Consider the following 57671-nt stretch of genomic DNA (forward strand, 5'->3'; position numbering starts at 1 on the left):
AGTTAAATCAAACTCCTCAATACCATCATTGGCATCAGGGTCCGTCTGGTCACACTGAACGTAGTTCGTGATTGGGGAAGGGATGCTTGGGAGCGGGAATATTACCACCTCAAAACTATCCTCATTATCACAAGTATATGGAGCTGTACCTGAAACAGCATATACATATACTGTTTGAGAAACAGTCACAGCATCTCCGGCATTAAGCTGCGTTCCTGTTCCGGAAGGACCGGTAAAATATGAACCGGTAGTTAAAGCCGGTAAAATATACCCGTCATTAACACATGCCTCGTATGGACCTGTAGGAAGAACTACTTCCGGTTGAGGATTAACAATAAGTTCTAAAGGAGCTACATTATAAGCCTCTGGAATTACTGTATTCTGCACTCTTATATATACAATCTCATTTGTACCTGAATAGTTTACAGTATCTGCAATTTCAGTTCCGGCTACAGCAGCCTCAGCATCGGCCTCACTATTATAATACGTTATTACATAGTTTTCAGGAGACGAAAGGTTTGCTGTAATCTGGTCTTCATATTCAGTAAGATCAAATATTTCAACATTGTCATAAGGTTGTGGCTCACAAACCGCAATAGGGTCAAGAGGATCAATTGGCACCTCACAGTCAATAACCTCTAACTGGAATTCTCTTAAAGTATAACAGTTATTAGCCGGCGACTGTACCGTTACATAAATAGTCTGACCATTAGTACCCTCATAAGTTGAAGGATTAAATATAGAGTTATTGTTATCTATATCTTCAAGTGATTCAAAATAATAGATATAATAGAATTGTAATAATGGATAACCATCACCCATTACATCATTATTTTGAGTAAGATCAAATGTTTGTGTAGGAGCATTAATGTCTCCACATTGTACTAAATCAATAGGGTCGTTCATCTCAACCTCCGGTTGGAATTCAATTCTTACTGAATCTTCAAGCTGACAGTCAGGACTTGATACAAATGAAGCCAATACGGTATAAACACCCGGTTCTGTAACAAGATAAGTATCTGTATCTATAGGATCACCATCTTCATCAAGAATCAGTTCACCATCTTTTTGCCACTGATAAAGGAAGTCAGCATCTGAAGCAACAGAAAGTTCAACAGTTTCTGTTGGACATAAAGCACCACCGTTTGCAATAGTTAAATCATCCGGAAGTACAGGCTGACCAATATTAAAACTCCCCGCCTCAAGGAATACTGCCGAATCCAGAGCGTGGTCATTTCTATCGGCAATAACTAACTTAATATGGTAAACGTTACCCGGTACCACATCTGATTCTGCTGTTAATACTACTGTTTGACCATTAAAGTCAATCGCAGCACTAGCGTTACCCGGAGCATTACCGTTATATTGCCCAAAAGAATCTACATTTTCTGAACTACATCCTGTGTTATACTGACTATCCCTAATAGATACTACAGATACAGGAGTTGTTGTACCCGGTATAAGCGCAAGGTTTGTTACAGGCCCGCTTGTAGTAACATCATTTAAGAAGAAAGCAAAAGCATCTGAGAAACTACACTGATAAGTACCATACTCTTCTGAAGCGAAAAGGAAGTTAAAACTCATATGGTCTGATATCGGTGTAAAATCAAATTCTATAATAGTAGCATCATTATAACTATTCACATTAAATCCAAGCCCCTGCATATAGGTTAAAAGCTGACCGTCACCAGTCCAACTTCCTCCGGAAAGTGTACCATCACCAGGAGGGGTATTAGTATTAGGCCCTCCGGCCTGCATTGCATTCCCTGACTGAAGAATAAGACCTGACTGAATAGGGAAACTTGAGTTATTGGCTTCAAAATAGCCTATACCATTATCTGTTTGTCCAAAGTTTGGTCCGGAACTCCATGTGATATTTTCAATACCTACACAATCCACACCAATTAATATGTCTTTTACCAGCTCTGGCACCGTATATTTGCTTTGTGACACCGTAAGGAAGTTTGAAGAAGGTTGATCTATATCTATACATGTTGGACAAACAGGAACAGGATCTGGAGTATCACTGGTTACAGAAACCTCATTTTCAAGTGGTCCTACCGTTAAGTGATAATTTTCCGGTATATCGACAATAACTTCATAGACAACAGACTCACCTGCCGCAAGAACAGGGATAGTATTATTAAGGTTACCTGTGCCACTCGTACCATTCCCCGTCCAGGACATAATAGAAACCTGATATGGTTTTTGGTCATATACTACGACATTAACCGCATCACTAGGACCAGGATTGGTTACCGTTATGGTATAAATAGTCTGTGTTTCTGAAACATAAGTAGTCTGTCCGTTTGTTTTAACAGCCATAAGGTTTGCTAATGGATTTGGCGTAGCTGTATGGATACAGTCAGGACATGCAGGATTCGGATCCGGAGTGTCGCTGGTTACCACCACTTCATTAACAATATCTGCCGTTTGATCGAAATTGCTAGGAACAGGCATTATCAACTGATAAGTAACTACATCACCAACAGCTAATGTTGCTATAACATCTGAAAGGTTTCCTGTACCACTGGCACCGTTACTTCCTGTCCAGGTAACCGTAGTAGGATCTATACCTGCCGGAATAACATCAGAAACGTTTATATTTTGGGCTTCTGTAGGCCCCATATTTTCTACTGTAATAGTATAAACAGCATCTAAACCTGCAGTATAGGAGGTTCCTGAAGCAAGTGTTTTAGTAACTACTAAATCTGCTAAAGGAGCATCGCTATCTGTATCAACACACGCATCACATGACGGATCCGGATCAGGAGTATCGCTAGTCACAGTTGTTTCACTGGTAAGCAAACCTGTATAACCCGCAGGAACATCTAGTGTTATTGTATAAGTTACTGTCTCACCTGCTGCCAGAGAAGCAATTGTATCGGCTAAATCAGAATTAGTACCTGATGTACCGTTATCTCCCGTCCATGAGAAGTTTGTTATTCCTGCCGGAATAGCATTGTTAACCTGAACGTTTGCTGCAGCCGTAGGACCATTATTGGTTACGGTTACCGTATAAACAGAAGAAGAGCCCGGAGTATACATCTCCTGCCCGTTTGTATTCACTACTACTATATCGGCAGAAGCCGTTTCGTAATCTGTATCCGAACATAGCGGACAAGTACCGTCTGTATCAGGACTCGTTGTTGTAGCAATTGTATTAACTGTGAAATCACCTGTAAATGCCGCCGGCACATCTACTGTTACCGTATAAGTAACCGTATCTCCAGCTGTAAGTGTTCCAATAGAATCAGTCAAATCGGCTATAGTACCAGACGAGCCATTGTCACCAACCCAAGCCACAGTTGTTACTGTGGCAGGCACAACAAAAGCAACCTCAACATTATCTGCATCTACAGTACCGTTATTAGAAACTGTAATTGTATAAACAGAAGGGGTACCCGCAGTATATACATCCTGTCCGTCGGTATTAACTACTACGATATCAGCACCTGTATCAGGATAATCTATATCTGTACACTGCTCACATGTAGGTGTAGGATCGTCTACACCACTATAAGTAAATGTGCTTGCAATAGGATCTATAAAACCTGCAGGAACATCAAGCGTTATAGTATAAGTCACTGTTGAACCTACCGGAAGTGAAGCTATAGTATCATTCAGGTTAACATTTGTACCCGAAGAACCGTTGTCCCCAACCCACGAAAAGCCGGTAATACCGGCAGGGATAAGGTTTTCCACTTCTACATTGACCGCATCTTCAGGACCGTTGTTTGTTACTGTTACCGTATATACCGATTGTGTACCGGCAGTGTAATTGGTTTGCCCGTCGGTATTTACAACCTCGATATCCGAATGGGAATCGTAAGTAACCTGAATATCTTCAAGCTCATCTGTAAATTCACTTGGGAACTTAATATTAATAGTATAACTAACAGTTTGGTTAACCCCTAATGTAAGGATTGTACTGTCCAGGTCAACATTTGTACCAGATGTACCGTTACTTCCTGTCCACCAAAATCTGATATACCCGTTAGGTATAGGCATAAGCCCGGGAGGAATGGCATAGTACACATGTACATTTGAAGCCGGATCAGGACCATTATTGGTTATCGTTACCGTAAACGTTAGCGTTTCACCCTCTGTATATTCATTAGTAGGGTTCGTACTGTAAACGACTATATCCGACTGTGCATAGGTCGTTAATGTTGCTAAGAACAAAAACGCGGTTAGTAGTAGTCTAATCATATAGCAAATTTTATGAATGATTCAATAGTATTAATACAAATAAAACACATTAAAAAAGTGTTAGGAAAATAAAAAATCAAATATACTTATTCAATAAAAACTTAACGGTTAAATTTTGAAAAATCACAAAATTCATGAAAATTTCAACAAATATTAACTTAAAACTTCTATAAAACAAGTACAATGCTGCTTTTAATGTAACAGGCTTACTTATTTTTACCCTACCATCTTCATTTTCTTTTTTGTAATTGTTTGTACCTTTGCAACCTAAACTTCTGACAAACATGGAAAAAATAACTATAAAACCCACACAAAATGCTGCAATTCTAAAATTTGAGTTCAGTGATTTTATCGCAAAAAGCGGCAACTTTGAATACAAGAATATCGATGAGACAGCAACGTCTCCACTGGCAAAACAATTGTTTTTCCTTCCGTTCGTAAAAACAATTTACATATCGGGAAATTTTATTGCCATAGAAAAATATTCAATAGTTGAGTGGGAAGATGTACAGGACGACGTAGCGTCACAAATTGAGGAATTTGTAAACAACGGCGGAGAAATCGTTAAAGAGAGTACCGAAGTACAAAAGAAAGTACCTTCTACAGTATATGTGGAGAGCACACCAAACCCGGCAGTTTTAAAATTCGTATCGAACAAAAGACTTACCAAAACTCCTGCAGAATTCAAAAACATAGATCAAACACTTGCATCACCATTAGCAAAAGAACTATTCAAGTTTCCTTTTGTTAAGGAGGTATTTATTGACGAGAACTATATATCTGTAACTAAGTATGCTGTTACCGAATGGGATGAAATTACAGCAGAGATTCGTTCTTTCATAAAAGTATTTATTGAAGAAGGCAAAACGGTTATCGACGAGTCTTTAATTCAAAAAACTCCGCAAAGTGAAAAACAGCAGGAAGCTTATTTTGATTCGCTTGATGTAACTTCACAACGCATTATCAATATACTGGAAGAATATGTAAAACCTGCAGTAGCCGGAGACGGTGGCAATATTGCTTTTGATTCTTATGACGAAAAAGAAAAACGTGTTAAGGTAATATTACAGGGTGCCTGCAGCGGATGCCCTTCATCAACCTTTACCCTTAAGAGTGGTATTGAGAACATGCTGAAGGACATGCTTAACGACCATGATATTAAAGTTGAAGCACTAAACGCTTAATAAAAAATCCCGGATGTTCCGGGATTTTTTGTTTTTACTCCTTATCTATACCTACCGACTTATCAGTGTCAGGTACGTTTTCTTCTTTATTATTTTCAGGTTGCTCAGCATCGGGTGATAGCTGTTGTTCTCCGTTTGGCGGAGCTACTTCTCCTCCCCTGCCTTCTCCTCCCCTGCCTTCTTCTGCCTCAACCTGATTCATTATCTCATTATATTTGGATTCGGGGATCTCCTCTCCTGTTTTACTGAATATTTTTATTTTAGGATTATCCTGAGAACCTGTTACCACAACAGGTACACCTATGATACCCAACGGAGGCAGCCCTAAACGTATTTTAAGGTTAAGCGCCCCCTTTAAACTGGTGCGCCCCTCTATTTTTGGACGGAAGCCCGACACCTTAAACTTAAACGGCTCTATGGTTATAATGCTGTTTTTTAAAGCCGACTTAATTTCTATATCCTCAAGATTGGGATCGTTTAACCCGTCGCTACCAGTTTTTGAACCCAACACGTTAAACAGTTTATAACCCGATAACTGTACATTGCGAACCCAAACGGTACCACCACCTTTTAGTGATTCGTAAATAGGACTCATGTTAGCATCAAAGTCCCCTTCCACTTTATAATCGGCAGATATTATACCTTCTGCATTCTCGGCCGACGAAGCCAGTTCCCTGAAAAGAGGCACTTCGTTATAGGCCTTTTTCACATCAAAGTCTTTTGCTTTTAAATGTAATTTGAAACTCCCTGTGACCGGAGACTCATCATCATATTCGGCATCTACGTTTACCCTGCACCCTATTATGGAGAAGGCTCCGTTTTGTATAAAAAACTTTCCGTTGTTTACTGCGACTCTTCCTTTAAGGTCGTTAAGCACCAAACCGGTATATTCTACCTTTTTAGCATTCGCAACAAGCACAATATCTAAATTTAAAGGTAACACTACAACTCCCGATGGTTGTGCTCCCCCTTGCTGCTTTATATTATTTATTTCAGCAGATTGTTCTTTATTCTCCCCTTCCTGTAATGCCATAAACTCATCTATATTAATAAGAGAGGAGTTTGCAGTAAAATCACCTTTCACCATCACATTCGTTTCAAAAAAGTAATTCATTACGTTTAGCAGATATCCTTTAATGGCAAAATCAGACTTACCATAGGTGGCTGTAAAAGAATCAAACCACATTTTTTCATTATCAAAAGTAAATTTCCCACCATTAATATAAAATGCTTTTGGAAAAGAAGCCGATGTAGCCTTAATATCCCTAAGCTCCAGTGTGCCTTTATTATCCAGCTTATTATACTGCCCGTTCACAGCATAGCTTTGCTTTCCTTTTAGGGAAAGGTCGGCTTTTGCATACCCCTGTATATCTAAATCTTTGGTGGCAAACACCTTATATATTTTGGCAAGATCTAATTCTCCTTTTGCCTTAACATCATAAGCCACATCATTAAAGTTAGAGAGTATAGCGTTTATATATATAGGATTCTCTTCAAAAATGAAAGAAGCCGGGGTAACTGCAATTTTTAAGTCTTCAAAAGTACCTGCTTCATTTTGTACCGATGCTATAAACTTTATATCTGTAATCGGGTTGGGATAATAGGCTGTTTTAATATGCCCGCCTTCCAGGCTAAAACCTCCTTGGGTTTTAGGAAACAGTTTTTTCTCCTGATTGTAAACTCCCTTCGCCTTTACATCGGCCTTTATAACACCTGCCATATCAAACCCTGTAAATCCTAATGCATTTTGCAGTGTTTTCAAATCTACCGCACCTTTTACATTTGCCTTAAGGGTCATATCAGGAAAGTTTTTAGAAGTCACATCGGCATGAAAATAATCCTGACCCACTTTAAAATCAAGTGTCCTGAGTTTTAAATCAAGCTGCCTGAAATCAAGCGACGGCACAAGTGCACTAACATCAAGTGTGAAATCAGAGAAAGGATAAGGTGAGTCCTCATAATGCACAAAACCATCTCTAACTTTCAGGTTAAACCCCATATCAGGCTGCCGGTTTCTTGAAGCATCATACCTACCTTTAAAAACAAACTGAAAATCACTCCGCCCTTTAATTTTTGATTTTTCCCTAAGGTAATTATACTGCGGAGGCAATAATGACAACAGCTCATTAAACCTGTGATTGGCAGAAACGGCATTAATATCTATATCATAACCCTGTTTAAGTATGGTAAAAAAGCCTGTAAACTCAAGTGGAAAACGGTTAATGCGTAACTCGTTTTTCTCTAAAACAAACGAAAGGGAATTGGTATTGATACGTGTAATCAAATTGGCCCTTAACCTTTTTCGTTCCAAATAAGGAATCCCGTCATAATAAAAATCGAGCGAATCAATACGGGCATCGGTACTCAGATCAAAAACATCCTCACTCAAATTACCTTTGCCTATATAGTTAAAACCGAAAGCCTCGGTTAGTATTTTAGCCGACTTATCATTATATTTAATATGACAGTTATGAAAGTCTACCCTTTCCAGTCTTAAAGACGTATTGGAATCTATGGTATCGGGTGTTTTTTCGGGAGCAACATAAACATTATAATTAGCCTCTCCCCGTTCGTTTACCATCACATTGATAAAGGCGTCCGAAACATATATCTCATCAATCTTGATTTCACGATCAAACAACAGTCTTTTTAAATTGATTCCGAAAGAAACCTTATCGGCCTGTAAAAGTGTATCGCCCTTATAAGGAGCCGAACCTTTTAGTATAAAATCGTCAAGCGATACGGTTAGGGATGGAAAGTGGGTAAAAAAAGAAAATTTAGACTCGGTAAAATCAAGTTCGCCGTCCAGGCTGCTATTAGCAAAGTTCTTTACCTGTTGCGCCACAGTGCCCGGAAAAACAAGCGGAATTAAATACAGCATTAGCAGTACAAAAGCTATTATACCTCCCAGCCACTTTAATGTTACCGTAATTATTTTTTTAACAGGCTTTTTCATACCCTATTTTTTTCTACTCCTAAATAAAGTTATATAATTTACTGATATGAAGAGAGTTTGTTAGATTTAATTTGTAAAAATTTAACTTGGCATTAATAATTGTTGCTTGGTAAGCCAAATTAAAATAACTTTACTTTCTGTCTAGAAAAGCATTCATTCATGAATAGGAAATCACTTTTATTTTTAAGCATAACCACCAGTATACTTATGTCATGCCAAAGAGAGAACAAAGCGGAAACCATTGGAGAAAACAATCCGCTTCTTGCCGTATATGAGACACCATATGAAGTTCCACCGTTTGACCTTATAGAAAACAGGCATTTTAAGCCTGCCGTTATGGAGGCCATTGCATTGCAGCAAAACGAAATTGAGGCTATTGCCAATAACAGTTCCAAAGCCAACTTTAGCAATACAATTGAAGCGCTTGAAAATTCTGGAAACCTTTTAAGAAGGGTTACCACTGTTTTTTATAACCTGAGTTCGGCAAACACTAACGATACTATACAGGCACTGGCTCAGGAAATTGCTCCCGAGCTGGCTAAAAACAATGATAACATATACCTTAACGAAAAGCTGTTCCAAAGGATACAAACCGTATGGGATACCCAGTTAGAACTGAAACTTAACGGGGAACAAACCAAACTGCTTGAAACCAAATACAAGGCTTTTATAAGGAATGGTGCAGCCTTAAATCAAAGCGATAAGGAAAGACTTAGAAAAATAAACGAAGAGCTATCGGTGCTATCGTTAAAATTTGGTGATAATGTACTGGCAGAAAACAATTCGTACGAACTTGTTGTTGAGCACAAAAAAGAGCTTGCCGGATTACCGGAAGAGTTAATAATTGCCGCAGCCGAAGAAGCCGAAGCAAGAGATAAAAAAGGGAAATGGGTGTTTACGCTTCATAACTCAAGTGTAATGCCGTTCCTTCAGTATGCAGAGAACAGGGAACTGAGAAAAAAAATATGGAATACCTACCAGCGTCGCGGTGATAATGGTGACAAATACGACAACAGGAGTAATGTGGTACAACTGGTAAACCTGAGAATGGAAAAAGCTAAACTGTTAGGCCACAAAAGCCATGCAGATTACATTCTTGAGGAAAGGATGGCCAAAACACCTGAAAACGTATACAAACTACTGGACCAGATATGGGAACCTGCTCTTAAAAAGGCAAAAGAAGAGGAAGCTGACATTAAAAAAATGATGGTTGCCGACGGTATTAAAGACAATGTTCAACCTTATGACTGGAGGTATTATACCGAGAAGATAAGAAAACAACGTTATGACCTGGACGAACAGGAACTGAAACCTTACTTTAGCCTAGAAAACGTTAGGGAAGGCATTTTTATGGTAGCCAAAAACTTATACGGACTGGAGTTTAAACAACTTACAAACGTACCTGTTTACCATAAGGATGTTACTGCATGGGAAGTGATTGATAACATGGGCAACCATATAGGGGTATTATACATGGATTTTTTCCCGAGGAGCTCTAAAAGAGGGGGTGCATGGATGACATCATACAGAAAGGAAAAAATGGAGGGAGGCACTCGTGTTGCTCCTATAATATCTATAGTATGTAACTTCTCTAAGCCGGTAGGCAACAACCCTGCCCTGCTTACTTTTGACGAGACTACCACATTTTTCCATGAGTTTGGACACGCATTGCACGGATTACTTTCTAATGTGACTTACGAAAGCCTATCGGGAACCAGTGTATATACTGATTTTGTAGAACTGCCTTCACAGATTATGGAAAACTGGGCTGCCGAACCGGAAGTATTAAAAATGTATGCCAAGCATTACAAAACCGGTGAAGTGATTCCTGATGAGCTTATAGAAAAACTACAGCAGGCTGCAACATTCGATCAGGGATTTGCTACATTGGAATACCTGGCAGCCTCTTACCTGGATATGGATTACCACTCTCTTACCGAACCATTAAACCAAAATGTGGTACCGTTTGAAGAGGAATCAATGAAAAAGATAGGATTACCTAATGCTATAATACCGCGCTACAGAAGTACCTACTTCAATCATATTTTTAGCGGTGGATATTCCGCTGGGTATTACAGTTATATATGGTCGGGCGTATTGGATACCGATGCGTTTGAAGCCTTTAAGAACACTTCATTGTTTGATGAAAAAACCGCAAGGTCATTCAAGATGAACATACTTGAAAGAGGTGGTACTGCCGACCCAATGATACTGTACAAACAGTTTAGGGGCGCAGAACCTTCTATAGAACCACTACTTAGAAAACGCGGACTGGACGGTAACAAACAACCTGCTAAAAAAGCAGTGTTTAATGTAAAGCCCGAAGATGATTTGAATGAGTTTTAAGATGAATTATCATAAAAAATCCCCTGCGATGCAGGGGATTTTTTTATTTTATATTCTTAAGGTTTATGATTTCCTGTTCTGTAAGGAATCTCCAAATACCCCTTGGTAAATTCTTTTTGGTTAATCCGGCATAAGAAACACGGTCTACTTTTAGCACATCATAATTAAAGCTCTCAAAAATAGCTCTAACTACCTTCACATTTTGTGTTCTTAGTTTTATTCCTATTTCTGTTTTCGGCTGATTTTCAATGTAGCTTATTTCGTCTATCATAAGCCTGTGATTATCTAAAGTAACACCACCTGCTATCTTTTCAAAATCTTCAAACTTAAGGTTACGGTCTAACGACACCTGATAGATTTTGAATGACTTTTGGTTAGGCAGGCTAAACTTACGAATCATATCAGTATCATTCGTAAATATAAGCAGTCCGGTAGTATTCCTGTCCATTCTGCCTACCGGTTGTATATTGGCTTTTGTAGCCATACGAACCAGCTCCATAACATTACGCATATCCTTACCCTCATCTCCCGATGTGGCAAAGTTTTTAGGTTTATTAAGCAGTATGTATTCTTTTTTCTCCGGTGTAATAGTCGTCCCGTCAAACTCAACTTTATCGTTAAGTTTTACTTTGTAACCCATTTCGGTGATTACCTGACCATTCACTTTTACATTACCCGAGCTGATGTATAAATCGGCATCCCTGCGCGAACACATCCCTGAGTTTGCAATATATTTATTTAAACGAAGCTCATCTGAAGGCTTTGTAGCCTTAGGTGTAGCTGGTGTTTTCTTCTCAAATTTATCGTAAGGCTTACTGCCGTATGGTTTTTTATTGCCAAAGCCCGGCTTATCAAATGATGGTTTTCCGCTATTGCTTCCCGAACGTGAATTATTACCGCCCGTTTTCTTCCTGTCATTACCTCCCTTACCGGATGCGTTGCCTCTCCTGTTATTGTTATTCATCTGATTATTTTTTGCAAAGATAGAATTAAATCATTGATAAAAGCTTCCTACCGTGAACTAAAACAGAAGGATCTATAAGCACGATACAGAAAACCCCGGAAACAATGAGGAATTTAAGTACGTTATGCAACAGCAAATAGTCTTCATGCGTTTGGGATTTCCACAGCTTTAAAAGGAAATAAACGATAAAAATCATCCCACCGTAAAAGTATAGATCCATATACCCCACATCATACACCTCTATTAAAAGAAATACGGGAATAACGGTTAAAAACGTAAGCCCCATAATAATGTACTTAGCCGTTTTTTCTCCATATAAAACAGGAATTGTTTTATAATCGGCAACCAAATCCCCTTTTATATTTTCAAGGTCTTTAATTATTTCACGAATAAGTATAAGCAGGTATAAAAAGGAAGCATGGGCAAAAATTACCTGATAAAAATTCTTGAAGTACATTAGTATCCCAAAAAAGGGAAGTACCGCAAGTAATGCTGCCGTTAAGTTTCCTATTACGGCATACTTTTTAAGCTTATGTGAATAAAACCATATCAGGAAAATATAAGCCGAGAAAAAGAAAGCCGCACGCCATGATACTACAAAGGCAATAAGGGTTGCCAGTATATTAAGGGTAAAGTAAACTTTTAGTTTTGTTTGCTGGCTTACCAACCTGTCCAGCATTGATTTTTTAGGACGGTTTATAAGGTCCTTTTGGGCATCATAAAAGTTATTGATAATATAGCCCGATGCTATAGTTAGCGTGGAAGCCAATACTATAAGGAATAGGTTTAAATCCAGTATAACATCAAGGGCACGCTCATTAGGTGCCAATATAAATATAGCCGACAGGTATTGTGCCAGTGCTATTACAGGTATATTATAACCACGCACCACAGAAAACAAGCTGAGAATTTTCATTACTGTTAAGCGGGATTTTCTTGAAGCCATATTTTTAACTAACTAATACAACGTATACGGTATAAGAATAACCGAATTTAACCTTTAATTAAGTATCACAATATAAGTAAATTGCTACAGAAACAGGTGTTAAACTAAGTAACTTTTTTATAAGATTATTGGAGTGATAGGCTTCTAAAAAAGACTTCTTTTCTTCTTCAAAACTATCATTTTCAACATAATATGTCAGTTTTTTAATCTCTTCTGTAAATCCATCATCAATAGCCTCATCTAACACATATTCCAGTTCACAGCGCAAATCGTACCTTTCAATTGAAAAATCACCATCATATATCGGATTAAAATACATATATCTGTTCATTGAAACTACGCAATGATTATGTAAAGAACCGCCTGTATACTTATATGTATACATTACCAAATCGTCTACCTTAGCGATATTCTCTCCAAAAAAATGTCTTGTTTCATACTCTACAAAATTTTCGAGAAAGGCATTTAAATAATCTGTCAGGTCCAAAAGTTCTTTTTCCTTAACCAAACTAATCAACCTTTCTTTAAGATCATACTTCATTTCAGGAAGCATCTTATTCACAATAAGTCTACCCCTTTTCGTCATGATATATGTTTTTTTTAGTATTAAGATATTTAGTTATACGCACTACACACAGTATCAATAAAACAAAAACCAATATACTTATAACAAGGTCTGTCAAAATATCTGACGGGTACAACATCCAGAAAGAGTAGAGAGAATCACGGTTGAAAGTAACAATAGACAACAGTAACCTTTGTGACGGCAATACTAATAAAAATGTTGAAAATATTATAAGCGAGCTCTTTTTTGAATATATCGGTTTTAGCCAAAGCAACTGACTTAAAGAAAAATACATAAAAATTGAGAACCAGTATGAAAACCAATAAGGACCGGATATATATTCCCCAAAAACTTTTTTCACATACATCACATTGATATCAAAATGAAAAATGAAAAACAACATATAGGCAATTCCTGTTAACCTTAAAAACTTTACCGAAGTTAAAACAAAATATTCCCTAAACATCTTTGCACTTAAGTCATTTATTTTAAGCAGTAAATATACCGGTATAACTAAGGGAAACGCTATAAAAACGGATTTAAAAAAAGAATTGGTTAGCCAATTGAAATAATCCACAGTTTAAAACTGATAAACCACTTCCAGCTTGTGCCCTTTTAGTGATTCTTTAGCCTTATCAATGTTTTCGGTAAAACCAAGTATGTAGCCTCCGCCGCCTGATCCGCAAAGTTTCAGGTAGTAGTCGTTTGATTCGATACCTTTTTGCCATAACTCGTGGAATCCTTCAGGAATCATAGGCTTAAAGTTATTGAATACCACTTTGGAAAGCTCTTTAGTATTGTTGATAAGCGATTTTACATCACCATGTAAGAAGTTTTCAATACAGGCATCAGTATATTTAAGGAACTGTGTTTTGATCATATTACGGAAACCTTTATCCTTTAGGCTCTCCATAAAAATCTGCACCATTGGTGCGGTTTCCTTAACTATACCCGAATCCAGTAAAAATACCGCTCCCTTACCTTCAAGGTTTTGCATTGGGATACCGGTAGCCTCAACATTATCATGTGAATTGATAAGTATAGGCAGGCTCAGGTAACTGTTTAAAGGATCTAACCCCGAACTTGTACCATGGAAGTATGACTCCATTTTACTGAATATCTTTTTAAGCTGCATTAGCTTTTCACGGGTAAGATTTTCCAGCACCGTGATTTTATCGTTGGCATACTGGTCGTAAATTGCTGCTACTAAAGCACCACTACTCCCTATACCATATCCCTGCGGGATACTTGAGTCAAAATACAGTCCGGCCTCAACATTACGGTTTAGGCTCTCAATATCAAAAGTAACCAGCCCCGGTTCTTCCTGCTGCATTTCTTCAAGATATGCAACAAAGCCCCTAAGCTTCTCATTCGATTTTTTCGCAAGTTCAGTATCGGTATCTGTTAACCTTAGCCCTCCGTTATAAAAGTTATAAGGAATAGCAAGACCTTTGGAGCCCTTGTTGATACCATGTTCCCCAAAAAGAAGTATTTTCGAATAAAATAAAGGTCCTTTCATTAGGATGTATTTTTATTAAAGATAATTAAAAAACCGCAGATTTCCTAAAATATTGTCTTAAGCTATCTGTTGTGCTCCATTACCAATTTCGTCGCAAATGTACTGACTGTTTTGACAATAGGCAACTAATTCATTCTTAATAAATTCCAAAACTTTAACTCTATCGTTTTCAGGATACAGTACATGTACATTAGCACCCGCATCCAGCGTAAAGCATACAGGTATATCAGTTTCATTTCTAAACTCCCATATCCTGTTTATTATTTCGAGCGTATTAGGCTTCATCAGTATAAAATAAGGCATGGATGTCATCATCATACTATGCAGCGTTAACGCCTCACTTTCGGTTATTTTTATAAAAGCATCAAGATCTCCGCTTACTAAAGCATCTTTAAGTTTTGAAAGGTTTTCATGCGCCTGGGCAAAACGCTGCTGTGCAAACGGATGACCGTGCATAAGCTCATGCCCTACGGTGCTCGACACCTGTTTCTCTCCTTTATCTACCAGCAGTATGGTATCCTGATAGTTTTTAAAGTTGTCATGTAATATATACGGGAATTCAATCCCATACAGATTTGTACTTTCGGCAAAATCACTATGCTCACCCCACACTACCACATTACCTTTTACGCTACGACAGGCACTCCCCGAACCCAAACGGGCAAGAAAAGAAGCCTTAGCATAAAAATAAGCATCGTCCATTTGAGGGTTTAACTGTTTTTCCACACTCATAAAATTCATGGCAAGAGCCGCCATACCCGAGGCTGAAGAAGCTATACCCGAGCTGTGAGGAAAAGTATTTTGGGTATCGATTACAAAATGATACTCCTTTAAAAACGGAAGGTACTGCTCTGTTCTTTGCAAAAACTTTTCAATTTTAGGACGGAAGTCGGGCTTTGGCTGACCTTCAAAAAGCAAATCGAAAGAAAAAGAACCGTTATTTTCCTTTTTCTCAAATTTAAGCTTAGTGATAGTTTTACAGTTATTAAGTGTAAAACTTACCGAAGGGTTAGCCGGTATTTGGTTCTCCTTTTTACCCCAGTACTTAACAAGGGCTATGTTACTGGGAGCACTCCACTCAAAACTGCCGTTTTGTACAAAAGAAGTATAGTTTGCAGGAATAAAATCCTTTTCCGATAGCATATCATAAAATTTATGCAAAGATAGCTTTTTATGGAAATATATTTTTTCTGTTTTATTAACTTTGGGTGCGAACCAACCTAAAATACCATGAATCGAATCGGAAAAATTATTCTGCTGGTCTTTCTATGCCTCGCCGTAGGCTATCTGGCATCTATTGTAACCCGCGAAAGTGTTGACACCTGGTACCCCACGCTGGAAAAACCTTCGTTTAATCCGCCCAACTGGCTTTTTATGCCGGTATGGACATTTTTATATGTTATAATGGGAGTTGCAGGAGCCTTAGTATGGGATAAACTGGACGAAAAAGAAGAAATCGTTAAAAAAGGGCTTACCTACTTTTTTATCCAGCTGGCACTTAACATGCTGTGGTCCTATTTGTTTTTCGGGCTTAAAAATCCGTTACTGGCACTTATAGAGATTATACTGTTGTGGCTGTTTATCTATGAGACCATAGCACAGTTTAACAAGGTAAACAAAATAGCTACTTACCTGTTTATACCCTACATGATATGGGTAAGCTTTGCACTTATACTTAACGCCTCTATATGGTGGCTTAATAAATAAAATAAAGGCTGTCTTAAAATCATTAATCACACTGTTATTTTGACGACAGGAAAAACCTCAGGCTTATTGACCTGAGATTCTTCATTTCACTGCGTTACATTCAGAATGACATTTTAAGACAGCCTTTTTTATTATATGGCATCAACAGCGCTTTTTGCTTTTACTCGTTCCCTTATTTCTGCCAGTGTTGTTTCCTTTAGCAATTTCCCATCCCTGAAAACTTCCTTAAGTTCTCCGGTTTTTTCTTCTTCCCTGCTTACCTGATCTTTTAAACTATATTTCCCGTCTTTAAGTTCTATTTTCATAAGACCTTTAGCCGATTTTTTGGTTCCGTCGTCAGTTACAGGATCTTTAAATATTTCCCTGCCTTCTCCGTTTACCTCACCATAGGTTGCTTTCATGGCAAAACCAAAGGTATCCCTTGTATTATATTGATAAGTAAATGACCCAATCCCCAATACTACATTAGTAGATGCAAATCCTTTTTGTTTAAGCCTTTCACAAATTTCGGCAGCCCTTTCCAGCGTAATACTATCCCCATAAATAGCACCTATTTGCGGGATAAGTTCTTTATAACCTTTACTGTTTACAGTGCCTCCAAAAATATCCCAAAGCAGTTCAACCACTCCTTTTCTTTCGGCCTCGGTTGTACCATTAGGATTACCGCATAAAATATCTGCAGGATCACCGCTATCAGGCCTTACAACCACTTTACCTTCCCTGTTATCTATCTTGTTTTTAAGCCTTGGCAGGTAGTCCTGAAGCACTTTCCATAAATCCCAGGTATCAGACACTATAGATACTATTCCCTTAGGATACACCTCACAAATAAGCCTTTTAAAGGTTTCATACTCCCCCTCATTGGTTCCCATGCACATTACAGAATGTTCTGTAGCAGCTACAGACCCGCCTATAAGTTCTTTATCTGAATCGGCATTATAGTATTCCTCAAGGAAATCAATTGCCGGAATGGTATCGGTTCCCGTAAAGCTAAGCAGATGACCCGCAGCCGAAGTTACCGCAGCTTCCACTCCGCCCATACCTCTCATAGAGAAGTCGTGTGCCTGCCAGTTTACCAACTCTTCAAGTGTAGACGTTTCGGCAGCATACCTGTCCAGTATCTTTCTGTACTCTCTTGCTATTGTAGCCGAATTACATGGTAGCCATACCACAGCAGAAAGCAGTGTTTCAAAATAATTGGTTAACCAGAAAAACTCGGGCATAGTATTATACATGGTAAACATAGGTACACGAAGCGGAACAGAAGCCCCTTCGGGCAATGCCTTAAATACCATAGGAATGTAACCCAAATCGTGCAGTGCTTCTATATGGGCAGTACCTACCTGATTTTCCCCAAGGTAATTGTTTATTCTTCTTGCATATTTTTTCACCACCTCTTCTTTTGGTTTTCCAAAAAAGTATTGGTTAAAATCTTCTATGACATATTTTTTTATAAAATACTGTAACCCGAAAAACACCACCTCATCTACTGCCTGTATCCTTGATTTTCTTGGTGTCCAGTTAGAGTATACCATTGTTGTTCCCTGCGGGTACTGTCTTCTGTGGTCTACTTTATAGCCGTCTGTTAATAATAATGGGTTCATAGCGTTAGTTTTATTTGTTCAACATTAGGGTTATCAATATCGGTGAAAGAATCAGTAGTAAATATTTTGGCAAAGGCATCTCCAAACACCTCAAATCCTTTACTGAAAATACCGTGACTCACTGCCAGGTATAGTCTTCCTGCATTCTTATCTTTTAGCGCCTGTGCCAGTCCTGTAAAAGTACCTCCGCCATCACAAATATCATCTACAATAAGGCAGTCGGCTCCGGCAAGATCATCTTCATACACTTTGAATCCTGAAAGCTTGCCTGTTTTCACATCCCTGCTCTTACTGCACTCCACAACCTCAACACCGCCAAGGTATTCAGATAGTTTATACACTTTTTTAAGAGCACCGCCGTCGGGAGAAATTAGTTTTACATCATTACCTATCCTGTTTATTACCTCTTTTATATAAGCATGGTTTGATATCACTTCGCAGTTATTTAAAAGTGCCGGAGTAACATCAGAGTGGGGATCGAAAACCATAACCTTATCAAACTGCATGTTATTGATAATATCGGCATATACTTTTACCGTTAGCGGTTCTCCCGCCACCATTAACCTGTCCTGGCGGGCTGCCGGAAAATAAGGCACTAAAAGGTTAAGTTTACTTACCCCCATTCTTTTAAGAGCATCTGTAGCAACAGCAAGCAGACCTAAGTCGTTAAACGATTTTATGCGCTGCGTGATGTTCACCGTTTGATTAACGTCAAAATCGGGCTCAATTTTAATATGTGGTTCCCCGCCATAAAAGGCAAAAGCCTTAAAGCTTATTTCCTTCCCTGTAAGCGGACTAAAGGTATTGTCTAAATTAAGTATCATATTTGCGTTATTTTTACACAAAGTTATAGAAGTAAAGTTTCCTGACAAAATATTTTGTGTAATTTTTACGCAAATTTTATTTCAAACAGGAAACCTTCTTTTTCAAGAGCTTTGTACTTATGGCTGTTAAAACGGAAAAGACGTGCCGGACGGCCTGTTTTCTTTTCGGCAAACCTATCAGTCTCTTCAACAATATCAAAGCTTAATATTTTTTTCCTGAAGTTGCGCCTGTCTATCTCTTTTTCTAAAATAGTGCAGTACAGGTTCTCTAGGTCTGAGAAAAGAAACTCTTTAGGCAATAAATCAAAACCAACCGGTTTATAGGTAAGTTTTGATTTAAGTCTTTTAAAAGCGGTTTGAAGGATAAGATTATGATCAAAAGCCAAATGCGGTACTTCCTTAACAGGAAACCATTGTACTTTATCGGCATCGGTATCAGCTTTAATGTTGGTTTTGGAAGAATCTATCAAAGCAAAATAAGCAACAGATATTACCCTGTTTCTGGAATCCCTTTTCAAATCATCACCAAAGGTATACAGTTGTTCCATGTAGTTTACCTCAACATTGGTTTCTTCCTTTAGCTCACGGGTTACGGCATCCATAAGCGACTCATTGTCTTTTACGAGTCCGCCCGGTAAGGCCCAATAGGCTTTTTGTCCTGCAAACTTTTGCTGTATAAGTAATACATACAGCGTATTTTGCCGGTACCCAAAAACTACTGCATCTACTGCTACCTTTATATCCTGCATATCTTTATTGTATTATTTACACAAAACTACAAAATATACTACTATATTAAAATCATGTTAAAACAGACGGCTTTAACACCTGCAATACGCAACCCTGTCATACCAAAAACATCTTATTAATAAACTAAAACTCTACAAACCATAAACTTATCCTGAAAAAATTTATATTAGGTTAAATAAACTGTGTGATTATGAAAACGAAAATTTTAAAATCCCTACTACTACTCCTTCCGGTTTTGGCTTTTATAGGCTGTAATACGGATGACGACTATTATTACTATTATCCCGACCCAAATGTTTCGCTGGGTATGATTGCCAATGCCAGTCCCGACTCCGGTGATTTGTTTTTTTATGCTGATGCCAACAGTATAAACAGTTCGGCTTTAAATTATCCAAATGCTGCCGGTTACTACAACTTCTATTTAGGCGACCGTACTTTCAGTATACAGGATGCCGCCGGTAACGAGCTTGCATCTGTAGATAAAACCCTTGAGGCAGGTACTTTTTTTAGCGTATTTGCCGTAAATACTTTTGCCAATATAGAACTGGTAGTGTATGATGATGTATTGGAATACCCTTCTACCGCCGATAAATCAATGGTACGTTTTATCAATCTCTCTCCCGATGCTCCTGCAATAGGTGTTAACCTACAGGATAATGAACTAGCAAGTGGTATTGAGTTTAAACAGGCAACTGATTTTATTGAAATTGACAGCGGTACTCATACCCTTACTTTTACCAACCCCGACGGAGAAGTACTATACACTTATGCAGATGTCAACTTTACACCCAAAAGCATTTACACCATTTATACCAAAGGCTACGTTACCCCGCCCGATGGTAGCAATGACAGCTTTAGTACCAGGAGAATAAGAAACTGGAACTAACTTAAACATTAATCATTTACCCAAAAAGCCCCTTCTATAGAAGGGGCTTTTACATATAATAGAATATACCTAAGCAGTTAATTTTTCAGGATAACAAACCAGTCCCAATCGGCAGGATCTCCTACGCCTACACTAGGTGTGTACAAATACAAATTGACTTTTGAATCAGGATTACTCTCCCTGTATTCTTTTACCACAGCCAGATTACTTACTGACGACCAAATCCCGTTATAGTCAATATTATCATAATAAAAATTAAACTCCTCATTAAAATACGATTCAAACTGTGATTCTGCAGGCTGAGTAACAGTACCGTTAATTGTAGAAAATGTTTCTGGGGCATCAATACTTTCAGGATATGTCATTTCACCCATACCGGCCCATACAATACCTCCTGCAAAAATTGGTTCAGACACTTCCTCATAAATAAGTGTAATATCTCCAAAATCACCAGGCGGGTTATAATCATAAATTAGGGTAAAGGCATCATTCTCAGGAAAAGCAAGTTCCTTACCACCTTCAAAAGTATTGGTAAGCAGGTCAACTTTTAGCAATACAACTTTGTTCCCCACAGGTAATTGATTATCATCTCCGACAGACTGAGTCTCAGAGTCATCAGAACAAGCCGTAAAAAAGGCTAAAAAACATAAAAGTAATAGTGATTTTTTCATAACATACAATTAATTGGTTTTCAATAAGATGCTATAAAATTAAAAAAGTTGCGTAAAAAACTAAATTTCTTCTAAAACCGATTGTGCCACTATGTATCCCCCAGTCCAGGCATTCTGGAAATTAAACCCTCCGGTAATGGCATCTATATTAAGTATCTCTCCTGCAAAATAGAGATCCTTTTGCATTTTACTCTCCATGGTTTTAAAGTTTACTTCCTTTAGTTCAATACCTCCCGCGGTTACAAACTCTTCCTTAAACGTACTTTTACCATTCACCTTAAACTCACCATTTACCAACTGTGCCACAAGTGCCAGTAACTGTACCTTGGAAACATCTGCCCAGCGTGCCTCTGCCTGAATCCCCGCCGCACTAACAAGGCTATGCCATAAACGGTTAGGAAAATCAAACGGACAATATTTTATAACCGTTTTTTTAGGCTGATCCTGTTTTAAGCCCCACAAGATTTCTTCACATTCCTCAAAATCTGTTTCGTTAAGCCAGTTTACCTGTAATGTAAACTGGTAGTTTTTATCAAAAAGTTCACGGGCACCCCAAGCCGATACCCTCAATATACCAGGACCACTCATCCCCCAGTGGGTTATAAGCAAAGGCCCGGATGCATTTAGTTTAGTACCTTTTACCTTAACGGAAGCCACTGCCGAAATACCCATTAGGTCTTTAATACGCGGGTCTTTTATGTTAAAGGTAAATAGTGATGGTACAGGTGGTACTATGGTATGCCCTAACTCGTGCATCATATCCCACATTTTAGGATTACTCCCTGTAGTCATTACCAGTTTTGCAGAAAGATAGGTTTCCTTTTGGGTTTCTATTTTCCAATAGTCTTCTGCCCTGTATATGTTTTGGATACTTTCGCCTGTTAAAACCTGTATACCCAAGCTTGCGGCTGCATTTAAAAAACAGTCTATAATGGTTTGCGAACTGTCGGTTACCGGGAACATCCTACCGTCTTCCTCAATTTTAAGTTCCACACCATGTCTTTCAAACCACTCAATAGTATCACCCGAACAAAAGCGGTTAAAAGGCCCTTTTAGCTCCCTTTCCCCACGCGGGTAGAACTTAGCCAAATCATTAGGAATAAAACAGGCATGGGTTACATTACACCTGCCCCCTCCCGAAATACGGACTTTAGACAACACTTCCTTGCCACGTTCCAGTATTGCTATTTTAAGTTTAGGGTTACCCTCGGCTATATTAATAGCCGTAAAAAATCCGGCAGCACCCCCGCCGGCAATTACTACATCAAAACTTTTACTCATAAACGCTCGGGATAGTCAGACATAATTCCGTCAACCTCATATAATTTCATTCGTTCAATATCTTCAGTCTCATTTACAGTCCAGGTATATACCTTATAGCCTGCCTGCTGTGCTTTTTTCACATTACTTTCGGTAAGCAGTGAAAAATGTGGGTGAATGGCTTTTGCCGAAAACTCCTCTGCCCATCTCCACGCCTGGGTAACACTGGCCTGTGTTAGTATACCCAAATGAATATTAGGATTCATATCGTGCATTACCATTAATTCTTCCCTTTGAAAACTGGACACTATAAAGTCGTTATACGTAAAGCCTTTTTCGGCTATATACCTTTCCATAAGCTCTGAAACCGGAACCGCCGTATGGCGCCCCTTTAGTTCAATATTCAGGAAGCATTTCTTACCTACCAACTCCAAAACCTCCTCCAACGTAGGGATTTTATACTCACCTTCCACTGTTAGTGCCTTTAGCTCGGCAAGTGTCATTTTATGTACTTCTCCAGATCCGTTTGTTGTCCTGTCTACCGTAAAATCGTGTATTACTACCAGTTCTCCGGTACTGCAAACATGAACATCAAGCTCCAATCCGTTCACCCCTATATCAAGAGCATACTGAAAAGAAGCCAGCGTATTTTCGGCTACATGAGCTTTTGCCCCCCTGTGCCCTATTTTAAGGATTTGTGACATACCTGAATATTTTTGTAAAGATACTCCTAAATATACAAAAAAGCACAGGCAGAAAACTACCTGTGCTACTCTAACAACTATTTATGAGAAAAAATTATTTTGTGAGTACCCAATATTGCCAAGGGTCAAACTTATGCTCCTGGCCGGGAGCCAGCTGTACCTTTTCTCCTGTAATGTAGTTAGTATAAGTACCTTCTACAGGCAGGGTAAAGGTTTGAGTATCCTTAGTAAGGTTAGCTACAAAAATTACTTTTTCACCATCTTTTTCCCTTGCAAAAGCAAGAATATTTTTATCCATGGAAGTCGCTATCCTGTTATAATCAGCAGGGTGTTTTCCTCCGTTTAGTGCTTCGTTAGTATTTTTAAGTACGCCCAGTTTTTCATAAATCCCAAACATCTTTCCTTTCTCGTGAGAAATCTCATCTTTCTCAAAGAACTTTAAACGGCGTTCAAAATCATACTCCTGACCCGTATAAATAAGCGGCATACCCGGCATTACATAAGTTAATGCTGCAAAAGCTTCGGCTGCGTCACCCATTCTTTCATATTCGCTACCATTCCATGCATTCTCATCATGATTAGAAGTGAAGTTCATCCAAATATCCTCTTTCTTATAATCGCTTTCCTGTTTTACCATAAGGGCATCCCAGTCGGCAACTGTTTTTTCACCTTTGGCAATATCATTCATAAGGTGGTGGGCATTCCAGCCATACCCCATGTCAAATATTCCGTTAAACAGATAAGCCTTATTAGACTCCATAAGCATAAACACAGGCTTTACTTCCTTTAGCTTAGGAACAGCAAACTGCCAGAATTCTGTAGGGACGTTATCGGCTACATCACAACGGAAACCATCAATATTATGTTCCTTAACCCAGTATAGCATTTCGTTTTTCATAGGCTCATACAGTACTTTACTTGTATAATCCAAATGCGCCACATCAGTCCAGCCCCAGCTTTCGCCTGTTTCGGGGTTAAGCGGATCGGTCACCTCACCTTTAGCATTTTTATGGTAATATTCAGGATGCTCGGTAATCCATTTATGGTCCCATCCCGTATGGTTAGCTACCCAGTCCAGTATTACATACATACCGTTTTCATGTGCGGTATTTACCAGATTTTGGAAATCTTCCATTGTACCTAAATCAGGATTTATGGCCGTGTAATCAGAAATGGCATAATAACTCCCTAAGTATTTTTTACGCTCTTCCGGATCCTGTATATCCTCTACCGAAAGGTCTCCGGTAGCTTTCCTGTTTTTCATGGAAATAGGGTAAACCGGCATAAGCCATACTATTTTAACTCCCAGTTTTTTAAGTTCAGGAATATCTTTGGCAAAAGCATTAAAGGTTCCTTCCTGCGAATAGTTACGGATGTTTGCCTCATAAATAACACTGTTTTCCATCATGGCATCGCTAACCGGAGCAAGGGTTGCAAATTCAGTTTTGGTCTTATCTTGATTTTTCAGAGTTTTACAACTTATAAAAGTCGCAAGAAAAACCCCTAAAAAAATTGTTTTCCTCATATCTCTTATTTTAGTTCCAGTACCATAACCGATTTTGGTTCCATGCTAATTTCGTTAGCAAGGTTTACTTTCTTTCCGGTAATCACATCGGTACCTGTTGTGTAGTTTTTTATGTTTTCGGCAAAACGGGCAGTACTAAATGTTCTTGTTTCGTTACTGTTGTTCATCACTACCATTACACTCTCTTTTTTGTTATGCCTAAAGTACACATACACGTTATTGTCCGGCAGGTAATGGGTTGTTTTACCGTTATGGATAACCTCCTTATTTTTTCTCCAGTTCAGCATTTTTGAAGTGAACTCAAAAAACTGCTGCTGTTGTGCAGTTCGCCCTGATTTGGTAAAGGCATTATTGCTGTCGCCGTTCCATCCACCCGGGAAATCCCTGCGGATATCGGCATCACCCTTACCCTTATCTCCTGCCATACCGATTTCACTACCGTAATATATTTGCGGAATACCACGCACAGTAGCAATAAGGGTTAATGCCATTTTGTATTTGTTAAAGTCTCCTTTATAAATCTCGTTAAAACGGCCTGTATCGTGGTTTTCCATAAATACAAGTATGCTGTTTACGTTTGGATACAAAAAGTCGTTGGTGAAGTTATCATATACTCTTTGCATACCCGCATCCCAGCCGGAATGGTCTTCGTTAAATACTCCGCCAATAGCATCGTGCAGGGTAAAATCCATCACACTTGGCAGGTAGGAATTGTAGCTTTGTATAGCTGCTATCTTACTGTCCTTTTGCCAATAGGCCATTTGCGCCTGGTCGTGCATCCAAACCTCACCTACAATATTAAAGTCAGGATATTCGTCTGTTATGGCTTTTGTCCATTTGGCAATACCTTCCTTATCGTTGTACGAATACGTATCTACTCGGAAACCGTCAAGATTGGCATACTCTATCCACCAGATGGCATTTTGTGTAAGATAGTTTAATACTAATGGGTTAGACTGATCTAAATCGGGCATCGAAGGCACAAACCAACCGTCCATACACTGCCTCGCATCAGTTTGTGATGCATTAGGGTCGAACTGAGTAGTCATCCTGTAATTGGACTGTGAATACCCCGGAAACTGATGAATCCAGTCGTACGAAGGCAAATCCTTATACATCCAGTGCTCTGCTCCCCAGTGATTGGTTACATAGTCCATAACCAGTTTCATATCGCGCTTTTTAAGCTCTGCCGAAAGGCGGACATAATCTTCATTAGTACCATATCTAGGGTCTATCCTGTACACATCACTTTGTGCATAACCATGATACGAGTAACCTTTGTCGTTATCCTCACAAAGTGGCGTACTCCATATTGTTGTTACCCCAAGCTCTTCAAGATAATCAAGGTTTTTGATAATCCCCTCAATATCCCCACCATGCCTTCCGTTTGGCTGACTCCTGTCGGCTTTCTCGTTTAGCTCTTTACTGGTATCGTTATCGGGGTTACCGTTTGCAAAACGGTCGGGCATTAAAAGGTAAATCACGTCCGACGCATCAAAACTATTTTTCTGTGAAGCCTCTTCTTTCCTTTCCTTAAGCATGTATTTTTCACTGAAAGCCGTTTTGTTCTTACTGTTCTTAAAGTCAAAAACAAGCTCTCCGGCAGGAAGTCCTTTAGTATCTATGGTCACAAAAACATAGTTCGGGTTTTCGGTTTTGATTACGTTGTTAATAACCACTCCGTCGCATACCGGCTGGTACTGTGCTATATTTTTTCCGTAAAACATAATTTGCAGTTCGGGGTTATGCATGCCGCTCCACCAAAAAGGCGGTTCTACCCTGTTTGCCTGTGCAAAAGTGAAAGCACAGCTAAAAAGCAATAGATAAAATATTTTTTTCATGTATAGTAATTTGATGCGGTATTATAAAAAAGCCTGTAGCCCTCTAAAGGTACTACAGGCTGTATGATCATTATATTGTTACTGCCTTGTTTGGCTCTACTTTAACTTCTTTACCATGTACAAATACGGTAAGTTCCTTATCACCTTCAAGGTTAAAACGTGTTTCTCCCGAGTTTACCGATATCTTCACAATCTGATTCCTGAAATTGATTTTGAACGAATACCCTTCCCATTGTTCAGGGATTCTTGGTTCAAAATGAAGATTTCCGTTTTTAACACGCATTCCTCCAAAGCCTTCTACAATACTCATCCAGGTACCTGCCATACTGGTAATATGAAGCCCTTCCTTCACCTCTTTGTTGTAATCGTCAAGGTCAAGACGCGATGTTCTGAGATAGAACGTATAAGCCTGCTCCATTCTGTCCAGTCCGGCTGCCTGTATAGAGTGTACACATGGTGAAAGCGACGACTCATGTACTGTAAACGGTTCATAGAAATCGAAGTGTTTCTCCAGGTCTTCTCTTGTAAAATGGTCTTCAAAGAAATAGAAGCCCTGTAACACATCGGCCTGTTTGATATATGGCGAACGAAGTATTCTGTCCCACGACCATTTTTGGTTAATAGGCCTCTGTGAACGGTCAAGATCACTTACCCTTACCATTTCCTTATCAAGGAAACCATCCTGCTGCAGGTATACACCATGCTCTTCCGAATATGGGAAGTACATATTATCGGCTACTTTCTGCCATTGCTGAATCTCTTCGGCAGTAAGGTTGGTTAATCCCATTATACGGCTATGGTCGGCAGTAAACTCATCTTTTACCTTAGTGATATTCTCTATAGCATAGTTAATACACCATTGTGCGATATAGTTGGTATACCAGTTGTTGTTTACGTTATTCTCATACTCATTAGGCCCTGTTACACCAAGTATCACATACTTGTTTTTAGCCGTAGAGAAGGTAGCCCTTTGATGCCAGAAACGTGCAATACCAATTAAAACTTCAAGTCCTTTTTCAGGGATATAGCTATAATCTCCGGTAAAGCGGTAGTAATTGTATATGGCAAAAGCAATGGCTCCGTTACGGTGAATTTCCTCAAAGGTAATTTCCCACTCATTATGGCATTCCTCACCATTCATGGTAACCATAGGGTATAGTGCAGCACCGTTAGTAAAGCCCAACTTTTGTGCATTCTCTATAGCTTTCCCTAACTGGTTATGACGATAGGTTAAAAGGTTACGTGCCACCTGCTGATCTTTAGTTGCCATGTAGAACGGAATACAGTACGCCTCGGTATCCCAATAGGTACTACCTCCGTATTTCTCTCCTGTAAATCCTTTAGGGCCTATGTTAAGCCTTGGGTCTTTCCCTAAATAGGTTTGGTTTAACTGGAAAATATTAAAGCGGATACCCTGTTGTGCTTTTACATCGCCATCAATAGTAATATCGGCCATTTCCCAAATACTTGCCCAAGCCTGTTTCTGTTCTTCAAGTAAGGCATCATATCCTTTGCTAACGGCATTAGCAATTACATTTTTGGCAGCATCAATTAGTGCTTCTTCTTCATGATTAAGTGATACGGTATAACCACCAAATTTCACTATGGCAGCCGTTTCACCCTGCTTGGCATCTATACTATAACTAAACTGAACCTTATCGTTAGTAGCTATAGTATCCTCTGCCACAGCAACCACTTCGGCACCATTAAGTAACAAACTGTTATGCATGTAAGTAGCAGCTGTAAAATGGGTTTTGAAAGTACGTGCTGTTACAAAGGCATTATTACCGGAATGTTGTACATCCAGCGGTTCCCAAAACTTCTCTTCCCAGTTGGCATCCTCATTTTTCACCCCTGCATCCACATAAGGCTTATATACGATTTGTGCCGACCGGTTAACCGGAGTCACCTCATATTTTATAACACCAAGCTCATCTGAAACCAGGGATAAAAACCTCCTTACGTTTACCGCCACTTCCGTATCATTTTGAAGTACTGCTGTAAACGAGCGGTTGTACCACCCTTCTTTCATATTAAGCTCACGCTTGTAATTTTTTATTTCCTTACAGGTATTAAGGTCTAACGCCTCACCGTTTATCTGTACCTCTATACCTATCCAGTTTGGTGCGTTTAAAACTTTTGCAAAGTATTCAGGGTAGCCGTTTTTCCACCATCCTACTTTAGTCTTATCAGGATAGTAAACACCTGCTATGTAGCTCCCCTGAAAGGTTGAGCCCGAATAGTGCTCCTCAAAATTGGCACGCTGACCCATAGCCCCGTTACCGATACTAAACAGACTCTCGGATGATTTTACCCTGTCTGCCTCAAATCCTTCTTCTATTATCGACCAATTATCCGGTACAATATAATCCTGATTCATTTTATTCGTTTACTAAGGTTTTTAAAAAGTTGTTGTCGATTTCAGTAAAATCGTTGAAGTTAAATCGGGCTTCGTTCAGGATATCTTTATGTCCTATACCCACACTTACCATATTTGCAATATTTGCGGCCTGTATACCCGCCACCGAATCTTCAAAAACAATGGAGTCCTGTGCTGTTTTGTCCAGCAATTGTGCTGCCCTTACAAAAACCTCAGGATCGGGCTTTGCGTTGGTAACATCGTTACCGTCTACAATAGCGTCAAAATAATGCAGTATGTTTACCTTTTCCAGTATTGGCCTTGCGTTTTTACTTGCAGAGCCCAATGCTATAAGCTGGCTGTTTTCCTTTAAAAAATCAAGTACCGGCACCACCCCTTCCAAAATTTCATCCTCTTTCATATTGATAATGTACCCCAGGTAGTCCTCGTTTTTTTCTACAAGCCACTTATCCTTATCTTCCTGTGAGGCCTCAATGTTCCCTAAACCTAAAATGATTTCAAGGGAACGCACGCGGCTCACACCCTTTAATAATTCGTTATGTTCGTGCGTAAAGTCAATACCCAGCTGTGCAGCTATTTTTTGCCAGGCTAAATAGTGGTATTTTGCAGTATCTACAATAACCCCGTCAAGGTCGAATATAAATGCTTTCTGCTTCATTTAGTCTTTTCTGTTATAATATTTCTGAATTCGATTTTAGGTCGTCTACGTCTTTCACCCTAAACACAAGCATTGCCGCTATAATAAGGCTCACACCGCTTGTTACAATGGCAAAAATGGCATCGTTGTTATAAAGATATTTAACCATAGGGCCGCCTATAAGGGCATTTATGATTTGAGGAATCACGATAAAGAAGTTGAATATCCCCATATAAACCCCCATTTTTAAAGGAGGTATGGATCCTGCCAGTATTGCATAAGGCATAGCCAGTATACTGGCCCATGCAATACCTACACCTATCATTGGGAGTATAGCCCAATACTCATCTGAAACAAAATAGATGGAGATAAGGCTTATCCCTCCTATGATAAGAGAAACAGTATGGGTTAGTTTTCTTCCTATATTTCTGGCTATTACAGGTAATGCAAAAGCAAAAATACCTGCCACCAGATTATATACTCCGAAAAGTACCCCTACCCAATCTCCGGCGTCATTGTATGCCTGACTTGAGGTATCTTCAATTGCCAGTCCGTAAATATGATGGGCAATTGCAGGGGTAGTAAACACCCACATCCCAAAGAGTCCGAACCATGAGAAAAACTGTACCCAGCTTAACTGGCGCATGGTTACCGGCATATGCCTAAAGTCAGTAAAAATGTCTGTAAGCTTTGGTTTGCTAACCGGTACAGGAATTTCATCTGCAGGGTCTTCAAAGGCTTTCAGTTCTTGTGGAGTATATTCTTTAGTTGTAGCAACAGTTATAGCTATAGTTAAAACCAGTATAGCTGCACCTATAATAAAGGAAAGGGTAAGGTTTAATGGTACCCCTCCGTTAACTGACTCGTTTGAAACTCCTAGCCAGTTTGTTAACACATAAGGTAGCCACGAACCTATAACCGCGCCAAAACCTATAAGTACCGTTTGCATACTAAAGCCTAATGTTCTTTGATCTGTATGCAGGTTATCGGCAATAAGCGCCCTGAAAGGCTCCATGGCAATATTAAAGGAGGCATCCATAATCATTAGCATACCTGCCCCAACCCATAATGTTGGGAAAACTGCCGTAAAAATATCTGCCTGTGGCATTAATATTAAACCTACCGAAGCAAGTACTGCTCCTACAAGGAAGAATGGTCTTCTCCTGCCCAGCTTTGTCCATGTATTATCACTGTAGTGCCCTACTATAGGCTGAACGATTAACCCCATAAGCGGAGCTACAATCCAAAACCAGGAAAGCTCGTGCACCTCGGCACCAAATGTTTGGAGAATACGGCTGGCAAAGCCATTTTGCAGGGCAAAACCCATTTGTATTCCCAGGAAACCGAAACTCATGTTCCATATTTCCCAGAAACCTAATTTACGCTTTTCCATTATCGTAATTTAAAATTTATAATACGATAAGCGCGTAGCTTATCAAAACTTACTTTTTGTTGCGAAGTGAAGTATAAGCTTTGATAATCAGTGACAAATATATAGCATTTTTAATGTACAAATGCTGTTTTAAATATTAAATTTTTTATTGAACAGTGTAAAATTAAAAAAACAAACAACTGAAAAACAACCATATACACCAAACTACAACGTTGGCGTAGATTCTCTTTCTACCAGGTGTGTTTCTATAACTTCGGTGCGGTAATGCTCGTCTTCCTCCTCCATTTCAAGTCGGTCAATAAGCATTTTTGCAGCGCTTCTTCCCATCTTTATACCGTTTTGGCTAACGGTTGTAATAGCAGGACTGGAGAACTGTGAAATAATACCATCGGTAAACCCTATTACCGAAAGATCATCAGGCACATTAACCCCCATTTTAGCTGCCAGTTTTATGCAGGTAACGGCAAACAGCTCGTTAACCGCAAATATAGCATCGGGCTTTTGTTCCTCCAGCAATCGCTCAATTTTAACCGAACAGTTGTCTATATCCTCTATCTTAACAATCATGTCCTCTTCGGCCATCATATTATTATCCCTAAGCGCTTTAAGGTAACCTTCAGTTCTTAGTTTACCTACACTCACATAATCTACCGTGGTAACAAGGGCTACTTTTTTAAACCCTTTATTGATAAGGTACTCTACCGCTTCATAAGCTGCCATTTGGTCATCAATAATTACCTTATCGCAAAAAACATCGTTAGTAATCCTGTCAAACATTACCACAGGCATCCCCTGGTTTATAACCTCTACTATATGATGAAAATCTTTTTTAAGCTGGGTTTCTTTTGAGAGCGACATAATAAAACCGTCTATGCTCCCTGTAGCAAGCATTTCCATATTGATTACCTCCTTATCAAACGATTCATCCGAAAGACACACAATTACATTGTATCCGTTTTCGTTTGCCACCTGCTCTATACCGCTGATTACGGTAGCAAAAAAGTGATGGACAATTTCCGGTATTATAATACCAATAGTCTTGGTCTTCTTGTTTTTAAGGCTTAACGCAATATTATTAGGCTTGTAATTATATAGTTTCGCAAATGCCTGAACCTTTTGTCTTGTATCTTCACTAATTTCAGGACTGTTTCTCAATGACTTAGACACTGTAGAGATAGATACATCCAATTCCCTTGCAATTTGCTTTAGAGTGACTTTTCTTTTCATTTCGTCGATAAAAAATAACTTTTCGTAACTAAAGGTAGTTTTAATTTTTGTTAGTCGCAATATTCCTACCTAAATATTGTAAATTAAAGAAAGTTTTCAACACGCAAACGTTTTCGGTAGGGTGTAATTACGAAAACGTTTTTTTGTGAGGAGATTTTACATAATTTTAACATTCGAAGTGAATTATAAGCAAAAACAAAACACAAAATTAACCCAAACAAATTGTATGAGAACAACGTATAAAAAGTTATTGCTTTTATTACTACTGTTACCATTTAGCGTACTGGCTCAGAGTACTTTATCCGGAACTGTAAGTGATAATGCAACCGGGGAACCACTCCCTGGAGTTAATGTAATTGTTGAGGGTACAACTAACGGTGTCGCAACAAACATAGACGGTAAGTATTCATTGTCTGATGTTAAGAGCGGAGACATTATTGTATTCAGCTTTATCGGTTATGCCGATCAGGTTTTACAATACAATGGAGAAGCGACCTTAAATGTTGTACTACAGGAAGATTCCACTCAACTTGAAGAGGTAGTAGTTATAGGTTATGGTACTACTACCAAAAAAGATGCTACTGGTGCTTTAACCACCGTAACTTCTAAAGACTTTACCAAAGGTGCTGTTATGAGTTCTGACCAGCTTATTGTTGGTAAAGCTCCCGGTGTAAGGATTACCAATGCAGGTGGTGCGCCAGACTCGGCACCAAATATCAGGATTAGGGGCGGAAGTTCGCTTTCGGCAAACAACAACCCTCTTATCATTATAGATGGTGTGCCTATTGATAATGTTAACCCTGCCGGTGTGAACAATCCTTTATCACTTGTTAACCCTAACGATGTAGAATCGTTTACCATACTTAAAGATGCTTCGGCAACTGCTATTTATGGGTCGAGGGCTTCTAACGGTGTAATTATCATTACTACTAAAAAAGGTACTTCAGGAGCACCTAAATTCAATTACTCATCGTATGTAGCTATAGGTAAAGCTAATGACCTTGTTAATATGATGGACAGCTCTTCTTTCGTTAGGTTTATACAGGAATACCATCCTGACTACACTAACTATCTTGGTGTTGATGACCCAACTACCGATGCGGTAGATGACCCAAACACTCCTGGTATTGAAGGACGCAGAATATATGACACTAACTGGCAGAAAGAGATTTTAAGAACTTCTATCTCTACAGATCATAACTTTAGTGCCAGCGCTAACCTTTTTGGAAAAGTACCGTTTAGAGTATCTATTGGTTATACCAAAAACGAAGGTGTAGTTAAAACAAATGACTACGAGCGTTATACTACAACTTTAAAATTCAGCCCTACTTTTTTTGACGATCATTTAAAAGTAGACGTTAACGCTAAAGGTTTCTGGATTGACAAAAACACTGTAGATGAAGGTGGTGCCATAGGTGGTGCTCTTAACATGGATCCTACAAAACCAATTTATGCCGATAGTGACATAAACAACTTTGGAGGATACTACCAAAATACAACTAATGCTAACCCACTTGATTTTGATGGCCAGTACAACCCGGTAAACCTTTTACAGGAAAGAAGAAGGCCTGAAGTGGTTAACAAATTTATTGGTAACGCACAGTTTGACTACAAAATGCATTTTTTACCTGAGTTAAGAGCAATTGTGAACTTAGGTGCTGAAGCATCAAGAGCTAAAATACTGGAGCAGTACAGTGATATTGCTTTTGCGACTTACCAGTATGATAATGTAAACGACACTTATATATTTAACCCGGGTGCTAATTACAGAGAGTCACAACATATTACAAACAAAACTTTAGATTCATACCTTGCCTATACCAAAAACTTTTCAGGGTTCTTAACCCGAATTGATGCTCAGGCAGGTTACTCATACCAAAGCTTTGTAAATGATGGTTATAAAACGATTTATCAGTACAACGCTCAAACAGGTGTAAGAGAAGTAAGAGAAAACGAATCTAATCCTCAAAACAGGTATTACAACAAAATGGTACTGGAATCATTCTTTGGTCGTGCTAATGTTGACTTATTAGATAAATACCTGTTTACGTTCACTTTAAGGGCAGATGGTTCTTCACTATTCCGTAAAGACAAACGTTGGGGTTATTTCCCTGCTGCCGGTGCTGCATGGAGAATTACCGACGAAGATTTCCTTAAAGATAACAAAACTATCAGAAACCTTAAACTTCGTTTAGGTTATGGTATTACAGGTCAGCAGGATATTACAGGAATCGGAGGTTTCTATCCTAGTTCGGCTATCTTTAGCCCTGGTGATCCAAACAGTCAATACCTACCGGGCACAAGCACTTACAGTGCCAACCCATTTAACGATCAGTTAACTTGGGAAAAAACCACTACCTATAACATAGGTTTGGATTTTGATTTGTTTAACAACAGCCTTCTTTCAGGTAGTGTTGAACTATACAAAAGAAATACAGATGACCTTCTGGTAAGATCTACAGTACCTCCGGGACAGTACCTTACTAACGAGATTACTCAAAATGTAGGTTCTATGGAAAACAAAGGTGTGGAAGTTGGTTTAACATTAAGACCAATTGTAACTCAGGATATTACTTGGGAAGTATCAGGTAACTTCGCTTACAACATTGGTGAGGTAACAAACCTTAAAGATGTCAGCATGATTAATGCTGATGAGTCGGGCCTTCCGGTACAAACAGGTGTAAGAGTAGCGCGCCACGCGGTAGGTCAACAACCTTATTCTGCATGGGTATTTGAACAGCTTTATGATGCATCCGGCAGCCCTATTGTTGGTGCGTTTAAAGACCGTAACGGCGATGGTGTAATCACTAACGATGATAGATATTTTAAAGCGTTAAGACCTAACTGGACTTATGGTTTCAGCACTAACTTTACTTACAAAAACCTTGACTTTGCAGCTAGTTTCCACGGACAGGCAGACGGACAGGTTTACAACTCTGCAAAACTTGTAGGAGGATGGGTAAACAGGGCGTTACCTAATAACACAAACAGCCTTAACAACGTAATTAACTTTTATGAAGGAGCGGCAGATCCAAGCTTTACAACCATCCAAGGTAATATTCCTTTATCAGACTACTACCTTGAAAACGCGAGCTTCCTGAGATGTGATAACATCACAGTGGGTTACCGTATTAACAACATCATAAAAGACGGACAGGGGTCATTAAGACTTTATGCAGCAGTTAACAACGTATTCCTTGTTACTAACTACTCAGGCCAGGATCCGGAGAACTTTAATGCAATTGATAACAATTTCTATCCGAGACCAAGAATTTACAGCGTAGGCTTAAATTTTGACTTCTAATCAAAAAAATTATTATGAACATGAGAAAACTAAATAAAAAGATAATTCTTGGAATGAGTGCCATGGTACTGCTATTCTCTTCATGTACTGATGATTTGAATACAGAGCCTAAGGTAGAATTATCTATAGAGAACCTGCTTGCACAGGACCCTAACGCTATAGAAGGGCTACTGTCTAAAATGTATGGTACCTTTGCACTTTCGGGACCTAACGGACCGGGAAGTTCAGATATTACAGGGCCAGACCCGGGTGAAACGGCTTTCCTTAGAAGTATTATTAACCTTCAGGACTTTACCGCGGACGATATGAAAAACCGTTGGGGTGACGATGGTCTTGACCAGTTAACTACTACCTCAAACTGGGATCCTAACAACAAATTCTTTAAATACCTTTATGACAGGGTATATTACATAGTACCACAAACAACAAATATCATTAAGGTACTTGACGGTGTAGATGTAGATAACGAAGCACAAATTGTGGGTGAGTTGCGTTTCATCAGATCGTTAGCTTATTACTACATGATAGACTGTTTTGGTAAAGGTGTTATTGTAAACGAAAGTAACTATGGAGAGACTTCTCCGCTAAACGAGTCTACAAGAACAGAACTTTTTGAATTTGTAGAACAGGAACTTTTAGCTATCGAAGATATCCTTCCTGAAACTAACAGCTATGGTAGAGCAAACAAAGCTACTGCACAAATGCTTTTAGCTAAGCTTTACCTTAATGCAGAAGTTTATACAGGTACACAACGTTATAATGATGCGCTTACTTATACTGTAAAGGTTATTGATGCAGGTTATACACTTGCTCCTAATTTTGTAAGTCTGTTCTCAGGTGATAATGATACCAGTACAGAAATAATTTTCCCTCTGATTGCCGATCCGGTAGTGAGCCAGAGTTATGGTAACACTACTTATATAGTTAACGGTTCTCTTAGTACAGAGACTATGAACATACTTGATTTTGGAGCTACCGATGCCTGGACAGGACACAGGGCTACAAAAGCTTGGTATGGCCTTTATGGCGATCTTGAAACATCATCAGATGACAGGGCACAACTGTTCTGGACACAAGGCCACAATTATGAAATGGAAGATTATAAAACATGGGCAGATGGTTATCCGTCAATTAAGTTCAGGAATACAAACTTTAATGGTCCGTCTACAGCTACCAGCTTCTCTGGTACTGATTTTCCGCTGTTCAGACTTGCCGATGCTTACCTAATGTATGCCGAATGCACACTAAGAGGTGCTGCAGGAGGTTCTGCCAGCCAGGCTTTAACCTATGTTAATCTGGTAAGAGAACGTTCGCATGCTACTGCAATATCTGCAGGAGAGCTTGATTTAGATTTTATTCTTGACGAAAGAGCAAGAGAGCTTAACCTTGAAGGACACAGAAGAACAGACCTTATCCGTTTTGGCAAATTTACAGGTGGTACTTACCTGTGGCCATGGAAAGGTAACACACTAAACGGTACATCAATACCGTCTACATACAAGCTGTTCCCTATCCCTCAAAGTGCCCTACAGGCAAACGTTAACCTAACACAAAACCCAGGCTACTAATTTAAAATTGAACACGATGAAAAAAATATTTAACTTTTCTGTCCTTGCTTTATTGTTCATGTCGGTATTGTCATGTTCAAGCGATGATGATATTACGATTGTTGAATCAGACTCTGCTCCGGTACTTATCTCTCCGGAAGACGGCAGCAGCATTACTTTAACAGAAGACCTTGCAGATAACCCTGCACTTACACTAGTATGGGATCACAGCGTTTATACTGTAGATACTGAGATTGACTATACTATCGAAATGGCTGTTTCAGGAACTGACTTTGCTGCTCCTGCAATTGCCGGTACTACTACTACAAAGGTGTACTCATTAAATGTAGCAGAACTTAACACTATTGCCATTAACTTAGGTTTAGAACCTTTTGTACAAGGTAGTGTAGATGTAAGAGTTACTTCATCACTTGGTGATAATGCAGACCTTGCTATGGTTTCTAATGTTATCTCCTTAAATATTACTCCTTATGTTACTATAGAGCCGGAAGACCCGCAGTTATTTTTTGTTGGTGCTCCTCAGGCTTACTACGGCCTTAATGCATGGGACAACACTACAGCAATACCTATGAGATATATTGGCGATGGTACTACTATGGTATTTGAAGCTTATGTAAAAGTTGGTGCTGCAGACGGATTTAAATTCATTGGTGTACAGGGAAGTTGGGACGATGGTAACTATGGTACTGTAGGTGGTGCTCAGGATGGTAACCTTGAAAACTCAGGAGGCAGCAGCGATATTAAAGTTGCCGAAACTGATGGTGATGGTTTCTACTATGTATGGGTAGACATTGACAATCTTGAATATAAAGCCATTAAAATGGACTGGGGTATTATAGGTAGTGCTACTGCAAACGGATGGGATGGCGAAACTGCTATGACTTACGACTTTGAGAATAACAAATATACTATTGCTGCTACACTTACGGAAGGTGAAATGAAATTCAGATCTTCTAACACAGGTAACTTTATAGCGGGTGACGCATGGAAGTTTAACGTTGGTAACAGTGACCCAATGGTTACTTACGATCCGGGTGCTCCAAACTTCTCTGTTAGTGCAGGAAGTTACAACATAGAATTCTCTCTAGACTTCGTTGGTACAGCAACTGTATCAGGACTATAATAATTACTTTAAAAAAGGGCTGTTTTCACAGCCCTTTTTATCTTTTTATAATATGAAAAAAATTACTCAGCTATTATTTTTATTAACCGCTTCAATAGGCTTTGCACAACAGCAAAATGTTACCTATTCGGTTTCGCCTTCAGAGTTCAATGAAGATGATTCTATAACCATCACCATTGAAGGCTCAAGTGTAAACGAAGCCACATGGAACATTACTGATAATGCATTGTACTTATGGGCGTGGTCGTACGACCTAAACGATGAAAACTCTATGGACTGCCCCACAAATGGTTCATGGGACAACTCGGGTGAAGCAAACAAATTCACTTACAACTCGGGAGATGATACTTATACCCTAAGCTTTGTGCCCACTACTTTTTATAACAGAACAGGTATAGGCTCTATCGGGTTTCTTATAAAAGCTAAAGACGGTAACGGTGACAAAAAATCTCAGGATATCACTGTACAGGTAGGTGCCTTTGAGGTAAACCTTACCTCCCCTGCCAATAACAGCAGTACCATACTAACATCGGGCAGTGATTTTGATATTGTTGCTACTAATACAGGTGGTGAGGCCGATTACGAACTGTTTGCTAACGGCGTTAGCATAAATTCGGCTACAGGAGTAAGCACTTATACTTATACCGACACTAATATTACCGAGATTAAAAACTACGAACTGGTAGTAACCCATAATGCTAATAGTATTAGCAAAACATTTACGGTTATTGTTAATCCGGGAACTGTTGAAGAGGCAATGCCTCAGGATTATGAAGACGGAATTACCTATAACATCGCTGATGCTACAAAAGCCGTACTGGTTTTAGATGCACCTTTTAAAGACTTTGTATATGTGGCAGGTAGCTTTAATAACTGGCAGCCTACATCGGCTTATGCCATGAAAAAAGACACTGATTCGGGTAAATTCTGGTTAGAGCTTAATGGTCTTACCGAAGGTGAAGTATACACTTATCAGTACTGGGTAGTAGCTGAAGCTCCGATTGCAGGCTCTCCTGAACTGGTTAAAACTGCCGACCCATATTCTACACTGGTACTTTCACCTTATGACGACCCTTACATTCCGGCATCCTCTTACCCTAACCTTCCGGCTTACCCTGCCGGACAGGAAAGAGAAGTAACTGTACTGCAAACTGGTCAGGAAGAATACGACTGGCAGGTTACCGATTTTGTAAAACCTAAAAAAGAAGACCTTATTATATATGAGGTGCTTGTTAGGGATTTTGATTCAGACAGAAACTATCAGGACCTGATAGACAAAATAGATTACTTTAAAAACCTGCATATTAATGCAATCGAGCTAATGCCGGTTATGGAGTTTGAAGGTAACGAAAGCTGGGGTTACAACACCTCTTTTCATATGGCCACCGATAAGTTTTACGGCCCTTCCGATAAGCTTAAGGAGTTTATAGACCTTTGCCACCAAAACGGTATCGCCGTTATACTGGACGTTGCCCTAAACCATGCTTTTGGCCGCAACCCTATGGTTAGAATGTGGATGGACGACCCTGACGGTGACGGCTGGGGCGGACCAAGTACCGAAAATCCTTATTTCAACGTTGAGGCTAAACATTCTTATAATGTAGGTAATGATTTTAACCACCAGCAACCCAGAACTCAAAACTATGTAAGAAGAGTTGTAAAACACTGGATAGAGGAGTTCCATATTGATGGTTTCCGTTGGGATCTTACCAAAGGGTTTACGCAAAACTGTAGCCCTAACGATGAAGCCTGCACCAATGCTTACCAACAGGACAGGGTGGATATACTTAAAGAGTATGCTGATTACTCCTGGAGTCTTGACCCTACACACTATACTATTTTTGAACACTTAGGTACAGATGCCGAAGAGCAGGAATGGGCTAACTACAAAGTAGACGAAGGAAAAGGTGTAATGATGTGGGGTATTATGAATGCTCCTTACAACCAGCTTACTATGGGATATGCTGATAACTCTAACATCAATCGTGTGGGAAGTAATAGCCGTGGTTTTACAGGTAAGAGACTTGTAGGTTATGCCGAAAGCCACGACGAGGAAAGAATAATGTTTAAGAATCTGGAATACGGTAACAGCAACAACCCATCTCATAATGTAAAAGACCTTAACATAGCGCTTAAACGTATGAGAACTATGGGTGCTGTACTTATTCCGGTACCGGGGCCTAAAATGATATGGCATTTTGGAGACCTGGGTTGGGAATACTCTATATTTACGTGTAACGACGGCAGCGTAAACATGCCCGGCGGAGATGACGGCGACTGTAAGCTAGACACCAAACCACAACCGCAATGGAATGAAGGTTGGCTAAACGATGTAGAACGTCAAAAAGTATACTATACATGGGGCAAACTTAATTACCTGAAGACACAGGAAGATGTGTTTGAAGGCGATTATGCCATTACCCCTTCATCAGGAACATCGCTTACTCCTAAAATACATATATGGAACGATGCACTTGCTGATACCGAACTTAAGGACGTAGTTATCATATCTAACTTTAACGTAACCGATCAGGAAATAGACCCTGCTTTCCCTTATACAGGTACATGGTACAACCTATTGGACAATTCTGAAATAGAAGTTACCAATGTAAATGCTGCTATAAGCATACCTGCAGGTGATTTCAGGATATACGGTAACAAACAGGCAGAACTGGGTACAGAAGATTTCACTACTCAAAATGTAGTACTATACCCTAACCCGGCTACTACACAATTTACTATTAATACAGATGTAAGTCGTGTAGAGATATACAGCATTACAGGTCAGCTTGTAAAAACATTTGCCGCCACTCAGGCATTTAACCTATATGATATAAGCACGCTGTCTAAAGGGCTGTACATTGTTAATGTAACAGACACAGACAGTAACCATAAAACATTAAAATTGGTTAAAGATTAATTTGAGTGAGTTTTAGTTAAGTTTCTCAAAGCCTCCTGTTCTAACAGGAGGCTTTTTGTTATAGTAATCATAAAGAAATGTGAAAAACAAAATTTGTGCGGTAATTTTGCGTTCCTATTTGAAATGAAAATGACAATGAGAATTAACAAAATCGTTCTTTTACTGCTAACAGCAGTATTATTTATTCAGTGTGACACCGTAAACAGTGTTTTTGGCGGTAACTCCAAATCATCATCAAGATCTAAAACTTCCAAAACCAGATCCAAAACAAGCACATCAGGCTCCCGTGCCCATTATAACATACAGTACAGGGACGACTTCCTTTCGGTATCCGACAGGGAGAAGCAAAATATACTTAAGGAGTCAAAAGCTACCGAAGACCAGTACTCACTATTGGTTTTCACCAAAAACTTTAAAGGGGAGAAAATCGTGGTTACCTCTCAGGAAAAAAGACTTTTTAGCGGTTATCTTATCTCAAATATAAAAACAGGATATGCCGATAAACTTACAATAGACAATACTAAAAATGTAAAAGTATATGACAATCTTACCAAAAAAGAGATTGTGATAGACAGCAAAGAGGCTAAAAAACACAAATTCATCTATCTCCAAAAAGACAATTCCAACAAAGAGAGTCCTTTTATTCTGATTTACAGTAATACTCTAAGACCTCTGGATTAGTTTTAATTTCATTAGATTTATGCACAACAAGCATAAATCTAATGAAATACAAAGAGATTATTAAAGAAACACAAGATTCTCTATCAAAGTTATCTGAGCAGCTAAACAACATTGAGATAAAAGAAAAATATGAGTTTGAAATTCAGTCACATGAGTTTTATGAGTTTCAAGATAAATCAAAGTTAAATAGCATAACAGCAAATTTCTCTCCACCGCTTATATACACTATTGATATTACAGACTCTTACAAACTTCAAGAATTACTAAAAAAATATCAAAATAGACCTCATGGATTAAAAACTTCTAAATTCAACTATAGGAATAAAGAAGTCCCTGTTCAAAATACGTTATATGTAGGCAGCACCATAAAAAACTTTTATAGTAGGCTAAAGCAACACTTAGGATTAATTGGTAAAAATCTATATAGTATGCATTTATCACGCTGGGATGAACAAATGATCTACACAATCAAAGTAACAGTATATAAGATTAAGAACATAAAAGATCCCGAAATAATAATTACTCAAAACATAGTAGAGGTTATAGAACAACAAATATGGGATAAACTACAACCCGTTTTTGGTAAAAAAAGCGGACAACTATAACTTTTAATATTTCATCAGTTTCATTTTTTTTAACTCTCTGAAAATGAAATATACCACACCTAAAAAAGTGTTTAAATAATTATTTTTATACATATTTGAATTTCTCATAAATAGTTGTACTTTTGCATCCCCTTTATTGGGGATGGAATGTTTAATTAAAATAATTTATTGTGAACACATTAAGCTACAAAACAGTTTCAGCTAACAAGGCTACTGCTCAGAAAGAGTGGATCGTAGTTGATGCTGAAGGTCATAATTTGGGCCGTTTTGCTTCAAAAGTTGCAATGCTTTTAAGAGGTAAATACAAAACAAATTATACACCGCACGTGGACTGTGGAGATAACGTAATCGTTATTAACGCAGAGAAAATCAATCTAACAGGTAACAAGCTGGAGGAAAAAACTTATATCCGCCACACTGGTTACCCTGGAGGTCAGAGAACTTTGACTGCTAAAAACCTACAGGCTAAAAACCCTGCCACTTTAGTAGAAAAAGCTGTAAAAGGAATGCTACCTAAAAACAAATTAGGTGCTGAGCTATTCCGTAATTTAAATGTATATGTAGGTTCAGAGCACAAACATGATGCTCAACAACCTAAAACCGTTAACTTAAACGATCTAAAGTAAATGGCTACTATTCACAAAATCGGTAGAAGAAAAACCGCTGTTGCGCGTGTATACGTTACCGAAGGTACAGGTAAAATTACCGTTAACAAAAAAGAATTCGAAACTTACTTCCCTACTGCAACTTTACAGTACAAAGTAATGCAACCTCTTGCAATGACAGAGAACGCTGCTAACTTTGACGTAAAAGTAAACGTATACGGAGGTGGTATAACAGGACAGGCAGAAGCTGTAAGAATGGCTATCGCAAGAGCAATGTGCGAAGTTGACGCTGAAAACAGAACAATCCTTAAACCGGAAGGTTTACTAACAAGGGATCCAAGAATGGTTGAGCGTAAGAAATTCGGTCAGAAGAAAGCACGTAAGAGATTCCAGTTCTCTAAACGTTAATCTGCTGTTATTACAACAATCAGTTTATTCTTTTTTAAAAAAATTAAAACAAGTTGCTGTTGTCTCTTCTAACAGAGAGTTAGTTTAGCATCTAAATGGATAAGGCCGGAAACGCCACTTAACCATTGCTACTCAACAGAACGTAAACTATTACAAAAATGGCAAATAAAGTAGAAGTTAAAGACTTACTAGAGGCAGGTGTTCACTTTGGACACATGACCAGAAAGTGGAATCCAAACATGGCTCCTTACATCTACATGGAGCGTAACGGTATCCACATTATAAACTTATATAAAACTGCTGCTAAGATTGAAGAAGCTAATGAGGCTCTTAAAAAAATCGCGGCATCAGGAAGAAAAGTATTATTTGTTGCTACTAAAAAGCAAGCAAAAGACATCGTTGCTGAAAAAGCAGCTGCAGCAAACATGCCTTACATCACAGAAAGATGGCCAGGTGGTATGCTAACTAACTTCGTTACTATCAGAAAAGCTGTTAAGAAAATGGCTGCTATTGATAAAATGAAGAAAGATGGTACATTTAATACGCTATCTAAAAAAGAGCGTTTACAGGTAGATCGTCTTCGTGCAAAACTTGAGAAAAACTTAGGTTCAATTGCCGACATGACCAGATTACCAGCTGCACTGTTTGTAGTTGATATTAAAGCTGAACACATCGCAGTAAAAGAAGCACATAAATTAAACATTCCGGTTTTTGCAATGGTAGATACTAACTCTGACCCAAGAGAGGTAGATTACGTAATACCATCTAACGATGATGCTTCAAAATCAATTGACAAAATTTTATCTTTAGTTTCAGGCGCTATCGTTGAAGGACTTTCTGACAGAAAATCTGAAAAAGAAGAGCAGGATGCTGCTGCTGCTAAAGCAGAGGCTCCAAAAGCGGCTACTGAAGAATAAATAATAACATTACAATAAAGTCGTTGTGCTGGTAGATGTTTACTTTTGTAGTCATTATATCAACATAACGACTTTAATTTTAACCTATTAAAATAATTTCAAAATGGCAAATATTACTGCTGCTGACGTAAATAAATTAAGGCAAACTACAGGTGCCGGTATGATGGACTGTAAAAAAGCCCTTGTTGAGGCTGAAGGAGATTTTGACAAAGCGATCGAAATTCTTCGTAAAAAAGGCCAAAAAGTTGCTGCTAACAGAGCTGACAGAGAATCTACTGAAGGTGCTGTTATCGCAGTTGTTAATGCTGATAAAACTGCAGGTGTAGTTATCTCTCTTAACTGTGAGACTGACTTCGTTGCTAAAAACGAATCTTTCGTAAAATTAGCTACAGATCTTGCTGAACTTGCATCAAACTTCAATACTAAAGAAGAATTCCTTGCTGCTCCTTTCGGAAACATCACTGTTGAAGAAAAACTTACTGAGCAAACAGGTGTAATCGGTGAGAAAATCGAAATCGGCTCTTTCGAAAGACTTGAAGGTGCATTTGTAGGTTCTTACATCCACGCTGGTAACAGAATCGCTACTCTTGTAAGCCTTTCTGCTAATGTAGAAGGTGCTGAAGAAGCTGCAAGAAACGTTGCTATGCAGGCTGCTGCTATGGCTCCACTTGCTCTTAACGAAGACGGTATCGATGCTGCAGTAGTTGAGAAAGAAATCGAGATCGCTAAAGATCAGTTACGTCAGGAAGGTAAGCCGGAAGCTATGTTAGATAACATCGCTAAAGGTAAACTTGGCCGTTTCTTTAAAGATAACACTCTTGTTAACCAGGATTACATCAAAGACAGCAAACTAAGCGTAAGCGGTTATGTTAAGTCTGTTGATGCTTCTCTAACTGTAACAGGTTTCAAAAGAGTTGCTCTTGCTTAATTAAAAACAAGCAAACACATATAAAAAAATCCCGATGTTTCCATCGGGATTTTTTGTTATAAAATATACTCTATCCTTTATCACTGTTTCTTAATAAGAAAAAAGTACGTTGCATATATGCTAATTCGCCCAATTTAGCTTTTTTATCTTCGGCGGTTTTCCATAAAATACCATTAATTGCTTTACGGTTTCTTTCAAAAAAATCTAAAGCATAAGTCTCTACCTCATCGTCCGTTAACGGGCAGGCAGCAAGTAAATTAAAAAACCGGTCATAGTTAAGAAAATTTTGCTTTAGCCCCATTTGTTCATCAAGAAAATAAAGCTTCATTTCATCATTCCCCTCCTTAATTACTCTATCACCTATTATACTAAACCAAAAATTTTTAAGATTATCATGATAATCAGGTGCAGTAACTTCTACATCCTTTTTATAGCGCTCCCACAAATCATCAAGCGAAAAGTTCTTTTGATCATACGATTTATAAACTAGTTTACTTCTCGGTATATCACCCTGACCTGACGGCGGATCATCATCATGAATAACATGAACATTTTTAGGGTTTACAGCTTGTACAGGCTCTTGCATCTTATCTTCACTACAGGAAGTAAAAACAAGACATACAACTGAAAACACTAAGGATATTTTTTTCATAAGGCAGGTGTTTTAGTTTTAAATTTAATTTAAAACACTAAATATAAACAACTTACACCTTAAAACCAAATCACACTAAAGGCAAATTAAATGCTTCCAGTAGCTCTTTAGCTACAACCTCACCCTTAACAATACTTAAACCCGAACGTAAGTCGGCATTCTGTTCACAGGCCTTTTCCCATCCCATATTAGCCAGCTTAAGCACATAAGGCAACGTCACATTAGTAAGTGCCAATGTAGAGGTATAAGGTACTGCCCCCGGCATATTGGTTACACAGTAATGCACAATATTATCTATTATAAAAGTAGGATCATCGTGAGTCGTTGGTCTTGTGGTTTCAAAACATCCTCCCTGATCTACAGCAACATCAACCAGCACGGTACCCGGGCGCATATCTTTAAGCATCTCCCTTGTAATCAGGCTAGGCGCTTTGGCTCCCGGTATTAATACCGCCCCAATAATCAGATCATGGTTTTTAATATGCTTCTTTATATTATACACACTCGAAAATTCGGTTACCACATGACTAGGCATTACGTCATTAACATAACGCAGGCGTTTCATGTTAATATCAAGTATGGTTACGTGAGCCCCAAGTCCGGCTGCCATTTTAGCCGCCTGCACCCCTACTACCCCCGCACCAAGTACAAGCACTTTACCCGGAGGCACACCCGGAACACCACCTAAAAGCACACCACGCCCTTTAATAGGTTTTTCAAGATACTTAGCTCCCTGCTGTATAGCCATACGCCCTGCCACCTCACTCATAGGGGTTAATAATGGTAAAGTCCCTTCGGTATCGGTTACAGTTTCATAAGCAATACACACTGCCTTACTGTTAATCATGGCCTCGGTAAGTTCCCTGCTTGATGCAAAGTGAAAATAGGTAAATACGATCTGGTTTTTCTTTACCAGGCTATATTCATATGCTATAGGTTCCTTTACTTTTACAATCATGTCGGTCATTGCATACACAGCCTCGATCGTTTGTAACATATAAGCACCCGTTTCCCGATAGTCATCGTCAGAGAAGCCACTGCCTTCTCCGGCTCCTTCCTGCACAAACACCTGGTGTCCGCAGTTTACCAATTCAAAAACACCCGCCGGCGTAATAGCCACCCGACTCTCATAATTTTTAATCTCCTTAGGAACCCCTATTTTCATATGGTTAAAATTTAAATTCTATCAAATATAATAAACACACCCCCTAAATTTTAAATTAAAACATTTAAAAATAATATAAATAAAAACAACACCCCCAACAAAAATATAAACCAAAACAATCTAAAAGCATAAAATTGGAGAATTAACCACAAAAGCAGTATTTTTGAAAATCCCCTTACAAACTAAACTATGTTACAAACCCGAAAAGACACTATTTTTATAATCCTTGCCGGAATTTTTATAACCAATGCCGTAGTTGCCGAACTTATTGGCGGTAAGCTAATCAACATTGGTCCTTATGTAATGAGTATAGGCATACTGCCGTGGCCTATAGTGTTTTTAACCACCGACCTTATTAACGAATACTTCGGTCGTCAGGGTGTTAAGCGATTATCTTACATAACCGCCGGGCTTATAGCCTATTGTTTTATAGTACTATATTTGGCCTTACAAATACCTGCGGCAAAAGGTTTCAACACAGTTAGCGACGAACAATTTACTGCCGTTTTTGGACAAAGTATGTGGATTATAGTAGGCAGTATTACAGCTTTTTTAGTATCACAGCTAATAGATATTGCCATCTTCCATTTCTTTAAAAAGAAAACAGGCAACAAAATGATTTGGCTTCGTACCACAGGATCTACAGTAATATCACAGCTTTTTGACAGCTTTATAGTACTGGGAATTGCCTTTTGGCTTACCGGAAAAATAGACACTGCCACCTATATCGCTTCGGCCTTCACAGGATATTTTGTAAAACTTATAATAGCAATAGTACTTACTCCGTTAATATATGTGGGCCACGCCTGGATTAGAAAATACATAGAGCCCGAAAAAGAGTAGCACTCAGGCTCTAAGAAAACAGGTGGTTGGACGCAGTATTTTAAAAACTATGCCCTATATTTGATATAGTACTACTTACACCTTAATTTTTTTACAGCCTTGAGAAAACTTGCTTTACTATTACTACTAGCATTTTCCTGCACTCTTTTCGCACAGGAAAAAAAATACCAGAGCCTTTTATGGGAGGTATCGGGCAATGGTCTTACCAAAAAATCATACCTGTACGGCTCCATGCACGTAAGTGATAAGGTGTCCTATCATCTTTCTGACGCTTTTTTCAAACATCTGCTGGATGCCGATATGGTTGCAAATGAAAGCGAACCCTCTACATGGATAGATTTGTATGGTGTTTTATCAAGGGATGGATATGATTATTACGGACAAGGTAAGTTTTACTCAGAATTTTACCTTACCCCTTTAGAAAAAGACAAAATGTATCCGTTATTCTACATGAATAACTTCACTATGAACAACCTTTTGTTCAGAACAAACGAACATCAAAAGGAATATCAGGAAGAAACCTATCTTGATATGTTTATATACCGTACAGGAAGGAAATACAACAAAAAAACCGTAGGACTGGAAGACACCAAAACTTCTATTATCAATGTTATGAATGCCGACATGACTAATACCAAGCCAAAGGAGGAAAACATAATAGCCCTGCAAAAAATATTAAAAAATAACGGCTACGATGAAGCCATGATCAACTTTTATAGGGATAAGGATCTGGACATGATCGATTCATTAACCGTATTATCTGCTCCCGAAGGATACCTAAAAGCCCTTTTGTACGACCGTAATGTGGTTATGGTAAAATCTATAGACAGCCTTGCCCAAAAAGGAAGCCTGTTTGCCGCCGTGGGAGCTGCCCACCTACCGGGCAAAAAAGGTATTATCGAAATGCTTCGTAAAAAAGGATATACCGTTAATCCGGTTTTTGATAATTACACCGAAGAAGGTAAAGCAAAAAAACAGGAAATAGAAGCCTACTTCGTTAAACCAACATATAAGCAATATACATCGCCAGACGGCACCATTAGCCTGCCATTATATAAAGCCGTTATTGAAAATGAAGACAATATAGAATCGCCCGACCTCGCCAATGGCGGATACATCAATGTAAAAAGGCTACCATTACTCGACTTCCTTAAAAAGGACAATAAGCCCTTTAACCACAAGTCACTGGACAGCCTGTTTTATGAAAACATTCCGGGCAAGATTACAGATAAAAAATTCTACACCCAGGACGGTTATGATATTTACGATATAAAGAACGTAACCAAAACCGGCAATACCCAACGCTACAGGTATTATATAACGCCACTTGAAATTATAGTGGTTAGTATGGCAGGTGAGGAAGATTACACACGTAAGTTTGAAAATGATGTGTTTAGTAAAATAACATTAAAACCCATCACATCACAGTGGAAAGACATTACCCCTAACCGTGGTAGTTTTAGCCTTAAAGCCCCATCATATACCATTGTTTACGGCGACAGGGTAAATTCTAAAACTGTCTCTAACATTGAAATGTACTCTTATAACCCTCAGGACAAAGCACATTACTTCCTACTGGAAAGAGCACTTTCGGATAATAATAATCTGGAAAACTCAGTTTTTGAGCTCAAACGTATTCAATATGAGTTTTACAATCAGCTGGACATCGACTCCACACAAACAAAAATGACTGAAACTCCGTTAAGCTTTACATCGGTTTCTGCCATAGGCGATAAAACCATAAAATTAAAATCATTTCTTAAAGGAAGTAAGTACTACCTAATGGGAGCTGTAGGGGCCAATGAAGCCGACAGCAATATGTTTTTTGATTCCTTTGAGTACAAACCCAAAGTATCGGAAACTGAATACAGAGTGTTTAAGGACACAACTGCAGGCTTTGAGGTCGACGTACCTAAACTACAAAACGAGTATTTGGACTTTGTTTCAAAACAGGACTACAGGTACGGTAACGAAAAGAAAAATTACTTTAGAACAAAAGACGAGCATTACAGCTTTAATCTACCTTCAGGACAGGCTGTAAACGTATGGTACCATCAGGATCATAAGTACAAAAAACCACAAAGTATAGACTCCCTTACGGTTAAAATCAGGAAAATGATTACCGGAAGCGATGATGATGAAGAGGAATATGACCCTGAGATTTCATCAATATCAGATCTTTATTTGGGTGGTACCCCTGTCTATTCAAGAAACAGGAATTTTAAAACTGCCTGGGACGGTATAATAGCCCAGGACCCTTTAGTAAAGCACAAAACAGAGATAAAAAACGAAAAAACATCGTTTGACAAAAATACAGGTATATATAAAATGGAAGCCCTTGCTGTAGACAATAAGTCGGAGCAGGCCATAAAATATGCCCTTATTTACAAAAACGGAAAAGGCTACCTTATGAGAACACTGGTAGACAAAGATTACGAAAACAACGATCAACAGTTAGAAAAAATATTCAATTCATTTAGGTTACTACCAGACGAAAATGAAGACATAAACAGTAAAAACAGGCTTGCACTATTTATAGAGGACGCCAAGAGCGAACACGATAGTATCCGTTATTCGGCATTACATTCCGTTTCCAGTCTAACCATAGAAAAAGAAGACCTGCCGGCTCTGGAAAGCTTTATAGATACTTTTGAATTTAAAAAAGACGAAACAGAAGCATTAACTGGTTTGTATGAAAAAATAGGTGAATTGAAGGATAAAAGAGCCATTTCATTCCTTGAAAAACAATATAAAAAAGAAGATGCAAATACTATAACCCAGTTTGCCGTTCTAAAGGCGCTTAACCGTCAAAAATCAGAAGAAGCTTATAGAAAGGTACTGGAACTTATGGAGTACGACCTCCCTATTTCAGACAATAATTATGAACTAACAAGACTTTTCTCCGGCTTCAGTAACAATACTGAAAAAAGCAAAGTACTCTTCCCTGATATATTTCAGTTTTACAGCATAAACGAATACCACGAACCTATATTAAGTTTCACATCAAAGCTTCTGGAAAGCGATGCTGTTAAGGCTAAAAAGCTGAAAAGCTTTAAAAAGATGATACTTACAAATGCTAAACTTGAACTTAAAAGGGTAAAAAGCAGGAAAGACAAACATGAGATAAAAGAATTATATCAGGGCGTACCTGAAACTAAGGAACTGATAGATTATATAACACTGCTATATCCGTTTAGGAACGATAGCAACGTAAAAAGCTTTTTTGACAACGTAAAAAAAACAGATGTTAAGCAGGCTAACTTAGCTATTTCAAAACTTAATATTGACAATGGTATTATTGACAAAAACGAGATTGCATCCCTGCTAAAGGATCAGGAAACGCTGTTTATAACCTACAACAGGCTACATAAAAAGGCCCCGGAACTAACTGAAGGCATATCACATACTGATGTGGCAGCATCGGCTATATTCACAATCAAAGGGCTAAACACCAAAGAAGACTCCTTAATCTTTACAGAAAAAAGAATATTCCCTGTATACAGCCACAAGGCGGAATTTTACTTTTTTAAACTTAAAAACATAAGCGAAGACAAAGACCCTTATGATTATGATCCCGACAAACTGATAGGAATAGCATTTTTACAGGATGAGAAAGGCATTAACCCTACCGCATTTAAAATGATTGCTCCTAAAACAATTATTGACGAGGATGAAATGGAAAACTATTACAAAGAAATGATAGACTCCATTCTGAACGGAGATAAGACAAGGGCAAGCTTCACTAAAGCATCAGAATATAACAGCATGTACGGAGACTACGGTTTCGGTTATTAACATCAATCAATAATCAATCACAATAATGACAGAAAAGAACAGGTGCGCCTGGTGTAAAGGCGATGAACTATACGAGAGGTACCACGATGAAGAGTGGGGACAACCCGTTTATGACGACCACAAACTATTTGAATTCCTGCTTTTGGAAACCTTCCAGGCAGGACTCAGTTGGATTACCATTTTAAGGAAAAGAGAAAACTTCAGGAAAGCCTTTGATGATTTCGACTATAAGAAAATAGCCTCTTACAGTGATAAAAAAATAGAAGAATTGTTACAGGATGCCGGAATCATTAGAAACAGGCTTAAAGTACTTGCTGCTGTTTCTAACGCGCAGGCATTTATGAAAATACAGGATGAGTTTGGCAGTTTTTCCAAATACTATTGGGATTTTACCGACGGGAAAATTATAGATAACAAATTCATATCACTTTCGCAGGTACCTGCTACCACTCCGCTATCGGACAAGATTAGTAAGGACATGAAAAAACGCGGATTCAAGTTTGTGGGTTCTACCGTTATTTATGCTAACATGCAGGCCACAGGTATGGTTAATGACCATATAGCCGAATGCTGGACTAAAAAGAATTGAGATAACAAATGTGAGAAGCCAGAAATGTTTCTCAAATTATAATATAAAAGACCCGCTATCGCGGGTCTTTTATATTTCTAACAATCAAAGAATCTAAAAATCCTGTAATCTGATTAGTATCTGTAGTACTCCGGCTTAAACGGACCTTCAACCTCAACACCAATATATTGTGCCTGATCAGATGAAAGCGTTTCAAGCTCAACACCAAGCTTAGCAAGGTGAAGCGATGCTACCTTCTCATCAAGATGTTTAGGCAGCATGTATACTTTGTTTTCGTAGTTATCACTGTTTTTCCAAAGCTCAATTTGAGCAAGTGTTTGGTTAGTGAATGAGTTACTCATTACAAAACTTGGGTGACCTGTAGCACAACCAAGGTTTACTAAACGACCTTCTGCAAGGATAATAATATCTTTACCGTCAATAGTATATTTATCTACCTGAGGTTTGATTTCTACTTTGCTCGCTCCGTGGTTTTTGTTTAACCATGCCATATCAATCTCATTATCAAAGTGACCGATATTACAAACAATAGCCTTATCTTTTAACCCCTCAAAGTGACGACCTACAACAATATCTTTATTACCGGTAGTAGTGATAACGATATCAGCATTACCAATAACAGTATCAAGTCTTTTCACTTCATAACCGTCCATTGCAGCCTGTAGAGCACAAATCGGGTCGATTTCAGTAACCGTAACAATAGAACCTGCACCTCTAAATGAAGCAGCAGTCCCTTTACCTACGTCACCATAACCACAAACAACTACTCTTTTTCCTGCAAGCATAACATCTGTTGCACGGCGCACTGCATCTACAGCACTTTCCTTACAGCCGTATTTGTTATCAAATTTAGATTTGGTAACAGAGTCATTTACGTTAATAGCAGGCATTACAAGCGTACCGTTTTTCATTCTTTCATATAAACGGTGTACACCTGTTGTTGTCTCTTCAGAAAGGCCTTTAATATCTTTAGTCAGTTCAGGGTAACGATCAAATACCATATTGGTAAGGTCACCACCATCATCAAGAATCATGTTAAGCGGTTTGCGGTCTTCACCAAAAAACAGAGTTTGCTCAATACACCAGTCAAACTCCTCTTCATTTAAACCTTTCCATGCATACACAGGTATACCGGCAGCAGCGATAGCGGCAGCAGCGTGATCCTGAGTAGAGAAAATGTTACATGAACTCCAGGTAACCTCTGCACCAAGGGCAACAAGAGTTTCAATTAAAACTGCTGTTTGGATTGTCATGTGAAGACACCCTGCAATACGAGCTCCTTTTAATGGCTGTTCATTTTTATACTCCTCGCGTAACGCCATTAAACCCGGCATTTCTGCTTCTGCCAGTTCAATTTCTTTCCTACCCCATTCTGCAAGGGAAATATCTTTTACTTTGTAAGCCACATATGGCACCGTGTTCGTACTCATGAATATTGTATATTTGTATTTAGCTAAAATTTATGCAAATTTAGTGAATTCCTTTGTAAACAAACAGTTTTAGGACTATTTTAAAATATGTTGAACCTTTTTAATTGTTTGATTTGCAACAAAATGAAAGTATAATTTTTTAAAACTTTACATGCCTCTACACAAATCGTATACAATAGCACCAAACACTAAGCTGCTGGTATGGAAAATAACCGAAAGTCTGGAAGAACTCTCTAACGGCACCGAGCTAAAGGATGTTTGCCAAAGCAGGATTGACTCCATGAAGTCCGAACAGCACCGCAAAGGCTTCCTTAGTGTACGTAAGCTTTTAAACGAGGCTGGTTATACTGATTTTGACCTGTTTTACACCGAAGACGGAAAACCCCATCTTAAAGACGGAAAGAACATATCCATTACACATTCCTTTAGCTTTTCGGCCATTATCATTAGTGATAAAAGCATTGGTATCGATATGGAAATACGAAGAGAAAAGGCCATAAAAATTGCTGACAAGTTTATTAACAGGGAATTTGACTTCCTAAATACTGATGATGTATCTGACTATGTTAGTAGACTCATTGTTATTTGGGGTGTTAAGGAAGCTCTTTATAAAATGTTTTCCCGCAAAGGGCTTAGCTTTAAACAAAACATTGAGGTTGCCCCTTTTGAGATGGGTGATACTAAAGGCACAGCCACCGTTAACTACATGGAAATAGAAGGAAACTACCCTTTTTATTTTGAGGAAATAGAAGATTTCACCTTAGTTTACAGCATTGACAACAACTAACTATGAATGAAGTTTTCGATTTTTTGTTTGCTTCCTACAAAGAGTACAGCACTTTCCAGATAAGCCTTGAAGTTGTAGGATTGATTTTTGGAACCCTCAGTGTTATCTTTTCGGCAAGAAACAGTATTTGGGTTTACCCTACAGGTATTATAAGCACCATAGCCTATGTGTATCTTTTATATCAATGGGAACTTTTTGGTGACCTTATTATCAATGCCTACTATTTTATAATGAGTATTTACGGCTGGATATTATGGAGCAAAAAAGACAAAGAGCACCATACCCTGCTTAAAATATCCTCAATGAATGCTAAAGATAACTTAATATGTTTAGGCATTTTCACAATTTCGGCTATATTTGTGGCATCTGTGTACATTTATTTTGATAAATTTACAGCTTGGTGGTCTTACATAGACAACCTCACTACCGCCCTTTGTTTTATCGGTATGTGGCTATTGGCCAAAAGAAAAATAGAGAACTGGATTTTCCTCATTATTGCAGATATTATTTCTATTCCGCTTTATTTCATAAAAGGATATACACTATCCAGTATTCTCTACCTAATTTTAACCATAATTGCTATTTTCGGTTATTTATCATGGAAGAAAACATTACAAAACAACATACAACCAGCATAACTATTGACATATATAGCAATAGCACAACAAAGCATGAATGGAAAAACAGGCTTACCGTAGCAGTTAAAAACAGCACTACCGCTTTCACCTTTACTATTTCCGACTTTTCAAACCAAACTGACGGAGATATTGCTGTAATTGTAAACAACGAACCAAATAATGAAATAAGTCGTTTTGCAAAAAACCTTGAAAAGCAAAATAAAGCCTTTGTGGTTGTTAATAGTTTTGACAGGATTGAAAACCTGTTAACCGAACTGCAAAACACACTGGAGCTAGGATTTACCTATAACGACTTTAGTCAGATATACGACTTAGGAATTACAACGGCTAAAATAAAATCACAACTAAATACCTTTAAAAAAGGAATAAACAAAGTTGTTTTAGACAGGCCTGCTACCATTAAAGACGGTATTAAACCTCTGGATAAAAAAAAGGCTCAGGAATACGCTTCTCTTTTTGATGAAAAACGCAATGACCTTACTCTTAAAAAATTTATTCCGGCATCGGGGGCAGCAACCAGGATGTTTAAATTCCTTAATGAGTTCCTGCTTAATTTTGACCCTGTAAACGATACGGTTAACGCCTACATCAATAAAAGAAGAGATGAGGCTCTAAAGGTTTTCCTCATTGGCGCCGATAAGTTTCCTTTTTTTAAAGAGGTACTGGAAGAATCAAAAAAGCATCCGGAGTATAGCGAATGGACCAAAGATGAGCGTTATTACAACTTTATAAAAACTCTTCTTACCAACGAAAAGTTTGACTTTGCCAATAAACCGAAAGGCATACTTCCTTTTCATCAATATGACGGATTTACCGCCACACCTGTATACGAGCATTTAAAGGAAAGCGTCTCTTATGCGCATTCGAACGGTAAGGCACATGTACATTTCACCATATCACAGGAACATCTTGACGGATTTATAGACTGTATTAAAGAGGTTAAGGAAGATATCGAAAAGCAATCAGGTATTGATATTGATATTGATTTCTCTTACCAGCACAAACAAACAGATACGCTGGCGGTAGATATGAAGAATAAGCCGTTTAGGGATAATGACGGCAAACTGTTTTTCAGGCCGGGCGGTCATGGCGCACTTATAGAAAACCTTAACCAGCTGCAAAGCGATGTGGTATTCATTAAAAACATAGATAACGTTAGCCATAACAACATAAAAACCATTTCCCTGTATAAAAAAGCACTGGCTGGTATACTGCTGGAACTACAGGAAAAAGTATTTGGCTACCTTAAAAAAATTGAAAAAGGAAATGTTCCTCCTAGTGAAATTGATGAAATATTCGATTTTGCTAAAAACGGACTTTTCCTTAATATCCCTCCCGATGTAAATAAGTACACCTGTGAGCATAAAATAGAGTTCCTTACTGAGTTATTAAACAGGCCTATAAGAATATGCGGTATGGTTAAAAACGAAGGCGAACCAGGCGGTGGTCCGTTTTGGGTTGTTTCTAAAGACGGAAAACTGTCATTACAAATTGTAGAAAGTTCACAAATAGACTTAGAGAACAAAAGCCAGAACGATATTTTCTCTAACTCTACCCATTTTAACCCGGTAGATTTGGTTTGCGGACTTAAAAACTACCAAGGCGAATACTTTGACCTTAGGGAATATACTGATCCCGATACCGGATTTATAGTAACCAAAAACAGGATGGGACACGATGTAAAATCATACGAACTGCCGGGGTTATGGAATGGTGCAATGGCAGGATGGATAACCGTATTTACCGAAGTACCCCTGGACACTTTTAACCCCGTAAAAAACGTAAACGATTTACTAAAGGCCTCCCATCAGCCTAATCATTAATAAGCTTATTCCGATTTTTTTTCGGAAACACGAATATGAATAAACAACAATTACTAAACGAAACCGAATATAAAGCTGTAAGAAGCAGTGGGGCCGGAGGGCAAAATGTAAACAAGGTGTCCTCTAAGGTAATTCTTAATTTTGATCTTAATAACTCAAAGGCTTTTACCGAAGAGGAAAAAGAACTACTTAACGATAAACTGGCTCCACGACTTAATACTAAAGGTACACTTATACTACAGTGCGATGAAGACCGTAGCCAGATACGTAACAAACAACTGGTAACAAAACGTTTTATAGAACTTATAGAAACTGCATTACAACAGGACAAACCGCGTATTGCTACTAAAATACCAAAAGCTGTGATTAAAAAACGGCTGGAAAACAAACGCCGTCAGGCAGAAAAAAAACAGTCTCGCCGAAAGTTTGACTATTAAGTATTAAATACACCTTTTCTAATTACTTAAATACCAAAACATTACACATAGTTTTAATATTTTAAAATGTAATGAGGCTTACCGTATTTTTTTATTACTTTTGCGCCGTCTCAAAGGGGTGCTCTAAAAGGGCTGAGATTATACCCAAAGAACCTGGGCAGGTAATGCTGCCAAGGGAAAGGCAAAAAGCACTATAACAGCGATTTGCCGCCATAAAATCAATTTAACACTAACAGAATAATTACCCCTTTTATTCGTAAACCTTTTTTACGAATGAAAACTTTATTCATTACAAGTCAATTCAAATCGGTTAGGAAACCGCTGGCACTGGCACTGGGACTTTTTGCCTTTA

44 protein-coding genes (1 of these 44 running past the window's edge) are annotated in these 57671 nt (G+C 38.5%); 22 read left to right on the forward strand and 22 right to left on the reverse strand.

Annotated elements, in window-relative coordinates; genetic code table 11:
* Nucleotides 1-4212: choice-of-anchor L domain-containing protein (locus tag ABS768_RS12195; protein ID WP_408075239.1), on the reverse strand; the 4212-nt coding region annotated here is incomplete at its 3' end.
* Between the two features lie 284 nt (nucleotides 4213-4496).
* On the opposite strand from ABS768_RS12195, the gene ABS768_RS12200 reads away from it, so the two are divergent.
* Nucleotides 4497-5396, forward strand: coding sequence for a NifU family protein (locus tag ABS768_RS12200; RefSeq protein ID WP_408075240.1), 900 nt, complete (start codon nucleotides 4497-4499; stop codon nucleotides 5394-5396).
* A 34-nt stretch (nucleotides 5397-5430) separates the two neighbouring features.
* Here the strand turns inward: ABS768_RS12200 and ABS768_RS12205 are convergent, their stop codons facing one another.
* Complete coding sequence (locus tag ABS768_RS12205; RefSeq protein WP_408075241.1) at nucleotides 5431-8352, reverse strand: AsmA family protein; 2922 nt, start codon at nucleotides 8350-8352, stop codon at nucleotides 5431-5433.
* 159 nt (nucleotides 8353-8511) lie between these two features.
* Here ABS768_RS12205 and ABS768_RS12210 point away from each other — a divergent pair, with 159 nt between their 5' ends.
* Nucleotides 8512-10698, forward strand: a complete 2187-nt coding sequence (locus tag ABS768_RS12210) for a M3 family metallopeptidase (protein ID WP_408075242.1) — start codon at nucleotides 8512-8514, stop codon at nucleotides 10696-10698.
* A gap of 43 nt (nucleotides 10699-10741) precedes the next feature.
* On the opposite strand, the gene ABS768_RS12215 is transcribed toward ABS768_RS12210, so the two are convergent.
* The 5 genes from ABS768_RS12215 to ABS768_RS12235 form a co-directional block, all read right to left on the reverse strand.
* Nucleotides 10742-11662, reverse strand: a complete 921-nt coding sequence (locus tag ABS768_RS12215; RefSeq protein ID WP_408075243.1) for a pseudouridine synthase — start codon at nucleotides 11660-11662, stop codon at nucleotides 10742-10744.
* A 25-nt stretch (nucleotides 11663-11687) separates the two neighbouring features.
* Nucleotides 11688-12608, reverse strand: a complete 921-nt coding sequence (locus tag ABS768_RS12220; RefSeq protein ID WP_408075244.1) for a geranylgeranylglycerol-phosphate geranylgeranyltransferase — start codon at nucleotides 12606-12608, stop codon at nucleotides 11688-11690.
* Nucleotides 12609-12666: 58 nt separating this feature from the next.
* On the reverse strand, nucleotides 12667-13194 hold the full coding sequence (locus ABS768_RS12225) for a hypothetical protein (RefSeq protein ID WP_408075245.1): 528 nt from the start codon (nucleotides 13192-13194) through the stop codon (nucleotides 12667-12669).
* Between the two features lie 559 nt (nucleotides 13195-13753).
* The gene (locus ABS768_RS12230; protein WP_035135972.1) at nucleotides 13754-14692 is read right to left on the reverse strand and encodes a mevalonate kinase family protein; all 939 of its coding nucleotides are present in this window, start codon (nucleotides 14690-14692) and stop codon (nucleotides 13754-13756) included.
* Nucleotides 14693-14749: 57 nt separating this feature from the next.
* A complete protein-coding gene (locus tag ABS768_RS12235) occupies nucleotides 14750-15835 on the reverse strand; it encodes a diphosphomevalonate/mevalonate 3,5-bisphosphate decarboxylase family protein (RefSeq protein ID WP_408075246.1) in 1086 nt (361 codons plus the stop codon).
* A gap of 87 nt (nucleotides 15836-15922) precedes the next feature.
* Between ABS768_RS12235 and ABS768_RS12240 the strand changes: the two genes are divergently transcribed.
* Entirely contained in the window at nucleotides 15923-16399 is a 477-nt protein-coding gene (locus ABS768_RS12240) for a TspO/MBR family protein (RefSeq protein WP_408075247.1), read from the forward strand.
* A 131-nt stretch (nucleotides 16400-16530) separates the two neighbouring features.
* Here ABS768_RS12240 and ABS768_RS12245 read toward each other — a convergent pair whose 3' ends face one another.
* From ABS768_RS12245 to ABS768_RS12255, 3 genes are all read right to left on the reverse strand, one after another.
* Nucleotides 16531-18003, reverse strand: coding sequence for a nicotinate phosphoribosyltransferase (locus tag ABS768_RS12245; protein WP_408075248.1), 1473 nt, complete (start codon nucleotides 18001-18003; stop codon nucleotides 16531-16533).
* Nucleotides 18000-18827, reverse strand: a complete 828-nt coding sequence (gene prs / locus ABS768_RS12250; RefSeq protein ID WP_408075249.1) for a ribose-phosphate diphosphokinase — start codon at nucleotides 18825-18827, stop codon at nucleotides 18000-18002. The genes ABS768_RS12245 and prs overlap by 4 nt, the downstream gene beginning before the upstream one ends.
* A gap of 65 nt (nucleotides 18828-18892) precedes the next feature.
* Nucleotides 18893-19576, reverse strand: coding sequence for an NUDIX hydrolase (locus tag ABS768_RS12255; RefSeq protein WP_408075250.1), 684 nt, complete (start codon nucleotides 19574-19576; stop codon nucleotides 18893-18895).
* A 191-nt stretch (nucleotides 19577-19767) separates the two neighbouring features.
* On the opposite strand from ABS768_RS12255, the gene ABS768_RS12260 reads away from it, so the two are divergent.
* Nucleotides 19768-20463 carry a DUF4397 domain-containing protein gene (locus ABS768_RS12260; protein ID WP_408075251.1) on the forward strand — a complete coding sequence of 232 codons (696 nt, stop codon included), beginning with the start codon at nucleotides 19768-19770 and terminating at the stop codon, nucleotides 20461-20463.
* A gap of 77 nt (nucleotides 20464-20540) precedes the next feature.
* On the opposite strand, the gene ABS768_RS12265 is transcribed toward ABS768_RS12260, so the two are convergent.
* From ABS768_RS12265 to ABS768_RS12305, 9 genes are all read right to left on the reverse strand, one after another.
* Nucleotides 20541-21134, reverse strand: a complete 594-nt coding sequence (locus ABS768_RS12265; protein WP_408075252.1) for a hypothetical protein — start codon at nucleotides 21132-21134, stop codon at nucleotides 20541-20543.
* A 60-nt stretch (nucleotides 21135-21194) separates the two neighbouring features.
* A complete protein-coding gene (locus ABS768_RS12270) occupies nucleotides 21195-22415 on the reverse strand; it encodes a BaiN/RdsA family NAD(P)/FAD-dependent oxidoreductase (RefSeq protein ID WP_408075253.1) in 1221 nt (406 codons plus the stop codon).
* Nucleotides 22412-23098 carry a glycerophosphodiester phosphodiesterase gene (locus ABS768_RS12275; protein WP_408075254.1) on the reverse strand — a complete coding sequence of 229 codons (687 nt, stop codon included), beginning with the start codon at nucleotides 23096-23098 and terminating at the stop codon, nucleotides 22412-22414. The genes ABS768_RS12270 and ABS768_RS12275 overlap by 4 nt, the downstream gene beginning before the upstream one ends.
* A gap of 94 nt (nucleotides 23099-23192) precedes the next feature.
* Nucleotides 23193-24623, reverse strand: coding sequence for an alpha-amylase family glycosyl hydrolase (locus ABS768_RS12280; RefSeq protein ID WP_408075255.1), 1431 nt, complete (start codon nucleotides 24621-24623; stop codon nucleotides 23193-23195).
* 5 nt (nucleotides 24624-24628) lie between these two features.
* Nucleotides 24629-26464: a glycoside hydrolase family 13 protein gene (locus ABS768_RS12285; RefSeq protein WP_408075256.1), complete on the reverse strand. Its 1836-nt coding sequence runs from the start codon at nucleotides 26462-26464 to the stop codon at nucleotides 24629-24631.
* A gap of 70 nt (nucleotides 26465-26534) precedes the next feature.
* Nucleotides 26535-28844 carry a glycoside hydrolase family 65 protein gene (locus ABS768_RS12290; protein WP_408075257.1) on the reverse strand — a complete coding sequence of 770 codons (2310 nt, stop codon included), beginning with the start codon at nucleotides 28842-28844 and terminating at the stop codon, nucleotides 26535-26537.
* A 1-nt stretch (nucleotide 28845) separates the two neighbouring features.
* Nucleotides 28846-29502 carry a beta-phosphoglucomutase gene (gene pgmB, locus ABS768_RS12295; RefSeq protein ID WP_408075258.1) on the reverse strand — a complete coding sequence of 219 codons (657 nt, stop codon included), beginning with the start codon at nucleotides 29500-29502 and terminating at the stop codon, nucleotides 28846-28848.
* A 13-nt stretch (nucleotides 29503-29515) separates the two neighbouring features.
* On the reverse strand, nucleotides 29516-30874 hold the full coding sequence (locus ABS768_RS12300; RefSeq protein ID WP_408075259.1) for an MFS transporter: 1359 nt from the start codon (nucleotides 30872-30874) through the stop codon (nucleotides 29516-29518).
* A gap of 204 nt (nucleotides 30875-31078) precedes the next feature.
* Complete coding sequence (locus ABS768_RS12305) at nucleotides 31079-32101, reverse strand: LacI family DNA-binding transcriptional regulator (protein ID WP_408075260.1); 1023 nt, start codon at nucleotides 32099-32101, stop codon at nucleotides 31079-31081.
* Nucleotides 32102-32327: 226 nt separating this feature from the next.
* Between ABS768_RS12305 and ABS768_RS12310 the strand changes: the two genes are divergently transcribed.
* From ABS768_RS12310 to tsf, 10 genes are all read left to right on the forward strand, one after another.
* Complete coding sequence (locus ABS768_RS12310; RefSeq protein ID WP_408075261.1) at nucleotides 32328-35405, forward strand: SusC/RagA family TonB-linked outer membrane protein; 3078 nt, start codon at nucleotides 32328-32330, stop codon at nucleotides 35403-35405.
* 20 nt (nucleotides 35406-35425) lie between these two features.
* Nucleotides 35426-36973: a RagB/SusD family nutrient uptake outer membrane protein gene (locus ABS768_RS12315; protein ID WP_408075262.1), complete on the forward strand. Its 1548-nt coding sequence runs from the start codon at nucleotides 35426-35428 to the stop codon at nucleotides 36971-36973.
* A gap of 16 nt (nucleotides 36974-36989) precedes the next feature.
* Nucleotides 36990-38096: a SusE domain-containing protein gene (locus ABS768_RS12320; protein ID WP_408075263.1), complete on the forward strand. Its 1107-nt coding sequence runs from the start codon at nucleotides 36990-36992 to the stop codon at nucleotides 38094-38096.
* Nucleotides 38097-38148: 52 nt separating this feature from the next.
* Complete coding sequence (locus ABS768_RS12325) at nucleotides 38149-41016, forward strand: alpha-amylase family glycosyl hydrolase (protein WP_408075264.1); 2868 nt, start codon at nucleotides 38149-38151, stop codon at nucleotides 41014-41016.
* Between the two features lie 135 nt (nucleotides 41017-41151).
* Nucleotides 41152-41697 (forward strand): hypothetical protein, encoded by a 546-nt coding sequence (locus ABS768_RS12330; protein ID WP_408075265.1) that lies wholly within the window; start codon nucleotides 41152-41154, stop codon nucleotides 41695-41697.
* Nucleotides 41698-41738: 41 nt separating this feature from the next.
* Nucleotides 41739-42302, forward strand: a complete 564-nt coding sequence (locus ABS768_RS12335; protein ID WP_408075266.1) for a hypothetical protein — start codon at nucleotides 41739-41741, stop codon at nucleotides 42300-42302.
* Nucleotides 42303-42472: 170 nt separating this feature from the next.
* Complete coding sequence (gene rplM / locus ABS768_RS12340) at nucleotides 42473-42928, forward strand: 50S ribosomal protein L13 (protein WP_408075267.1); 456 nt, start codon at nucleotides 42473-42475, stop codon at nucleotides 42926-42928.
* Nucleotides 42929-43315: a 30S ribosomal protein S9 gene (rpsI, locus tag ABS768_RS12345; RefSeq protein WP_035135990.1), complete on the forward strand. Its 387-nt coding sequence runs from the start codon at nucleotides 42929-42931 to the stop codon at nucleotides 43313-43315.
* 158 nt (nucleotides 43316-43473) lie between these two features.
* Entirely contained in the window at nucleotides 43474-44232 is a 759-nt protein-coding gene (rpsB, locus tag ABS768_RS12350) for a 30S ribosomal protein S2 (RefSeq protein WP_408075268.1), read from the forward strand.
* Nucleotides 44233-44335: 103 nt separating this feature from the next.
* Entirely contained in the window at nucleotides 44336-45160 is an 825-nt protein-coding gene (gene tsf, locus ABS768_RS12355; RefSeq protein WP_408075269.1) for a translation elongation factor Ts, read from the forward strand.
* Between the two features lie 70 nt (nucleotides 45161-45230).
* Here tsf and ABS768_RS12360 read toward each other — a convergent pair whose 3' ends face one another.
* Entirely contained in the window at nucleotides 45231-45812 is a 582-nt protein-coding gene (locus ABS768_RS12360) for a hypothetical protein (protein WP_408075270.1), read from the reverse strand.
* A gap of 70 nt (nucleotides 45813-45882) precedes the next feature.
* Complete coding sequence (gene ald, locus ABS768_RS12365) at nucleotides 45883-46977, reverse strand: alanine dehydrogenase (protein WP_408075271.1); 1095 nt, start codon at nucleotides 46975-46977, stop codon at nucleotides 45883-45885.
* Nucleotides 46978-47166: 189 nt separating this feature from the next.
* On the opposite strand from ald, the gene ABS768_RS12370 reads away from it, so the two are divergent.
* The 3 genes from ABS768_RS12370 (at nucleotide 47167) to ABS768_RS12380 (ending at nucleotide 52204) form a co-directional block, all read left to right on the forward strand.
* Nucleotides 47167-47820, forward strand: coding sequence for a queuosine precursor transporter (locus ABS768_RS12370; protein WP_408075272.1), 654 nt, complete (start codon nucleotides 47167-47169; stop codon nucleotides 47818-47820).
* Nucleotides 47821-47919: 99 nt separating this feature from the next.
* Nucleotides 47920-51615: a TraB/GumN family protein gene (locus ABS768_RS12375; protein ID WP_408075273.1), complete on the forward strand. Its 3696-nt coding sequence runs from the start codon at nucleotides 47920-47922 to the stop codon at nucleotides 51613-51615.
* Nucleotides 51616-51640: 25 nt separating this feature from the next.
* Nucleotides 51641-52204 carry a DNA-3-methyladenine glycosylase I gene (locus tag ABS768_RS12380; RefSeq protein ID WP_408075274.1) on the forward strand — a complete coding sequence of 188 codons (564 nt, stop codon included), beginning with the start codon at nucleotides 51641-51643 and terminating at the stop codon, nucleotides 52202-52204.
* A gap of 113 nt (nucleotides 52205-52317) precedes the next feature.
* On the opposite strand, the gene ahcY is transcribed toward ABS768_RS12380, so the two are convergent.
* Nucleotides 52318-53634, reverse strand: coding sequence for an adenosylhomocysteinase (ahcY, locus tag ABS768_RS12385; protein ID WP_408075275.1), 1317 nt, complete (start codon nucleotides 53632-53634; stop codon nucleotides 52318-52320).
* 151 nt (nucleotides 53635-53785) lie between these two features.
* On the opposite strand from ahcY, the gene ABS768_RS12390 reads away from it, so the two are divergent.
* The 5 genes from ABS768_RS12390 to ABS768_RS12410 all read left to right on the forward strand — a co-directional run.
* On the forward strand, nucleotides 53786-54421 hold the full coding sequence (locus ABS768_RS12390; protein WP_408075276.1) for a 4'-phosphopantetheinyl transferase family protein: 636 nt from the start codon (nucleotides 53786-53788) through the stop codon (nucleotides 54419-54421).
* A 2-nt stretch (nucleotides 54422-54423) separates the two neighbouring features.
* Nucleotides 54424-55059 (forward strand): nicotinamide riboside transporter PnuC, encoded by a 636-nt coding sequence (gene pnuC, locus ABS768_RS12395; RefSeq protein WP_408075277.1) that lies wholly within the window; start codon nucleotides 54424-54426, stop codon nucleotides 55057-55059.
* On the forward strand, nucleotides 55020-56882 hold the full coding sequence (locus ABS768_RS12400; protein WP_408075278.1) for a DUF4301 family protein: 1863 nt from the start codon (nucleotides 55020-55022) through the stop codon (nucleotides 56880-56882). The genes pnuC and ABS768_RS12400 overlap by 40 nt, the downstream gene beginning before the upstream one ends.
* Before the next feature lie 35 nt (nucleotides 56883-56917).
* The gene (gene arfB / locus ABS768_RS12405) at nucleotides 56918-57319 is read left to right on the forward strand and encodes an alternative ribosome rescue aminoacyl-tRNA hydrolase ArfB (RefSeq protein WP_408075279.1); all 402 of its coding nucleotides are present in this window, start codon (nucleotides 56918-56920) and stop codon (nucleotides 57317-57319) included.
* 273 nt (nucleotides 57320-57592) lie between these two features.
* Nucleotides 57593-57671, forward strand: the start of a protein-coding gene (locus ABS768_RS12410) for a TonB-dependent receptor (RefSeq protein ID WP_408075280.1). 2141 nt of this gene lie beyond the right edge of the window; the window shows 79 of its 2220 coding nt (coding positions 1-79); the start codon lies at nucleotides 57593-57595; the stop codon falls past the right edge of the window.

The organism is Flavobacterium rhizophilum (assembly GCF_046000485.1).
Classification (GTDB): Bacteria; Bacteroidota; Bacteroidia; order Flavobacteriales; family Flavobacteriaceae; genus Flavobacterium; species Flavobacterium rhizophilum.

What these genes read in the sequence shown, in the direction of transcription:
- ABS768_RS12285 (WP_408075256.1), bottom strand. Translation starts at nt 26,464, where the DNA reads ATGAAAAAAATATTTTATCTATTGCTTTTTAGCTGTGCTTTCACTTTT.
- ABS768_RS12305 (WP_408075260.1), bottom strand. Translation starts at nt 32,101, where the DNA reads ATGAAAAGAAAAGTCACTCTAAAGCAAATTGCAAGGGAATTGGATGTA.
- pnuC (WP_408075277.1), top strand. Translation starts at nt 54,424, where the DNA reads ATGAATGAAGTTTTCGATTTTTTGTTTGCTTCCTACAAAGAGTACAGC.
- ABS768_RS12275 (WP_408075254.1), bottom strand. Translation starts at nt 23,098, where the DNA reads ATGTCACAAATCCTTAAAATAGGGCACAGGGGGGCAAAAGCTCATGTA.
- ABS768_RS12315 (WP_408075262.1), top strand. Translation starts at nt 35,426, where the DNA reads ATGAGAAAACTAAATAAAAAGATAATTCTTGGAATGAGTGCCATGGTA.
- ABS768_RS12325 (WP_408075264.1), top strand. Translation starts at nt 38,149, where the DNA reads ATGAAAAAAATTACTCAGCTATTATTTTTATTAACCGCTTCAATAGGC.
- ABS768_RS12205 (WP_408075241.1), bottom strand. Translation starts at nt 8,352, where the DNA reads ATGAAAAAGCCTGTTAAAAAAATAATTACGGTAACATTAAAGTGGCTG.
- ABS768_RS12300 (WP_408075259.1), bottom strand. Translation starts at nt 30,874, where the DNA reads ATGGAAAAGCGTAAATTAGGTTTCTGGGAAATATGGAACATGAGTTTC.
- ABS768_RS12215 (WP_408075243.1), bottom strand. Translation starts at nt 11,662, where the DNA reads ATGAATAACAATAACAGGAGAGGCAACGCATCCGGTAAGGGAGGTAAT.
- rpsB (WP_408075268.1), top strand. Translation starts at nt 43,474, where the DNA reads ATGGCAAATAAAGTAGAAGTTAAAGACTTACTAGAGGCAGGTGTTCAC.
- ABS768_RS12370 (WP_408075272.1), top strand. Translation starts at nt 47,167, where the DNA reads ATGTTACAAACCCGAAAAGACACTATTTTTATAATCCTTGCCGGAATT.
- ABS768_RS12230 (WP_035135972.1), bottom strand. Translation starts at nt 14,692, where the DNA reads ATGAAAGGACCTTTATTTTATTCGAAAATACTTCTTTTTGGGGAACAT.
- ABS768_RS12290 (WP_408075257.1), bottom strand. Translation starts at nt 28,844, where the DNA reads ATGAATCAGGATTATATTGTACCGGATAATTGGTCGATAATAGAAGAA.
- ABS768_RS12400 (WP_408075278.1), top strand. Translation starts at nt 55,020, where the DNA reads ATGGAAGAAAACATTACAAAACAACATACAACCAGCATAACTATTGAC.
- ABS768_RS12225 (WP_408075245.1), bottom strand. Translation starts at nt 13,194, where the DNA reads ATGACGAAAAGGGGTAGACTTATTGTGAATAAGATGCTTCCTGAAATG.
- ABS768_RS12255 (WP_408075250.1), bottom strand. Translation starts at nt 19,576, where the DNA reads ATGCAGGATATAAAGGTAGCAGTAGATGCAGTAGTTTTTGGGTACCGG.
- ABS768_RS12280 (WP_408075255.1), bottom strand. Translation starts at nt 24,623, where the DNA reads ATGAGGAAAACAATTTTTTTAGGGGTTTTTCTTGCGACTTTTATAAGT.
- ald (WP_408075271.1), bottom strand. Translation starts at nt 46,977, where the DNA reads ATGAAAATAGGGGTTCCTAAGGAGATTAAAAATTATGAGAGTCGGGTG.
- ABS768_RS12200 (WP_408075240.1), top strand. Translation starts at nt 4,497, where the DNA reads ATGGAAAAAATAACTATAAAACCCACACAAAATGCTGCAATTCTAAAA.
- ABS768_RS12235 (WP_408075246.1), bottom strand. Translation starts at nt 15,835, where the DNA reads ATGCTATCGGAAAAGGATTTTATTCCTGCAAACTATACTTCTTTTGTA.
- ABS768_RS12260 (WP_408075251.1), top strand. Translation starts at nt 19,768, where the DNA reads ATGAAAACGAAAATTTTAAAATCCCTACTACTACTCCTTCCGGTTTTG.
- ABS768_RS12360 (WP_408075270.1), bottom strand. Translation starts at nt 45,812, where the DNA reads ATGAAAAAAATATCCTTAGTGTTTTCAGTTGTATGTCTTGTTTTTACT.
- rpsI (WP_035135990.1), top strand. Translation starts at nt 42,929, where the DNA reads ATGGCTACTATTCACAAAATCGGTAGAAGAAAAACCGCTGTTGCGCGT.
- ABS768_RS12380 (WP_408075274.1), top strand. Translation starts at nt 51,641, where the DNA reads ATGACAGAAAAGAACAGGTGCGCCTGGTGTAAAGGCGATGAACTATAC.
- tsf (WP_408075269.1), top strand. Translation starts at nt 44,336, where the DNA reads ATGGCAAATATTACTGCTGCTGACGTAAATAAATTAAGGCAAACTACA.
- ABS768_RS12390 (WP_408075276.1), top strand. Translation starts at nt 53,786, where the DNA reads ATGCCTCTACACAAATCGTATACAATAGCACCAAACACTAAGCTGCTG.
- ABS768_RS12245 (WP_408075248.1), bottom strand. Translation starts at nt 18,003, where the DNA reads ATGAACCCATTATTATTAACAGACGGCTATAAAGTAGACCACAGAAGA.
- ABS768_RS12310 (WP_408075261.1), top strand. Translation starts at nt 32,328, where the DNA reads ATGAGAACAACGTATAAAAAGTTATTGCTTTTATTACTACTGTTACCA.
- ABS768_RS12270 (WP_408075253.1), bottom strand. Translation starts at nt 22,415, where the DNA reads ATGAGTAAAAGTTTTGATGTAGTAATTGCCGGCGGGGGTGCTGCCGGA.
- ABS768_RS12240 (WP_408075247.1), top strand. Translation starts at nt 15,923, where the DNA reads ATGAATCGAATCGGAAAAATTATTCTGCTGGTCTTTCTATGCCTCGCC.
- prs (WP_408075249.1), bottom strand. Translation starts at nt 18,827, where the DNA reads ATGATACTTAATTTAGACAATACCTTTAGTCCGCTTACAGGGAAGGAA.
- ABS768_RS12220 (WP_408075244.1), bottom strand. Translation starts at nt 12,608, where the DNA reads ATGGCTTCAAGAAAATCCCGCTTAACAGTAATGAAAATTCTCAGCTTG.
- ahcY (WP_408075275.1), bottom strand. Translation starts at nt 53,634, where the DNA reads ATGAGTACGAACACGGTGCCATATGTGGCTTACAAAGTAAAAGATATT.
- ABS768_RS12265 (WP_408075252.1), bottom strand. Translation starts at nt 21,134, where the DNA reads ATGAAAAAATCACTATTACTTTTATGTTTTTTAGCCTTTTTTACGGCT.
- ABS768_RS12330 (WP_408075265.1), top strand. Translation starts at nt 41,152, where the DNA reads ATGAGAATTAACAAAATCGTTCTTTTACTGCTAACAGCAGTATTATTT.
- arfB (WP_408075279.1), top strand. Translation starts at nt 56,918, where the DNA reads ATGAATAAACAACAATTACTAAACGAAACCGAATATAAAGCTGTAAGA.
- pgmB (WP_408075258.1), bottom strand. Translation starts at nt 29,502, where the DNA reads ATGAAGCAGAAAGCATTTATATTCGACCTTGACGGGGTTATTGTAGAT.
- ABS768_RS12210 (WP_408075242.1), top strand. Translation starts at nt 8,512, where the DNA reads ATGAATAGGAAATCACTTTTATTTTTAAGCATAACCACCAGTATACTT.
- ABS768_RS12320 (WP_408075263.1), top strand. Translation starts at nt 36,990, where the DNA reads ATGAAAAAAATATTTAACTTTTCTGTCCTTGCTTTATTGTTCATGTCG.
- ABS768_RS12335 (WP_408075266.1), top strand. Translation starts at nt 41,739, where the DNA reads ATGAAATACAAAGAGATTATTAAAGAAACACAAGATTCTCTATCAAAG.